This is a genomic window from Streptomyces sp. NPDC049887, assembly GCF_040656535.1.
Taxonomy (GTDB): Bacteria; Actinomycetota; Actinomycetes; order Streptomycetales; family Streptomycetaceae; genus Streptomyces.
The window spans coordinates 53,211-110,881 of the sequence record NZ_JBFAMM010000023.1 but is presented as its reverse complement, the minus strand read 5'-3'; the positions used below and the strand labels follow the sequence as shown (position 1 = coordinate 110,881).

42 protein-coding genes, 1 pseudogene and 1 riboswitch (2 of these 44 cut by a window edge) are annotated in these 57,671 nt (G+C 73.0%); of the genes and pseudogenes, 13 read left to right on the top strand and 30 right to left on the bottom strand.

The window, feature by feature from the left end:
* Positions 1 to 1,614, top strand: partial view of a helix-turn-helix domain-containing protein gene (locus AB0J10_RS25440; RefSeq protein ID WP_363064768.1) — the 3' portion only. It extends 54 nt beyond the left edge of the window; only the last 1,614 of its 1,668 coding nucleotides appear in the window; its start codon lies beyond the left edge, outside the window; the stop codon is at positions 1,612 to 1,614.
* 115 nt (positions 1,615 to 1,729) lie between these two features.
* Here the strand turns inward: AB0J10_RS25440 and sucD are convergent, their stop codons facing one another.
* The 8 genes from sucD to AB0J10_RS25400 all read right to left on the bottom strand — a co-directional run bounded on the left by sucD (position 1,730) and on the right by AB0J10_RS25400 (position 11,625).
* Positions 1,730 to 2,614, bottom strand: coding sequence for a succinate--CoA ligase subunit alpha (gene sucD / locus AB0J10_RS25435; RefSeq protein WP_363064767.1), 885 nt, complete (start codon positions 2,612 to 2,614; stop codon positions 1,730 to 1,732).
* A gap of 20 nt (positions 2,615 to 2,634) precedes the next feature.
* Positions 2,635 to 3,810, bottom strand: coding sequence for an ADP-forming succinate--CoA ligase subunit beta (sucC, locus tag AB0J10_RS25430; RefSeq protein ID WP_363064766.1), 1,176 nt, complete (start codon positions 3,808 to 3,810; stop codon positions 2,635 to 2,637).
* A gap of 467 nt (positions 3,811 to 4,277) precedes the next feature.
* Entirely contained in the window at positions 4,278 to 5,240 is a 963-nt protein-coding gene (locus AB0J10_RS25425) for a hypothetical protein (protein ID WP_363064765.1), read from the bottom strand.
* 88 nt (positions 5,241 to 5,328) lie between these two features.
* Positions 5,329 to 6,195 (bottom strand): hypothetical protein, encoded by an 867-nt coding sequence (locus AB0J10_RS25420; protein WP_363064764.1) that lies wholly within the window; start codon positions 6,193 to 6,195, stop codon positions 5,329 to 5,331.
* 213 nt (positions 6,196 to 6,408) lie between these two features.
* On the bottom strand, positions 6,409 to 7,599 hold the full coding sequence (locus tag AB0J10_RS25415; protein ID WP_363064763.1) for a VWA domain-containing protein: 1,191 nt from the start codon (positions 7,597 to 7,599) through the stop codon (positions 6,409 to 6,411).
* Positions 7,596 to 9,902: a DUF5682 family protein gene (locus tag AB0J10_RS25410; protein ID WP_363064787.1), complete on the bottom strand. Its 2,307-nt coding sequence runs from the start codon at positions 9,900 to 9,902 to the stop codon at positions 7,596 to 7,598. Before AB0J10_RS25410 ends, AB0J10_RS25415 begins: the two co-directional genes overlap by 4 nt.
* Positions 9,903 to 9,979: 77 nt before the next feature.
* On the bottom strand, positions 9,980 to 11,092 hold the full coding sequence (locus AB0J10_RS25405) for an AAA family ATPase (RefSeq protein WP_363064762.1): 1,113 nt from the start codon (positions 11,090 to 11,092) through the stop codon (positions 9,980 to 9,982).
* 110 nt (positions 11,093 to 11,202) lie between these two features.
* Positions 11,203 to 11,625, bottom strand: coding sequence for an MmpS family transport accessory protein (locus AB0J10_RS25400; RefSeq protein WP_363064761.1), 423 nt, complete (start codon positions 11,623 to 11,625; stop codon positions 11,203 to 11,205).
* Between the two features lie 130 nt (positions 11,626 to 11,755).
* Here AB0J10_RS25400 and AB0J10_RS25395 point away from each other — a divergent pair, with 130 nt between their 5' ends.
* The gene (locus AB0J10_RS25395; RefSeq protein WP_363064760.1) at positions 11,756 to 13,102 is read left to right on the top strand and encodes an SWIM zinc finger family protein; all 1,347 of its coding nucleotides are present in this window, start codon (positions 11,756 to 11,758) and stop codon (positions 13,100 to 13,102) included.
* 19 nt (positions 13,103 to 13,121) lie between these two features.
* Positions 13,122 to 14,726 (top strand): DUF5691 domain-containing protein, encoded by a 1,605-nt coding sequence (locus AB0J10_RS25390; RefSeq protein ID WP_363064759.1) that lies wholly within the window; start codon positions 13,122 to 13,124, stop codon positions 14,724 to 14,726.
* A 320-nt stretch (positions 14,727 to 15,046) separates the two neighbouring features.
* Here AB0J10_RS25390 and AB0J10_RS25385 read toward each other — a convergent pair whose 3' ends face one another.
* Positions 15,047 to 15,454 (bottom strand): cobalamin B12-binding domain-containing protein, encoded by a 408-nt coding sequence (locus AB0J10_RS25385; protein WP_363064786.1) that lies wholly within the window; start codon positions 15,452 to 15,454, stop codon positions 15,047 to 15,049.
* A 410-nt stretch (positions 15,455 to 15,864) separates the two neighbouring features.
* Between AB0J10_RS25385 and AB0J10_RS25380 the strand changes: the two genes are divergently transcribed.
* Both AB0J10_RS25380 and AB0J10_RS25375 read left to right on the top strand, forming a co-directional pair.
* Positions 15,865 to 16,788 (top strand): alpha/beta fold hydrolase, encoded by a 924-nt coding sequence (locus tag AB0J10_RS25380; RefSeq protein ID WP_363064758.1) that lies wholly within the window; start codon positions 15,865 to 15,867, stop codon positions 16,786 to 16,788.
* A 212-nt stretch (positions 16,789 to 17,000) separates the two neighbouring features.
* Complete coding sequence (locus tag AB0J10_RS25375) at positions 17,001 to 18,608, top strand: M23 family metallopeptidase (protein WP_363064757.1); 1,608 nt, start codon at positions 17,001 to 17,003, stop codon at positions 18,606 to 18,608.
* Positions 18,609 to 18,975: 367 nt separating this feature from the next.
* Here the strand turns inward: AB0J10_RS25375 and pcrA are convergent, their stop codons facing one another.
* Positions 18,976 to 21,453, bottom strand: coding sequence for a DNA helicase PcrA (gene pcrA / locus AB0J10_RS25370; RefSeq protein ID WP_363064756.1), 2,478 nt, complete (start codon positions 21,451 to 21,453; stop codon positions 18,976 to 18,978).
* Between the two features lie 210 nt (positions 21,454 to 21,663).
* Positions 21,664 to 21,833: riboswitch (cyclic di-AMP (ydaO/yuaA leader) on the top strand.
* Between pcrA and AB0J10_RS25365 the strand changes: the two genes are divergently transcribed.
* Positions 21,832 to 22,998 carry an NlpC/P60 family protein gene (locus AB0J10_RS25365; RefSeq protein WP_363064755.1) on the top strand — a complete coding sequence of 389 codons (1,167 nt, stop codon included), beginning with the start codon at positions 21,832 to 21,834 and terminating at the stop codon, positions 22,996 to 22,998. Its footprint overlaps the riboswitch before it by 2 nt.
* 113 nt (positions 22,999 to 23,111) lie before the next feature.
* On the opposite strand, the gene AB0J10_RS25360 is transcribed toward AB0J10_RS25365, so the two are convergent.
* Positions 23,112 to 23,465, bottom strand: a complete 354-nt coding sequence (locus tag AB0J10_RS25360; protein ID WP_363064754.1) for a hypothetical protein — start codon at positions 23,463 to 23,465, stop codon at positions 23,112 to 23,114.
* A gap of 250 nt (positions 23,466 to 23,715) precedes the next feature.
* Between AB0J10_RS25360 and AB0J10_RS25355 the strand changes: the two genes are divergently transcribed.
* On the top strand, positions 23,716 to 24,765 hold the full coding sequence (locus tag AB0J10_RS25355; protein WP_363064753.1) for an NlpC/P60 family protein: 1,050 nt from the start codon (positions 23,716 to 23,718) through the stop codon (positions 24,763 to 24,765).
* Between the two features lie 65 nt (positions 24,766 to 24,830).
* Here AB0J10_RS25355 and AB0J10_RS25350 read toward each other — a convergent pair.
* From AB0J10_RS25350 to AB0J10_RS25340, 3 genes and pseudogenes are all read right to left on the bottom strand, one after another.
* Positions 24,831 to 25,055, bottom strand: a pseudogene (locus AB0J10_RS25350) (esterase); the annotation flags it as partial.
* A 105-nt stretch (positions 25,056 to 25,160) separates the two neighbouring features.
* Positions 25,161 to 25,856 (bottom strand): response regulator transcription factor, encoded by a 696-nt coding sequence (locus tag AB0J10_RS25345; protein ID WP_138053602.1) that lies wholly within the window; start codon positions 25,854 to 25,856, stop codon positions 25,161 to 25,163.
* On the bottom strand, positions 25,853 to 27,127 hold the full coding sequence (locus tag AB0J10_RS25340) for a PspC domain-containing protein (RefSeq protein WP_363064752.1): 1,275 nt from the start codon (positions 27,125 to 27,127) through the stop codon (positions 25,853 to 25,855). The genes AB0J10_RS25345 and AB0J10_RS25340 overlap by 4 nt, the downstream gene beginning before the upstream one ends.
* Before the next feature lie 161 nt (positions 27,128 to 27,288).
* On the opposite strand from AB0J10_RS25340, the gene AB0J10_RS25335 reads away from it, so the two are divergent.
* Positions 27,289 to 28,584, top strand: a complete 1,296-nt coding sequence (locus AB0J10_RS25335; RefSeq protein ID WP_363064751.1) for a PspC domain-containing protein — start codon at positions 27,289 to 27,291, stop codon at positions 28,582 to 28,584.
* A 156-nt stretch (positions 28,585 to 28,740) separates the two neighbouring features.
* On the opposite strand, the gene AB0J10_RS25330 is transcribed toward AB0J10_RS25335, so the two are convergent.
* The 3 genes from AB0J10_RS25330 to AB0J10_RS25320 all read right to left on the bottom strand — a co-directional run bounded on the left by AB0J10_RS25330 (position 28,741) and on the right by AB0J10_RS25320 (position 31,520).
* Positions 28,741 to 29,259, bottom strand: a complete 519-nt coding sequence (locus AB0J10_RS25330) for a DoxX family membrane protein (RefSeq protein WP_363064750.1) — start codon at positions 29,257 to 29,259, stop codon at positions 28,741 to 28,743.
* Between the two features lie 90 nt (positions 29,260 to 29,349).
* On the bottom strand, positions 29,350 to 30,564 hold the full coding sequence (locus AB0J10_RS25325; RefSeq protein ID WP_363064785.1) for a hypothetical protein: 1,215 nt from the start codon (positions 30,562 to 30,564) through the stop codon (positions 29,350 to 29,352).
* 161 nt (positions 30,565 to 30,725) lie between these two features.
* Positions 30,726 to 31,520, bottom strand: a complete 795-nt coding sequence (locus AB0J10_RS25320; RefSeq protein ID WP_363064749.1) for a class II aldolase/adducin family protein — start codon at positions 31,518 to 31,520, stop codon at positions 30,726 to 30,728.
* 76 nt (positions 31,521 to 31,596) lie between these two features.
* On the opposite strand from AB0J10_RS25320, the gene AB0J10_RS25315 reads away from it, so the two are divergent.
* Complete coding sequence (locus AB0J10_RS25315; protein WP_363064748.1) at positions 31,597 to 32,040, top strand: cupin domain-containing protein; 444 nt, start codon at positions 31,597 to 31,599, stop codon at positions 32,038 to 32,040.
* 32 nt (positions 32,041 to 32,072) lie between these two features.
* Here AB0J10_RS25315 and AB0J10_RS25310 read toward each other — a convergent pair whose 3' ends face one another.
* Both AB0J10_RS25310 and guaA read right to left on the bottom strand, forming a co-directional pair.
* Positions 32,073 to 32,654: a Uma2 family endonuclease gene (locus tag AB0J10_RS25310; RefSeq protein WP_363064747.1), complete on the bottom strand. Its 582-nt coding sequence runs from the start codon at positions 32,652 to 32,654 to the stop codon at positions 32,073 to 32,075.
* A 114-nt stretch (positions 32,655 to 32,768) separates the two neighbouring features.
* Positions 32,769 to 34,376 carry a glutamine-hydrolyzing GMP synthase gene (gene guaA / locus AB0J10_RS25305; RefSeq protein WP_363064746.1) on the bottom strand — a complete coding sequence of 536 codons (1,608 nt, stop codon included), beginning with the start codon at positions 34,374 to 34,376 and terminating at the stop codon, positions 32,769 to 32,771.
* A 307-nt stretch (positions 34,377 to 34,683) separates the two neighbouring features.
* Here guaA and AB0J10_RS25300 point away from each other — a divergent pair, with 307 nt between their 5' ends.
* Positions 34,684 to 34,980: a chorismate mutase gene (locus AB0J10_RS25300; RefSeq protein ID WP_363064745.1), complete on the top strand. Its 297-nt coding sequence runs from the start codon at positions 34,684 to 34,686 to the stop codon at positions 34,978 to 34,980.
* A 1,010-nt stretch (positions 34,981 to 35,990) separates the two neighbouring features.
* Positions 35,991 to 37,067, top strand: a complete 1,077-nt coding sequence (locus AB0J10_RS25295) for an LPXTG cell wall anchor domain-containing protein (protein ID WP_363064744.1) — start codon at positions 35,991 to 35,993, stop codon at positions 37,065 to 37,067.
* A gap of 98 nt (positions 37,068 to 37,165) precedes the next feature.
* Here AB0J10_RS25295 and AB0J10_RS25290 read toward each other — a convergent pair whose 3' ends face one another.
* The 6 genes from AB0J10_RS25290 to AB0J10_RS25265 form a co-directional block, all read right to left on the bottom strand.
* The gene (locus tag AB0J10_RS25290) at positions 37,166 to 39,004 is read right to left on the bottom strand and encodes a GMC family oxidoreductase (protein WP_363064743.1); all 1,839 of its coding nucleotides are present in this window, start codon (positions 39,002 to 39,004) and stop codon (positions 37,166 to 37,168) included.
* A 40-nt stretch (positions 39,005 to 39,044) separates the two neighbouring features.
* Positions 39,045 to 40,673 carry a succinic semialdehyde dehydrogenase gene (locus tag AB0J10_RS25285; protein ID WP_363064742.1) on the bottom strand — a complete coding sequence of 543 codons (1,629 nt, stop codon included), beginning with the start codon at positions 40,671 to 40,673 and terminating at the stop codon, positions 39,045 to 39,047.
* 232 nt (positions 40,674 to 40,905) lie between these two features.
* Positions 40,906 to 42,489 carry a serine/threonine-protein kinase gene (locus AB0J10_RS25280; RefSeq protein WP_363064741.1) on the bottom strand — a complete coding sequence of 528 codons (1,584 nt, stop codon included), beginning with the start codon at positions 42,487 to 42,489 and terminating at the stop codon, positions 40,906 to 40,908.
* A 146-nt stretch (positions 42,490 to 42,635) separates the two neighbouring features.
* The gene (locus tag AB0J10_RS25275; protein WP_363064740.1) at positions 42,636 to 45,818 is read right to left on the bottom strand and encodes a protein kinase; all 3,183 of its coding nucleotides are present in this window, start codon (positions 45,816 to 45,818) and stop codon (positions 42,636 to 42,638) included.
* A 254-nt stretch (positions 45,819 to 46,072) separates the two neighbouring features.
* Complete coding sequence (locus tag AB0J10_RS25270; protein WP_363064739.1) at positions 46,073 to 48,622, bottom strand: protein kinase; 2,550 nt, start codon at positions 48,620 to 48,622, stop codon at positions 46,073 to 46,075.
* Between the two features lie 163 nt (positions 48,623 to 48,785).
* Positions 48,786 to 50,492, bottom strand: a complete 1,707-nt coding sequence (locus AB0J10_RS25265) for a glycerol-3-phosphate dehydrogenase/oxidase (protein WP_363064738.1) — start codon at positions 50,490 to 50,492, stop codon at positions 48,786 to 48,788.
* 220 nt (positions 50,493 to 50,712) lie between these two features.
* Here AB0J10_RS25265 and AB0J10_RS25260 point away from each other — a divergent pair, with 220 nt between their 5' ends.
* Positions 50,713 to 51,954, top strand: a complete 1,242-nt coding sequence (locus AB0J10_RS25260; protein ID WP_363064737.1) for a nucleotide sugar dehydrogenase — start codon at positions 50,713 to 50,715, stop codon at positions 51,952 to 51,954.
* A 156-nt stretch (positions 51,955 to 52,110) separates the two neighbouring features.
* On the opposite strand, the gene AB0J10_RS25255 is transcribed toward AB0J10_RS25260, so the two are convergent.
* The 4 genes from AB0J10_RS25255 to AB0J10_RS25240 all read right to left on the bottom strand — a co-directional run bounded on the left by AB0J10_RS25255 (position 52,111) and on the right by AB0J10_RS25240 (position 56,550).
* The gene (locus AB0J10_RS25255) at positions 52,111 to 53,235 is read right to left on the bottom strand and encodes a GuaB3 family IMP dehydrogenase-related protein (protein WP_363064736.1); all 1,125 of its coding nucleotides are present in this window, start codon (positions 53,233 to 53,235) and stop codon (positions 52,111 to 52,113) included.
* A gap of 127 nt (positions 53,236 to 53,362) precedes the next feature.
* Positions 53,363 to 54,865 (bottom strand): IMP dehydrogenase, encoded by a 1,503-nt coding sequence (gene guaB / locus AB0J10_RS25250; protein WP_093656287.1) that lies wholly within the window; start codon positions 54,863 to 54,865, stop codon positions 53,363 to 53,365.
* 150 nt (positions 54,866 to 55,015) lie between these two features.
* Complete coding sequence (locus tag AB0J10_RS25245; protein WP_363064735.1) at positions 55,016 to 55,603, bottom strand: sigma-70 family RNA polymerase sigma factor; 588 nt, start codon at positions 55,601 to 55,603, stop codon at positions 55,016 to 55,018.
* A gap of 335 nt (positions 55,604 to 55,938) precedes the next feature.
* The gene (locus tag AB0J10_RS25240; protein ID WP_003948568.1) at positions 55,939 to 56,550 is read right to left on the bottom strand and encodes a response regulator transcription factor; all 612 of its coding nucleotides are present in this window, start codon (positions 56,548 to 56,550) and stop codon (positions 55,939 to 55,941) included.
* A gap of 380 nt (positions 56,551 to 56,930) precedes the next feature.
* Here AB0J10_RS25240 and AB0J10_RS25235 point away from each other — a divergent pair, with 380 nt between their 5' ends.
* Entirely contained in the window at positions 56,931 to 57,254 is a 324-nt protein-coding gene (locus tag AB0J10_RS25235) for a WhiB family transcriptional regulator (protein WP_363064734.1), read from the top strand.
* A gap of 99 nt (positions 57,255 to 57,353) precedes the next feature.
* Here the strand turns inward: AB0J10_RS25235 and AB0J10_RS25230 are convergent, their stop codons facing one another.
* Positions 57,354 to 57,671 carry the 3' end of a LysR family transcriptional regulator gene (locus tag AB0J10_RS25230; RefSeq protein ID WP_363064733.1) on the bottom strand. The gene runs 573 nt beyond the window's last position, so 318 of the gene's 891 nt are visible here — the last part of the coding sequence; the start codon falls outside the window, past its right edge; it ends in the stop codon at positions 57,354 to 57,356.

Here is a 57,671-nt window from a genome sequence, read left to right as displayed (position 1 = left end):
CCCAAGGAACGCCGCAGGCTGCGCGAGGGCAAAGCGCTGACCGAGGAACAGCTCGCGGAGGCCCTGGGTGTCACCAGAGCGACGATCAGGTCCTGGGAGACGGGCCGCAGCGACCCTCGCGGGCGCAAGCGCGAGGCGTACGCGAAGCTGCTCGGCACCTACGAGGGCGAACTCTCGGCCCGGGACTCCGCGCCCGGGGACGAGGAAGGCGCCCGAACTGCCGACGAGGCGGCTCGGACGGACGAGCAGCGGACCGGCGGCCCGTCGTCCGCACCGGATCGCCTATCCGCTGAAGGCCGGCCCACCGGACGGACGGAACCGTCCGGGAGCGCCCCTGCCGGACCGGGCACCCGCGGCACCGCATCCGGGAACGCCACCGCCGCAGGCCCGGCACCCGACACCTCCGGCGATCCCACCCCCACGCGCCCCACCACCCGCACCTCCGGCGATCCCACCGCCGCAGGTCCGGCACCCCACACCTCCAACGGCGCCACCGCAGGCCCGGCACCCCGCACCTCCGGCGATCCCACCCCCACGAGGCAGGCCGGGGGCCCCGCCGCCGGGTCCCGGAAGGCGCCCGCCGTCCGGCCCGGGGATGCCGCACCACCCCCTCCCCTCGAGCCCCCGCGCCCCTACCCCGCGACGACCCCGGCCCGGGCCCCGGGCGAGCCCGTTGAGGCCCAGGCGGCGGACCGGCACGCGGCCTCCGCGGGACCGGCAGGCGTGAGGGAGGCCGCCGCCGGCGAACCTCCCGCAGAGCCCTCCGAGCGACCGCCCGCCCAGGGCGGGGCCGCGCTCACCGCGGAGCAGGCGTTCGACGAGTTGTACGCCCGCGCCGCCCCCGGTCTCGTCCGCCAGGCGCTGCTGCTCACCGGCCGGCAGTCCCTCTCGCAGGAGGCCGTCGAGCGTGCCTTCCACCTGGCGTGGCAGCGCTGGCCCGAGGTCGCCGTGGACCGGGACCCCGCGGGCTGGGTGCGGGCGGCGGCGTACGAGTACGCCATGTCGCCCTGGCACCGCCTGCGCCGCGCCCACCGCCGCCACGACCCGGTCGCGTCGGCCCGCCCCGCCTCGGCCGCGTACCCCGGCGGGCGCACGCTCCGCGAGGCACTGCTCGGGCTGCCGCCGTCGTACCGCCGCACTCTGCTCCTGTACGACGGTCTGGGCCTCGACCTCCCCGAGACGGCCGCCGAGACCGAGGCGAGCACACCCGCCGCCGCGAACCGGCTGCTGCACGCCCGCGCGGCCGTCGCCGAGCAGATCCCCGAGCTGGCCGAACCCGACGCGCTCCAGCACGAGCTGGGCGATCTGGTGGCGAACCTCGCCACGCCCCGGATCGCCTCGGCCCGCGACGTGCGCGCCGGCAGCGAACGCCGTGCCGAACTCTGGACGCGCGCAGCGATCGGACTGACCGTCCTGATCCTCGGCGCCGCCGCCGTGACCATGGCCGTCACCGAGGACCACTACGAACCGCCGCAGGCACCCGCGGAGCGGGTCGGCGGGGTGCCTCCGCGGAGCGGTCCGGAGCCGTGGTCGAAAGAGGACCACCGCCTCCGCGTCCGGCTCCACTCCCATCACGGCGCCGGGCCGGCACGCCTCGTCCCCCTGGCCCGCTGATCCGCGCGGCGCGCACGTGCCCCGGAACGGCGACTGGGCCCGCACCCCGGAGTTCCGGGGTGCGGGCCCAGTCGCATGCCCACCCGCAGCGACGGCCGTCATGGCCGCGTCGGGGTCAGCCGAGAAGGATCTCCCGCGCCAGCTCGGCGGTCTCGGTCGGCGTCTTGCCGACCTTCACGCCCGCGGCCTCCAGGGCCTCCTTCTTGGCCTGTGCGGTGCCGGAGGAGCCGGAGACGATCGCGCCGGCGTGGCCCATGGTCTTGCCCTCGGGCGCGGTGAAGCCGGCGACGTAACCGACCACCGGCTTGGTGACGTTGGCCTTGATGAAGTCGGCCGCACGCTCCTCGGCGTCGCCGCCGATCTCGCCGATCATCACGATCAGGTCGGTGTCCGGGTCCGCCTCGAAGGCGGCCAGGGCGTCGATGTGGGTGGTGCCGATGATCGGGTCACCGCCGATGCCGACGCAGGAGCTGAAGCCGATGTCACGCAGCTCGTACATCATCTGGTAGGTCAGCGTGCCGGACTTGGACACGAGACCGATGCGACCGGGCTTGGTGATGTCGGCCGGGATGATGCCGGCGTTCGACTGGCCGGGGGTGATCAGACCCGGGCAGTTCGGGCCGATGATCCGGGTCTTGTTGCCCTTGGCACCGGCGTACGCCCAGAACTGCGCGGTGTCGTGGACCGCGACGCCCTCGGTGATCACGACGGCCAGGCCGATCTCGGCGTCGATCGCCTCGATGACCGCGTCCTTGGTGAACTTCTCCGGGACGAAGATGACGGTGACGTCCGCGCCGGTCTTCTCGATGGCCTCCTTGACCGATCCGAAGACCGGGATCTCGGAGCCGTCGAAGTCGACGGTCGTGCCCGCCTTGCGCGGGTTCACGCCACCGACGACGTTGGTGCCGGAGGCCAGCATGCGCCTGGTGTGCTTCTGGCCCTCGGAGCCGGTCATGCCCTGGACGATGACCTTGGATTCCTTGGTGAGGAAGATAGCCATGGTGTGGTGTCCCTCGTCCCTTACTTCGCAGCCAGCTCGGCGGCCTTGTCGGCCGCACCGTCCATGGTGTCCACCCGCTCGACGAGCGGGTGGTTGCGGTCCGCGAGGATCTGGCGACCCAGCTCCGCGTTGTTGCCGTCGAGGCGCACGACCAGCGGCTTCGTCACGGCCTCGCCCTTGGCCTCGAGGAGCTCCAGGGCCTGCACGATGCCGTTGGCGACCGCGTCGCACGCGGTGATACCGCCGAAGACGTTGACGAAGACGGACTTGACGTCCGGGTCGCCGAGGATGATCTCCAGGCCGTTCGCCATGACCTCGGCGGAGGCGCCGCCGCCGATGTCGAGGAAGTTGGCGGGCTTGACGCCATTGTGCTTCTCGCCGGCGTACGCCACGACGTCGAGGGTCGACATGACCAGACCCGCGCCGTTGCCGATGATGCCGACCTCGCCGTCGAGCTTGACGTAGTTGAGGCCCTTGGCCTTGGCGGCGGCCTCGAGCGGGTTGGCCGACGCCTTGTCCTCGAGCGCCTCGTGCTCCGGCTGGCGGAACTCGGCGTTGGCGTCCAGCGACACCTTGCCGTCCAGGGCGATGACACGGCCGTCGGCGACCTTGGCGAGCGGGTTCACCTCGACGAGGAGGGCGTCCTCCGCGACGAAGGTCTTCCACAGGGTCACCAGGATCTCGGCGATCTGCTCGGCCACCTCGGCCGGGAACTGCGCGGCCTCGACGATCTCGCGGGCCTTCTCGGCGGTGACGCCGTCGTTGGCGTCGACCGGGATCTTGGCGAGCTTCTCGGGGGTCGTCGCGGCGACCTCCTCGATGTCCATGCCGCCCGCGACCGAGGCCATGGCCAGGAAGGTGCGGTTGGTGCGGTCGAGGAGGTAGGAGACGTAGTACTCCTCGGCGATCTCGGGAGCCGTCTCGGCGATCATCACCTTGTGGACCGTGTGGCCCTTGATGTCCATGCCGAGGATGTCCGTCGCACGGGCGACGGCCTCGTCCGGCGTGGCGGCCAGCTTGACGCCGCCGGCCTTGCCGCGGCCGCCGACCTTCACCTGCGCCTTGACGACCGAACGGCCGCCCAGTCGCTCGGTGGCCTCGCGCGCCGCCTCAGGCGTGTCGATGACTTCACCGGCCAGCACCGGTACACCGTGCTTGGCGAAGAGGTCCCTCGCCTGGTACTCGAACAGGTCCACGCGCGTCCGTCCCTTTGCTTCTAATCGTCGCAGTAGTGATCCGCGGTTCGTTGTCTGCGTGGGCGTGCCGCGAAGGGCAACGTGACTGCGCAGTCACTAGGGAGGCGTACACGGTGTCCGGGCACGCGGCATGTCCGCCTCGCAGGTTATCCCCGTGGGCCGTGGGTCCCTAAATCGCAGATCACAACCGGGCGGTGATACCGGTCACAGATCGCGCGCGCTGCGGAACCCCCGGTTACGGGACGGCCACGCGTCGGGCACGGTACGGCACCGAGCGCTCACGCTCCCCCGGGAGCGCACGGACACGGCGCTCACGGATGCCCACCGGCACGGCGGGCGGGACCCGTCCCGCGCGCCCCGCCGGCCACCCCGCGCCCGCCCCGGACACGGGGGCGGGCGGCCCCCACCCCAATGGGGACCGCCCGCCGAAACACGTGACCCGCCGGTCACCGATGTGCGTTCGCCGCTCAGAAGCCCTGGGTCGCGTAGCGACCGAGGGAGTCGGCGTAGCCCGGCGTGATCGTGTCCGCCGCGGCCTGCGCGCCTGCGACGGCGTTGCCGGCGACCGGGGAGGAGGCGACCGTGCCGTACACGTCGTCCGTGAACGGCCGGACATCGGACACCACGCCGCCGGCGAACGGGGCCACGTCGCCCACCACACCGTGGGCGAGGTTGCCGGTGCTGCCGCCGACCCCGTGGGCGACCGGCTGCACGTGGTCCACGACGGTCTCGACGAGCGGCTGAACGGATCCGACGACGCCCCCGGCGAAGGGCTGGACCTCGCCGGCCAGGTCGCCCGCAACGGGCTGGACCCCGGAGACCACACCGGCGGCGAAGGGTGCGACGTCGCCGACGACGCCCGTGGCCAGGCCGCCGGCGTCTTCGCCCGCCTGACCGGCCACCGGGAGCACACCGTCCACCGCGCGGCCGGCGATGGGGGGCAGGACGTCCTGCGCCGCCTGCTCGGCGACGGGAGTGGCGTGGGCGACCGCGCCCCGGGCGTGGCCCTGGACGGTTTCCGGGGCGCGGTCCACCAGTTCCGGCGCGAAGGAGGACAGCGGGCCGAAGAGGTAGTCGATCTCGGCGCCGGCGTCGGCCACCTCACCCTCGGCGTACTGACGTGCCTGGTCCGCGGTGGTGAGGACCGGGGTCTGGGCGGCCTCCCGCACGGCGCCCTCCGCCTGTCCGGCGGTGGCGGCGGCGGTGCCGGCGGTGCTGGCCGCTGCCTCCCTCACCTCGCCTGTGGCGGCGGCGACGGCCGGTGCCTGGGTGACCTCGGCGGTCGTGTCCTCGACGGAGTCGGCGGCCTTGTCGGTGGTGGAGAGGGAGAACGAGGGGAGTTCGTCGGCCGCCGCGGCGGCGGTGCCGACGGCCCACATGCCCGCGGCGCCGGCGGCGACGGCTATGGAGCGGCGGATGTTCTTGTTCATGATCGGGAGAGTCCTTCGAATTCCGAGGGATAGGGCAGACCTGCTCCGCCCCCGCGCGGCAGGTCTCGGGCAGGGGGAAGGGCCTGCCCTATCCGGGGAATTCGGGAATCTCGCGCCGTCGGTCGGGCACGCCGGAAGCGGCCTCGGGCTGCCCGGAACCGGGCAGGAGCGCGGACGCCGGTGCCTCCTGGAACCAGGCCGCGGGCTGGTCACCGGGGCGGGGCGTATGGCTGTCGCCGGCGGTCTGCAGCACGGCGGCGCCGTGCGGCGTGGCCGGGGAACGGCCCGGGTACCGCGGGAAGGGGACGTCGCCGGGGCCGTCGGCCAGGACCGGCGAGCGGTCGTCGAGAATGGCTTGGGCGAGTGCACGGACGTCGTGGAACGGCCCGAACTGCTGGACGCCCACGGGGCCCGAGCGGCGCGCGGCGGCGGTCGACCGTTCGCTTCCGGGCGCGTCCGCGAGGGCGACGCCGTGCCGGGGCCCGGTCCGGGGGCCGTACTGGGCACCGCCACCGGGCAGATCGAGTCCGGGGACGGGCCGGGAGCCATCGCCGGGCCACTCGGGCGCCGGGGCGGGCAGCGGCCGTGCGGCGGCGCCCACCACGGCCTCGCCGACCACGTCGGCGACGGGCTCCGTCGCCTCGGTGACCACATCGTCGACGGTCTCCGCGACGGGACGGAGGACGGGCCGGACGGCCTGCTCCACCACGGGCTCGACGGCCGGCCGCACCACGTCGCGCGCGGTGCGCTCGGTGCCCTCGGCGACCGGACGCAGCGCCCCGTTCACCGCTTCCCCGGCGACGGACCGGGTGTCGTCGTGCAGTTGGCTTACCGGGCCGGCCGGCGACGCCCCCGCGGGCACTCCGGGCCGTTCCGCCGCGTGGGCCCGGCCGCCGAGGACCAATCCCAGCACCACGAGCCCGCCGAGGAGGAGCAACACCTTGGCGGCGCGCACCGCGTACCGCCCGGCCGCGCGGCGCGCAGGGCGCCCGGCGGCAGGGGTCTCGGCAGCGGTGACAGTCGAAATGGGGCGAGCCCTCCCAGTCGCGGAACATGCCCCTCCGGGGGCAACGACGACGATGCTCGCACGAGTCTCCCAGGGTTACGCAAGTCCCTTGTTACCGATGAGTCGCCTTGTCCGGTATGCACGGTGACCTGGGGTCCGCTCTCATATGTCGGCCGGCACCGGGAGCGGCCGCTTCTCGATCGCGGCAGCCATGACCTCGGGGAAGAGGTCGGGCGTGCACGCGAACGCCGGGGCGCCCAGGGCCGCCAGAGCCGCCGCGTGGTCATGGTCGTACGCGGGCGCTCCCTCGTCGGAGAGCGCGAGCAGGGCGACGAACTGCACCCCCGACGCCTTCATCGACGCCACCCGCTTCAGCATCCCGTCGCGGACACCGCCCTCGTAGAGATCGCTGATCAGCACGACGACTGTGTCGGTCGGCCGGGTGATCCGCGACTGGCAGTACGCGAGCGCGCGGTTGATGTCCGTACCGCCGCCGAGCCGGGTGCCGAACAGGACGTCCACCGGGTCGTCCAGTTGGTCCGTCAGGTCGACCACCGAGGTGTCGAAGACGACGAGCCGGGTCGCGATCGACCGCATGGAGGCCAGCACCGCGCCGAACACCGCGGCGTGGACGACGGACGCCGCCATCGACCCGGACTGGTCGACGCACAGGACGACGTCCTTCCCGACCGACCTCGACGCACGGCCGTGGCCGATGAGGCGCTCGGGCACCACCGTGCCGTGCTCGGGAAGATAGTTCGCGAGGTTCGCCCGGATCGTGCGGTCCCAGTCGATGTCCCGGTGCCGCGGCCGGCTGATGCGCGCGCTGCGGTCGAGCGCGCCCGTGAGGGTCGCGCGGGTGCGCGTCGCCAGCCGCTTCTCCAGGTCCTCGACCACCTTCCGGACGACCGCGCGGGCGGTCTCCTTCGTCGTCTCCGGAATCGCCTTGTCGAGCGACAGGAGCGTGCCGACGAGATGGACGTCCGCCTCGACGGCCTCCAGCATCTCCGGCTCCAGCAGCAGCGTGGACAGTCCGAGCCGGTCGATGGCGTCCCGCTGCATGACCTGGACCACGGAGTTCGGGAAGTACGTACGGATGTCTCCGAGCCAGCGTGCGACGGAGGGGGCGGAGCCCTCCAGCCCGGCCGAACGCCTGCCGGCGCGCCTCTCCTTGCCCTCGCCGGGTCCGTAGAGCGAGGACAGCGCGCCGTCCACGGCTGCGTCCGTGCCCGTCAGGGCGCGGCCCGTGCCGTCCGCCGGTCCCCCGCCGAGCACCAGCCGCCAGCGCCGCAGCCTCTCGTCGGACGCCCTCCCCGCCGGCATGGACCCCGCCGTCGCGTCCGTCGCACTCATGCCCGCTCCCCCTCCAGAATCAGTCGCAGAACGGGCAGCACCGCGTCGGCGCGCCGTTCGTCGGCACCGGCCCCGAACCCCGTCACCCCGGTGTCCGCGCGCACCGGCCCGCCGGCGGTCCGCCCCTGCCGCGCCAACTCGCCGAGGGTGCGGCGCACACCCGGTTCGAACGCCGAGAACGTGCGGCGCAGCAGCGGGAGAACGGCCGTGAAGGCGTCGGCCGGGACCGACGTCAGCCAGGCGTCGACCAGCCCGAGGAGACGCTCGTCGTGGACGAGGAGCACCCCGCCCCCCGACGCACCGCCGACGAAGCCCTCGATCCAGGCCGCGGCCTCGGCGGGCGCGGTACCGCGCGACAGGGCGAGCCCCATCAGCCGTGCCGCCTCCCCTTGGGCGAGGCGGCCGTCGTCCAGCAGCAGCCGGGCCGCACGCCCCCGTATCAGCCCGGGCACGGCGTCCCGCAGGACGAGCCCGCCCAGCACATCCGCCCAGCGGCCGCCCAGCTCCCCGGACCGCGGAAGCAGTCCGATCGCGGAGTGCACGCCGTCGAGGCGGGCGCGCATCCCGGCCGCGGCGTCGGCGTCGAGTCCGGCGCACGCGGGCGGGAGCACGGCGCAGATGCGTTCGGCGAGCCCGGCCGCCACCTCGCCGAGGGAGGCGGTGTCCGTCGCGCGCACGTCCCCGTAGCGCAGCGAGCGGGCGAGCGCCGGCAGGGCGTCCGCGAGACGGCCCGCGTCCGCGTCGAGCGCGGCCCGGTCCGCGAGCGCCCTCATCACCACGGGCAGCGCGTCGGGGAGTTCGGCGAGCAGACAGCGCTCGGCGAGGGAGGTGACCTCGGTCAGTGCCGTCACCGAGACAGCCTCGGACTCCGCCTTGGCGGTGGCCGCGGAGAGCACCGTGGTGCCCCAGACGCCCGCCTCCGCGACCCTGACGTACAGCTCGGGTTCCCAACGCAGCAGCCAGGTCTCACGGAAGGTGCCGGTCGAACCGCGGCCCGCCGCCGGGCGGCCCCAGCCCACGCCGAGGAGCCGCAGCCGGTGCAGCAGCCGGCTGCGCGCCGCGTCGTTGTCCTTTCGGAGATCGAGCTCCAGCTCCCGCTCGGCCGGTTCCGGTCCGAGCCGCAGAGCGCGCTGGAGGCGCGCCAGATCGCGCTGCAACGGCACCGCGGGCGCGGTGTCCGGGACCTCGCCGAGGACGTCGCCGACGACCAGCCTGTCCCGGACCAGGGCGAGGGGCACGTCCGAGCCGTCGCACATCACGGCCCGGACCGCGTCGGTCGTCTCCCCCAGTCCCGCCAGCGGACGGTCGCGCACGGCCGCGAGCGTCCCGGCGAGCCGGACCGCCTCGATGACGTGGGCGGAGGACACCGTCCGGCCCTCCTCCCTGAGCAGCCCTGCCACCTTGGTCATCCAGCGCTCGACGGGCCGGTCCGGGGCGCCGAAGAGATGGGCGTACCAGCCGGGCGATTCGACGCCCGCGCCGTACCCTCCCCCGGAACCTCGCCCCGCGGGTCCTCCCAGGCGGGTGAGCCTGCGGTGGCTCCAGGGCACCCAGGTCGTCTCGGTCCTGACCTTCGGCAGGCCCTTCAGGAGGGCGCGGTCCGCGGTGGCGGTGGACCGGGCCGTCAGCGCCGGCACGTGCCAGGCACCGCAGACGACGGCCACCTCGTCCCCGAACTCCCTGCGCGCCGCCCGCAACCGGATCCGCATATGGGCCTCCCGGACGAGGTCGCGGGGGTGACCGCCGTGCCCGTACCGCTCGCGGAGGGCGGCCATGGCCTCGCCGATGGCGGCGAACGGCGCGAGAAAGCCGTCCGCCGGACCCGCGCGGCCCCTCGGGTCCGGCCCACCGCGGTGCTCGACGACGTCCTCCCACCAGCGCTCCGGGTCGTCGTACCCGGCGGCCTCGGCGAGCGCGCCGATCGGGTCGACGCGGAGCGTGGGCTCCTCGCCGCCCACGACGTCCTCCTCGTCGCCCCACGAAGGGTCGGCGGCCGCCGCGAGGGAGTGCGCCGCGGGCAGGTCGATGAACCGCACGGTCGCGTCGTGCGCCAGTGCCCAGCGGATCGCCACCCACTCCGGGGAGAACTCGGCGAACGGCCAGAACGCTGCGCGTCCCGGATCGTCCACGGCGTGGGCGAGGAGGGCCACGGGCGGCACCATGGCCTCGTCGGCCGCGAGCGGCAGCAACGCGTCTCCCTCCGGGGGGCCTTCGATCAGCACGGCTCGCGGCTCCGCCGCGTCCAGCGCGGCCAGCACCGCCCCGGCGGACCCCGGGCCGTGGTGCCGCACGCCGAGCACCATCGGCCCCGCGCAGGGCCACACCCGGTCCGGGGGTCGGGAGTCCGCGGCCGCCCGGGGCGGGTGCGCCGTGGGCGCCGTCATGCGCTCACCTCGCGGCAGGCGCGGTAGAAGTCCTTCCAGCCGTCCCGCTCGCGGACGACCGTCTCCAGGTACTCCTGCCAGACCATCCCGTCCGCGGCCGGGTCCCGGACGACGGCCCCCAGTATCCCGGCGGCCACGTCGCCGGGCCGCAGCACTCCGTCGCCGAAGTGTGCGGCGAGTGCCAGCCCGCCGGTGACGACGGAGATCGCCTCCGCGGTGGAGAGCGTCCCCGAGGGGGACTTGAGCCTGGTGCGCCCGTCCGACGTGACGCCGTCCCGCAGTTCGCGGAAGACCGTGACGACCCGGCGGATCTCGTCGATGCCCTCGGGCGCCGCCGGCAGGTCCAGCGAACGTCCCATCTGGTCCACGCGCCGGGACACGATGTCGACCTCCGCCTCGGCGGTCGCGGGCAGCGGCAGGACCACGGTGTTGAACCGGCGGCGCAGCGCACTGGACAGGTCGTTGACGCCGCGGTCGCGGTCGTTGGCGGTGGCGATGAGGTTGAACCCGCGGACCGCCTGCACCTCCTCCCCCAGTTCCGGGATCGGGAGCGTCTTCTCCGACAGGATCGTGATGAGCGTGTCCTGCACGTCCGCCGGGATGCGGGTGAGCTCCTCGACCCGCGCGGTCATGCCGTCGGCCATGGCCCGCATCACCGGGCTGGGCACGAGGGCGTCGCGGCTCGGCCCGTGGGCGAGCAGCCGGGCGTAGTTCCACCCGTACCGGACCGCCTCCTCCGGGGTGCCGGCCGTGCCCTGCACCAGCAGCGTGGAGTCCCCGCTGACCGCCGCGGCCAGGTGCTCGGACACCCAGGTCTTGGCCGTGCCGGGCACACCGAGGAGGAGCAGCGCCCGGTCGGTGGCGAGCGTCGTGACGGCGACCTCGACGATCCGGCGCGGGCCCACGTACTTCGGGGTGATCACCGTGCCGTCGGACAGCGTGCCGCCGAGCAGATAGGTGGCCACGGCCCACGGCGAGAGCCGCCAGCGGGCCGGGCGCGGCCGGTCGTCCGCCCCGGCCAGTGCCGCGAGCTCGCCGGCGAACGCGGCCTCGGCGTGCGGGCGCAGGGCCGAGGCACCGGACTCCGCGGTGGGTTCGGGCACGGTCATGGGTCCCCCTCCAGATCGTTCGACCGGGTGTGGGACCCACCGTGCACCATCCCACTGACAACGGCCCGCCGCCACCGGCGGAGGCCGAAGTCAGCGGGCCGCGAGCGGGGTCACCGGGCGATCGGCGAGACCGCGACGCAGCCGCCGGCGGTCGCGATCCCCTCGCCCTTCGACTCCTTGATGACCTCGCCCTTGTACGTGATGGAGCAGGTGACCTCGGCGCCCGCGGCGTCCACCGCGACCGGCATGACGGCGGGCGGCGTGATGCCCCTCAGCGTCACGGTCTTCTTCCACGGGAGTTCGGGCTTCTGCACGGTCTCGATCTCGGGCTCCATCGCCGTGCCGCCGTCGGCGTGGTAGTCGATCGAGTCGACGCCCTCACCCGTGACCTCGTAGGTGACCTGGTACGTCTCGCCCACCGCCTGGTCGACCCGGTCGACGGCCTCGTCCGCGGCCTCGGAACAGGCGGTGAGGCCGACGGCGAGGCCGGCTGCGGCGAGTGCGCACACGGCTGTACGGACGCTTCTGTTCATGCGGATCCCCCTGGATCGTCGGTTGGCGACCCGCAGCGAATCGCAAAGAGGAAGCAGGGTCAAGTCGTGACCGCCGCTGTGAACCACCAGGTCAGGGTGATTGTCAGTGCCGCCCCCTAGCGTCGTCCCCATGAATCAGCAGGGGGTGCGCTGGACGGTGGAACAGGTGCTGGCCCTGGCTCCTGACGCCACCTCACGCAGGGCGGGCGGCGAACTCGGCGCGACCGCGCCGTGGTCCGGTACGGGCAGCAGCGGCACCGGTGCCGTCTGGGGTCTGTGCAAGGGCAGTGGCAGCAGGCCGTACCGGACGGTGGTGGACACGACCGGCCCGGCGTACAAGTGCAGTTGCCCGAGCCGGAAGTTCCCGTGCAAGCACGCGCTGGGGCTGTTGCTGCTCTGGGCGGGCGACGCGGAGGCCGTCCGCGACGTCGACGTGCCCGGCTGGGCCGGTGAGTGGCTCGCGGACCGCAGCAGGCGGGCGGCGGAGCAGGGGCGCGGAGCCGCGGAGGACCGGCCCGCGAGGGCAGCCGACCCGGAGGCCGCCAGACGCAGGGCTGAGCGCAGGGCCGCCCGCATCACCGCCGGCGCGACGGAGCTGGAGCAACGGCTCGCGGACCTGCTGCGCGGCGGACTGGCCTCCGCGGAGCGGCCCGGCTACGGACTCTGGGAGGAGACCGCCGCACGCATGGTCGACGCCCAGGCCCCCGGACTGGCCGCACGGGTCAGGGAGTTGGGTGCCGTACCCGGTTCCGGTCAGGGGTGGCCGGTGCGGTTGCTGGAGGAGGCCGCGCTGGTGCACCTCCTCGACCGCGCGTGGCTCGGGATCGACCGGCTTCCGGAACCACTCGCCGCCACCGTGCGCGCCCGGGTCGGCCTGACCGCGCCCGCCGAGGGCCCGGTGGTCCGGGACGACTGGATGGTCCTCGCGCAGTACGACTCCGCGGACGCCAGACTGACCACCCGCCGGATCTGGCTGCACGGGCGGGAGACGGGCCGCACGGCCCTGCTTCTCTCCTTCGGCGCGGCCGGACGGGCACCGCAGCTCGCCCTGCCCCCGGGGTTCGTGGTCGACGCCGAGATCGTGCCGCACCAGGGCGCGGGACAGCTGCGGGCCGAACTGCGCGAGCGGTTCGGCGGCACGGTGCCCATCGAGGCACCACCACCGGGCGGCTCGGTGGCGGACGCGACCGCCGCGTACGGGCAGGCGCTGCGCGACGATCCCTGGCTGGACTCGTGGCCGGTCACTCTGCGGGGGGTCGTACCCGTGCCCTCGGAGGACGGCTGGCAACTGGCCGACGCCGGAGGGCCGCAGGCGCTGCCGGTCATACCGGCAGCACGGTCCCGGCCCGGGCTGTGGAGGCTCGTCGCGCTCTCCGGCGGCGGGCCGGTCACGGTCTTCGGCGAGTGCGGCCACCGCGGCTTCGCGCCGCTGGCTGCCTGGTCCGGCGACAGCCCCGAGACGGTCACGCTCACCTGAAACGCCCCGGGAGGCAACGATGTCCAGCATCCGCACGAACGCCTGGGACGAGCTCGTCACCTCCGCGCTGCTCGGCACCGACCGGCGCACCCCGCCGGCAGACGTCCTGGCGCCCGGCCGCGAGGCGCCCGTCGCACTGCTCGACGCCGCCGCGGTGCACACGGTGCGACGGCGAGCCGGGCTGCGGCCCGCGGCGGCCCGGCCCCGGCCGGAGCCCGCGCCGCCGGACGACCGGCGGGAGTTGCCCGAGCCGGCCCACCGGCGGCTGGCCGCACTGCTCGCGGACCGAGCCGCCCCCGCGGGCTCCGGAGGCCGGCGGGGAGCCGCGCCGGATCTGACGGAACTCCTGCCGCAGTGGCTGGCCGCCGCCAACGACCGCGGCTACCGCGCCCCGGCGTCCCTACTGCCCGCGCTGCTGGACGCCGCCCGCGCCCGCACCGATCTGCGCACCTCCGCGCTGCGCTTCGCAGGGCCGCGCGGCATCTGGCTCGCCGGCCTCAACCCCGAGTGGAGGTTCGCCCTCCGCGGCACGGCGGCCGGCCCGGCCCTGCCCGCGCCCGGGGACGGCCAGGCCGTCCGCCGGCTGTGGGAGGAGGGCCTGTTCGCGGAACGGGTCTCGCTGCTCGGGTCGCTGCGCGCCCACGACCCGGCGGCCGCGGTGGCGCTGCTGGCGGAGACCTGGGCGACCGAGCGCGCGGAGGACCGGCTGCTGTTCCTGGATTCGCTGCGCACCGAACTGTCCGACGCGGACGAGCCCTTCCTGGACCAGGCCCTGTCCGACCGCAGCCGCAACGTCCGGGCGACGGCGGCCGAGCTGCTGTCCGCGCTGCCGGGTTCCGCGCTCGCGGGGCGGATGGCGGCGCGAGCGGCCTGCTGCGTCTCCCTGGACCGCACGGCGGCCGTCGCGACGATCGCCGTCGAGGCCCCGCACGAGTGCGACGCCGGGATGGAGCATGACGGAGTCGTCCCGACCGCTCCCTCCGGACGTGGCGAACGGTCCTGGTGGCTCGGGCAGCTGGTGGAGGCGACCCCGCTCGCCACCTGGCCGGAGCGGCTGGGCGGGCGGACGCCGAAGGAGATCGTCGCGCTGCCGGTCGCCGACGGCTGGGGCGACGAACTGCACGCCGCCTGGTGCCGGGCCGCTGTGCGGCAGCACGACGCGCTGTGGGCCCGGGCACTGCTGGGGGCGCCCTCCCAGCCGCCCGCGACCGGCCCCGGGACGTCCTCGCTCGGCGAGCGTGCCAAGCTTCTCGCGACGCTCCGGGCGGAGGAGCGAGCCGGGTGGGTCGCCGGGTTCATCTCCGCGCACGGACTGTCCGAGGCCTTCCAGTTGCTCGGCGTCTGCGCGGTGCCGTGGGCGGAGCCGCTCGGCCGCGCCGTCGTCGACGCGCTGGACATCGCACGGGACGCGGGGAACTACCCGTGGAGCTTCAGCGGAGTCATGGGCCTCGCCGAGCGCTGCCTCGATCCCGTCGAGGCGCGCCGGCTGGAACTCCTCACGGCCGTCCCGGACGAGCCCGAAGGGGCGTCACCGGGGGCGGGCAGCTACTGGTCCGAAGCCTTCCGGCGACTGGTCGCGACGCTCAGGCTCCGCGCGGAGATGCACACCGAGCTCTCGGCGTAGCCCCGCGGATCGCCGCGGGCACGGTGGCGCATCGCTTGCGGCGGCCGGGCGTCGTACCTCCCGGACCGCTGCTTCGCGCGCCGCGTTCCACGAGCGGTGCCCGGGCGCTTCGTTGCGCGCGGCGGCCGGGCGCCTCGCTTCCCTCCGGGCCCCTCCGTCGGTCGAGGACCCGGCCCCGCGCCGAAGCGCTCCGGCGCGGCCGCCGGCACCGAAGGGCAACGGCACGGCCATGTCGCCGCCCCAGGTGCGACGCAACGGCCGCCGCGCCCAAGGGCGGAGGAGGAGCGGCTCCCGCGGTGCCGCCGTCCCGCCGTGCGGGCCTACACCGCCTGGCGGACGTTCGCGTTGACCCAGTCGACGATCGACGCCGTCGTCGCTCCCGGGGTGAAGATCTCCGCGACGCCCTTCTCCTTCAGCGGAGGAATGTCCGCCTCGGGAATGATCCCGCCGCCGAAGACCTTGATGTCCTCCGCGTCCCGCTCCTTGAGCAGTTCGAGCACCTTCACGAAGAGCGTGTTGTGCGCGCCGGAGAGGATGGAGAGGCCGATCGCGTCGGCGTCCTCCTGGATCGCGGTGTCGACGATCTGCTCGGGGGTCTGGTGCAGCCCGGTGTAGATGACCTCCATACCGGCGTCCCGCAGGGCTCGTGCGATCACCTTCGCGCCGCGATCGTGGCCGTCGAGACCCGGCTTGGCCACCACCACGCGGATCGGACCGGTCACACCCATCACTGCCTCCACATACCGACTGTGCCGCCATGGGCACTGTGCCCTCATTGGCACCCAGCCGCGCCGATCGACGCGCTGTGTGCCGTCGTGGCACGGATCCCGTGCCGCGCCCCGTGCCGAAGCGGGCCCGGGAGGTGAACGAACGTTATCCACAGATCTACAGCATCCCGCAAGCCGCCGTTTCGCGGTGGACGGCGAGGGGGAAATCACACTTGGGACATATTCGCTACGCGCCGTACCCGCCGGAGGGCCTCGGGCCGCAGCCGGGACGCCGCGAGGGAGCCGCTGTTCGGTCGCCGTGTTCACCGTGCCGCCAGCCGTGCGGCCCGGCGGTCGGCGCCGTGGGCAGCCCCATGAGGGCACACGGGGGACGGAGCCGCGCCCCCGTGCGCCAGTCGGGAGGTCGGGCCATGGGGTTCCTGCCGCTCTTGCGGATGACGATGCCGGTCGCCCTGCTGCGTGCCACTGCCCTGGAGCTGGCCATCCTCACCGCGCACATGATCGTTTACCCCTCCGGCCTGTTTCCGGAACGCCGCTCCCCCGGCCCCGCCACCGGTTCGCCGCACGTCGGCGGATCACCGCACCTCGGAACAGCCCCGCAGCTCGACGGACCACCGCCCCCCGGTTCCCCGGACGCCGAGACACCCGGCGGCGGCCCGGACTCCCCCACGCTCCCGGCGTTCCCGGCACAGTCACCCCCGTACCCGCCGGCCGTGCTGCTCCACGGCTTCGTGGACAACCGGTCCGTGTTCGTCCTGCTGCGGCGGTCCCTGGCACGCCGGGGCGGGCGCCATGTGGAGTCGCTCAACTACTCACCGCTGACGTGCGACATCCGGACCGCCGCCGAGCTGCTGGGCCGCCATGTCGAGGAGATCTGCGCACGCACCGGGCGGCAGCGGGTCGACATCGTCGGCCACAGCCTCGGCGGTCTCATCGCGCGGTACTACGTCCAGCGACTCGGGGGCGACCGCCGGGTCCGGACGCTCGTCACGCTCGGCACGCCCCACGCGGGCACGCGTGTCGCCCCGCTCGCCAGTGCGCACCCCATCGTGCGCCAGATGCGCCCGGACTCGGCCGTGATCGAGGAGCTGCGGCTGCCCGCGCCCGGCTGCCTGACCAGGTTCGTCAGCTTCTGGAGCGATCTGGACCAGATCATGGTCCCGCTGGAGACCGCACAGCTGGAACATCCGGATCTGATCGTGCGGAACGTCCGCGTGAGCGGTATCGGACATCTCGCGCTGCCGGTCCACCCGGCAGTCGCGGCGGGCATCCACGAGGCGCTCGAGGCATCCGACGCGGAAGCCGAGTCGCCCGGTGCCGTTTCCGTGGCCTGAAGTCGAACAACGATCGAACGTAAGGCCAAAGCTCTGCCCGCAGTCCGCCGAAACACGGCCGAATGCCCGTTTCCCGCTTCCGCAAAACCTGCCGAAGATTGTCGGCGTCGCATACCGCCGGGTACAGTCGCGCCACTGCGTTGCCTCTGGGACCCCCCGTGCGGGGCGGCCCCCCAGACCCTGGTCCTGCTGCCGAGGCGAGAGAGAAGTTGGTGAACGACCAGCACCCCCACGCCGGGTACGACGCGTACGCCACCGGCAGCTTCGACACCGACCCGCTCTTCGGCGCCATGCCGGGCAGTTACGAGGACGCCCACCTCGCCCACAGCGGCCAGTACGACGCGACGCAGTGGTCCTCCGCTTCCCCGACGGGCCAGGACGCCTACGGCAACCCCCAGCATGCGTACGGGCAGCAGTACGACGCAACGCATTTCGACGCAGCGCAGTACGACGCCGCGCAGTACGACACCACCGGCCAGTGGGACGCCAACGCCTGGAACGAGGCGGGGCAGTTCACGGCGGCGCAGTTCGAGAACGCGGCGCAGCCCTACGACGCGAGCGGCCAGTGGACCACGGCCGGCTACGGCGCGGCGACGTCGTACGAGACCGGCGCCTACGACGCCACCGCGTGGAACTCGGCCGGCGCCGACGCCACCGCCGTCCACCCGCAGTACGGCGACCACACCGGGCAGCTGCCCGGATCCGGGCACTCCGAGTACCCGGCGTACGGGGAGCAGCACGATCCCCCCGCGGCCTTCGTTCCAGAACAGTTCCCCACCGCGGCCGAGTTCGGCACCTCGCACGAGACACAGCCCGGCACCGCGTCCGGCTACGGGACCGAAGCCGGGCACGACACCGAGCCGGGCTTCGGGGGCGAGGCCGCGCCCGATTCCGCAACGGAGCACTCCGACCACCCGGAACACTCCGAGTACGGGCCGGAGCACGCGTACGACGGGGAACCGGATTACGGACACGACCACGAAGCCGAGATGATCGCCGGCGCCGCCACCGTCGCGGCACCCGCAGTCACCCTCTCCGCCGCCTCGGCCCGCCCCGTGCGCAGGGCCGGCGGCGCCCGCGGCCGCCGCCGCACTCCCGCCAAGCGCTCCGCGCTCCTCACCGTGGCCGTGCCTTCCGTCTGTGTGATGGGGGTCGCCGGTGTCGCGGCGGCCTCGGTCGGCGGACTCACCGACGGCGAGCAGCAGAAGGACGACAACACCGCGGTCACGGCAGCCGATCCGTCGTCCGTCGAGCCGGTCGCCGCGAACAACGCGCTCGACACCCAGCTCGCCGCGCTCAGCGCCGACGCCCGCGACTTCGGCGACCGCGCGAGCCGGACCCAGGAACGCATCGACCTCAAGGCCCGGCAGGAGGCGGAGCGCAAGAAGCGCGAGGAGGAGGCCGCCCTCCGGGAGCGGCTGCGTCCCAAGTTCGCCCTCCCCGTCGCCCAGCACGGCCTCAGTGCCTACTACGGCCAGGCCGGCGTCAACTGGATGTCCATGCACACCGGAATCGACTTCCCCGTCTCGTACGGGACGCCGGTGATGGCCGCGACCGACGGCACCGTGCGGACGCAGTGGAACAGCGCCTACGGCAACATGGCCATCGTCACCGCCGCCGACGGCACGGAGACCTGGTACTGCCATCTGAGCAGCACCAAGATCCGTTCCGGCAAGGTCAAGGCAGGCGAAGTCATCGCCTATTCGGGCAACTCGGGCAACTCGACCGGCCCGCATCTGCACTTCGAGGTTCGGCCCGGCGGAGGGTCCGCGATCGACCCGCTGTCGTGGCTGCGCAGCCACGGTCTCAGCCCGACCTGATCCGATCCAGCCGGCTCCGCCGGTGCGCAGGACCCGGCCGGCCCGAACCAACCGGCCGGACGTGCGCCTTTCTGCGACCGCCCCTGAGCCTCCGGCCCGGACCGTCACTCCGCCGGCCCGGCCTCGCGCGAACCCGTCGCCCACCGCCGCGCCCTTCGGACCCGGTCGAGCCTGCCGGTACCCGCCGCACCCACGGGCCCGCCCGCACCCGCCGGACCGGGCCGGGCGCGCCGTCCACCGCACCCTGCGCGCGCCGCGGCGGCCCGGCCCCGCGGGCACGCCGGCGACCGCCGCAGGGCCCCGCGGCGCCCCCGTGCTCGCCGCAGATCGCAGCGGATCGCAGCGGATGCCGACCTCTCTCAGACCGTCAGAGCTTCTCCACCGGCGCGTACCTCAGCAGCAGCCGCTTCGGCTTGGCGTCGCCGAAGTCGATCGTGGCCTGGGCGTCCGCACCCGAGCCCGTCACCGCCATCACCGTCCCCAGCCCGAACTGGTCGTGGGTGACGCGGTCGCCCACGGCCAGGGCGATCACGGGCTTGTCCGTCGTCCGCCGGGTGGCGAACCCCGAAGGACCGGAGCGGGAGCGGGACGACGAGAGCGCCGAGGCGATGCCGGACGTGGGCCCCGCGGGCGCCGCCACCGGGCCCGTCCGCTTCCACTGCAGGTGAGCGTCCGGGATCTCCTCGAGGAAGCGCGAGGGCGGGTTGTAGGCGGGCTGACCCCAGGCGCTGCGCATCGATGAACGCGTCAGGTAGAGGCGCTCGCGGGCACGGGTGATCCCCACGTACGCCAGACGGCGCTCCTCCTCCAGCTCCTTGGTCTGACCGAGCGCCCGCATGTGCGGGAAGACGCCGTCCTCCATGCCGGTGAGGAACACGACGGGGAACTCCAGGCCCTTCGCCGTGTGCAGGGTCATCAGCGTGATGACGCCGCTGCCCTCCTCGTCCTCGTCGGGGATCTGGTCGGAGTCGGCGACCAGCGCGACCTGCTCCAGGAACTCGGCGAGCGTGCCCGTCCCCTCCTCGGCGCCCCGATCCTGCTCGAACTCCAGGGCCACCGCAGCGAGTTCCTGGAGGTTCTCGATACGGGTCTCGTCCTGGGGGTCGGTGGATGCCTGCAGTTCGGCGAGGTAGCCGGTCCGCTCCAGCACGGCCTCCAGCACGACCGCGGGACCCGCGCCCGAGTCGACGATCGTGCGCAGCTCCTCCATGAGCGTGTTGAAGCGCTTCACGGCGTTGGCGGAGCGCGCGGCCATGCCGTACGCCTCGTCGACGCGGCGCAGCGCCTGCGGGAACGTGATCCTCTCCCGCAGGGCGAGCGCGTCGACCATCGCCTCGGCGCGCTCGCCGATGCCGCGCTTCGGGACGTTCAGGATCCGCCGCAGCGGCACGTTGTCCTCGGGGTTGGCGAGGACCCGGAGGTACGCGAGGACGTCGCGGACCTCCTTGCGTTCGTAGAAGCGCACCCCGCCGACGACCTTGTACGGCAGGCCGACGCGGATGAAGATCTCCTCGAAGACACGGGACTGGGCGTTGGTCCGGTAGAAGACCGCAACGTCCCCGGCCCTGGCCTCGCCCGCGTCCGTCAGCCGGTCGATCTCGTCGGCGACGAACTGGGCCTCGTCGTGCTCGGTGTCCGCGACGTAGCCGGTGATGTGCGCTCCGGCGCCCGCGTTCGTCCACAGGTTCTTGGGACGACGGCTCTCGTTGCGCTCGATCACGGCGTTGGCGGCGGAGAGGATCGTCTGGGACGAGCGGTAGTTCTGCTCGAGCAGGATCGTGGTCGCGTCCGGGTAGTCCTCCTCGAACTGGAGGATGTTGCGGATCGTGGCGCCGCGGAACGCGTAGATCGACTGGTCGGCGTCGCCCACCACGCACAGCTCGGCGGGGCCGAGGTCGTCGTAGCCCGTCCCGACCAGCTCGCGCACGAGCGTGTACTGGGCGTGGTTGGTGTCCTGGTACTCGTCGACCAGGACATGGCGGAACCGGCGCCTGTAGTGCTCGGCGACGTCCGGGAACGCCTGGAGCAGATGGACCGTGGTCATGATGATGTCGTCGAAGTCCAGCGCGTTGGCCTCGCGGAGGCGTGCCTGGTACATCCGGTACGCCTCGGCCAGCGTCTTCTCGAAACCTCCCCCGGAGCCTTCGGCCTGGGCGGTCCCCCCACCAACCCGGTCGGCGAAGGTCTCCTCGTCGATCAGCTCGTTCTTCAGGTTCGAGATCTTGGCACTGAACGACTTCGGCGGGTACCGCTTCGGGTCGAGGTCCAGATCGCGGCAGACCAGTGCCATCAGCCGCTTGGAGTCGGCGGCGTCGTAGATCGAGAAGGACGACGTGAAGCCGAGCCTCTTGCTCTCCCGGCGCAGTATGCGGACGCACGCGCTGTGGAAGGTGGAGACCCACATGGCGCGGGCGCGTGGGCCGACGAGCTGCTCGACGCGCTCCTTCATCTCGCCCGCGGCCTTGTTGGTGAAGGTGATGGCCAGTATCTGGCCGGGGTGGACGTCGCGGGTCGCCAGCAGATGGGCGATCCGGTGGGTCAGCACCCGGGTCTTGCCGGAGCCGGCGCCGGCGACGATGAGCAGCGGCGATCCCGTGTGGACGACGGCGGCGCGCTGCTGCTCGTTCAGCCCGTCGAGCAGGGCCGCCGGGTCGATGACGGGGCGCGGGGCCCCGTTGCGGTAGTGGGCGTCCCCGGACGGGGGCACGTCGAACCTGCCCTCGAAGAGGTCGTGCGGGACCTCGTCCGCGGGCAGGTGCTCGTCGTCCTCCGGTGGCGGGGGGTCCTCCGGGGCCGGGGTGCGCTGGAGGTCCGCCAGGAAACTGTCGTCAAAGAGGCTGCTCATCGCTCTCCGAGTCTAGGCGGCCCCACGGACAGCCCGCCGCCGCCTTCGCGGGAATCACCATCGGACACCTCCAGTCATGACACGGACACATAGCGCCAAGGTCACGAAAATGTATCGGGCATATCGACCACTCTCCTTCACAGCAGCACCACACTTTGGCTAGCGTGCTCGCCCAGGCGGCCCGTACCCCCTTCGACGAACCACGTCGGCCGGGCAGCCGCGCCGAATCCGTGCTCCTCACAGAGGACTTCGGAACCGGGGACCCACTCAGAAAGCACAACCGGGGTGAATCGGGCCTGGTTTCACCTGGTCCGTAGGGCAAACCTTCCGTTCCGTCCGAACCCGACAGCTAACCCGGTAGGCGTTCCACGGAAGGAGATGCCGGCCTTGGCGTCGCACCGCAAGCCGCGCAGCCGCACACGTACGAACACACCTGCCGTCGGGTTCACGACGGCCGCGATAGCGGGGGTCTCGCTCCTCTCGGCCCAGAATGCGACAGCCGACCCGAAGCCCAGCATCGAAGAAGTCCAGAAGAAGGTCGACGACCTCTACCGCCAGGCGGGTTCGTCGACCCAGGAGTACAACAAGGCGAAGGAGTCCGCCGAACAGCAGCGCCGCAAGGTGGACCGGGCCCTCGACGAGGCCGCCGAGCGCACGGAGGCGCTCAACGAGTCCCGGCGCGCCCTCGGCAGCTACGCGGCCGCCCAGTACCGCACCGGCGCCGTCACCCCGACCGCCGCACTGCTCTTCGCCGACAACCCGCAGTCCTACGCCGACCAGACACAACTGATGGACCGGCTGACCGAGCAGCAGCGCGGCGCCATCGCCGACTACGAGACCCAGCGGGCCGAGGCGGCGAAGCAGCGCGCCCAGGCCACCCGGAGCCTGGAGACCCTCACGGACTCACAGGAGTCGCTGCGCGCCAGGAAGCAGGCCGTCCAGAAGAAGCTCGCCGAGGCGCGGGAGCTGCTGTCGCAGCTGACCGCAGAGGAGCGGGCCCGGCTCGCCGAACTCGAGCGCAAGAAGGAGGAGGAGGCCCGCCGGAAGGCCGAGGCGAGGGCCAAGGCGGAAGCCGAGGCCGAGGCCGAACGGCAGCTCCAGGAGCGTGAGCGGCAGGAGCGCGAACAGACGGGCACCGGCGCGGAATCCGGCTCGGGTACGGGGACGACCTCCGGAACGACCGGCGGCACGTACGCGGCCAAGGCCGAGAAGGTGCTGTCCTTCGCGCGCGCCCAGATCGGCAAGCCGTACGTCTGGGGCGCGACGGGCCCGAGCTCGTTCGACTGCTCCGGGCTCACCCAGGCCGCCTGGCGCGCGGCGGGCGTCGACCTCCCCCGGACGACCTGGGACCAGGTGAAGGCCGGACAGAGCGTGGCGACGGCCGATCTGCTCCCGGGCGACCTGGTCTTCTTCTACGACGACATCAGCCACGTCGGGATCTACATCGGCGACGGCAAGATGATCCACGCCCCCAAGCCGGGCGCGAACGTCCGCGAGGAGTCGATCTACTACATGCCGATCCACGGCAGCGTCCGGCCCGCGTAGCGTTCTCGCGGGCCGGTGACCCACGACAACCGCCCCACGGAGTCACGCACTCGCGCCGCGACGCCCTTCGGGACAGGGGGTTGCGGCGCGAGCCGTGCACGGGCCCGGACCACTCAGGTCCACAGGGTCGCGATGAGGACGTTCGCCAGGGTCAGGCCGCCGACCGCCGCGAACACCCCCTTGTCCACGGTCTCCTCGTCCCGCTTGACGTAGACGAGCGCCAGGATCACCACGAGCACGGCGAGCTTGATACCGATCTTGAGGTTGTTCACGGGCTGGCCGTCCGCCTGGTTCAGTCCCACCAGCGCCACACCCGTCACCAGCATGGTCAGCGCGCCGTGCAGCATCCCGGGCGTGAAGCGCGCCGCCCCCGCCCCCATCGCCTTCATCTGCGTGAGGAAACCGCCGAGCAGCGCGGCGATGCCGATGATGTGAAGGGCGACGAAGACATTGATGAGTACGTCCATGGCACCGGAGCCTAGCCGGACGGTCCCAAAGCGAACCCACGCGGTCCTTCTCATGCCAATTCCGTTCATGGCGCCACTTCGCGGTGACCGAGAGCTCTAGCGTCCTCACCCAGGTGGTCGGCTCCACCACCGTCCGCACCCGGACGGCCGCCGGCCGCCCCCGCCGGAAGAGCCGGTGGCGGGCCGCTCCCCCTGTGCGGTCCGCCGCCGGTCCCCGTACCGGCGGGCCCCTACGGAAGGACAGGCCCTCGTGGCAGCGCACCGCAAGCCCAGGCAGCGCACGCTTCCCGGCACCGCCGCACGCCTCTCCGCCACTCTCGCGCTCGCCGGTGCGGCCACCACCACCGCCTTCGAGGGCGCCGCGCAGGCCGAGCCGGTGCCCACCGCGGACGAGGTCCGGGCCGGAGCCGACCGGCTGTACCAGGAAGCGGAGGCCGAGACCGAGAAGTACAACGGGGCGAAGGAGAAGGCCGATACGGCGCTGAGGGAGGCCGGGGAACTCCGCGACGAGGCCGCCCGGCGCACGGAGCGCCTGAACGCCTCCCGCGACGCGCTGGGTTCCTTCGCGAGGGCGCAGTACCGGGCGGGCGGCCTCGATCCCGCCCTGCGGCTCGTCCTCGACTCCGACCCCGCGCGGTACCTCGCGGGCGCCGAGCTGACCGAGCGGGTCGGTGACCGCCGGACCGCGGCCCTCGCCGCGCTGCGGCGGCAGACGAGAGAGCTCGAGCAGGTGCGCGCCGAGGCCGGTGAGCGGCTGGCCGAGTTCGAGGAGCAGCGGGCCCGCGTGGCCCACCACCGCGCGGTGGTGCGGAAGAAGCTGGCCGCGGCCCAGGCCCTGCTGGCGCGACTCACCGCCGAAGAGCGCGCGGCCCACGCCGGGCGGGACGGCACCGCCGCGGGCCGCGCGGACCGCGGCACGGTCCGCACCGGACCCGCCGTCGCCGCGCCCAACCCCCGTGCCGCACAGGCCGTCGCCTACGCGTACGGGGCCCTCGGCAAGCCCTACGTCTGGGGCGCGACGGGGCCGTCCGCCTTCGACTGCTCGGGGCTGACCCAGGCCGCCTGGCGCTCCGCCGGGGTGGCGCTGCCGCGCACCACGTACAGCCAGATCGACGCGGGGCAGCGGGTTCCGAGGTCCCGGCTGGCGCCGGGAGACCTGGTGTTCTTCTACTCCGGCGTCTCGCACGTGGGTCTGTACATCGGTGGTGGCCAAATGATCCACGCCCCTCGTCCGGGAGCGCCGGTACGGATCGCGCCGATCGACCAGATGCCCTACGCGGGAGCGACGCGGATCGCCTGATCGTGCCGGCCCGTGGGGTGCGGGCGCGACTCGCCGGCGGCCCGGGGCGGGGTCGCCCGGCGGGGCAGGGTCGTGCGCGGGGCGACGAGGGTGAACGGGGCGATCTCGCCGCTCTCCGTCAACGGCCCCAGTTGCTCCTGCACGTCGAGCGTGGCGAACCACGCCTTCGCCGACCCCGGGTACCCCGGCAGCAGCTCGACGACCGGGAACTTCGTGTTGCGGTAGGCGGGTTCGTCGTACTGCGGGGGCGGCCGGACGTAGACCTCGCCGCGGACGCCGGAAACCTGCCCCGTGGTGCCGTCCTTGACGATCGGGTCGCGCCACCAGGACGTCAAGAAGGAGGTACCGCCCCGGGTCCTCACCGGACTCGTGGTGTTCCACCGGGGCTCGCGGGCTCAGACCAGCCGGCGTGCCGTCGCCCAGCGCGTCAGCTCGTGCCGGTTCGACAGCTGCAGTTTCCTCAGCACCGCCGACACATGCGACTCCACCGTCTTCACCGAGATGAAGAGCTGCTTGGCGATCTCCTTGTACGCGTAGCCCCGGGCGATCAGCCGCAGCACCTCGCGCTCGCGCTGGGTGAGCCGGTCCAGGTCCTCGTCCACGGGGGGCGCGTCCGTGGAGGCGAAGGCGTCGAGGACGAATCCGGCCAGCCGCGGCGAGAACACCGCGTCGCCCTCCTGCACCCGGAAGATCGAGTCGACCAGATCGGCACCGGTGATCGTCTTGGTGACATAGCCGCGCGCACCGCCCCGGATCACCCCGATGACGTCCTCGGCGGCATCCGAGACGGACAGCGCCAGGAAGCGGACGGGCCGCTCGGCGGCCGCCGCCAGTCCCGCACAGCGGCGCAGCACCTCCACGCCGCCGCCACCGGGCAGGTGCACGTCGAGGAGCACCACCTCGGGACGGGTGGCAGTGATCACGGTGACGGCCTGGTCGACGTCGGCGGCCTCGCCGACGACCTCGACGCCCGTCTCCTCGGTCCTGCCGATCTCGGCCTGCACACCCGCGCGGAACATCCGGTGGTCGTCGACGAGCACGACGCGTACCCGGCGCTCCGTCCCTTCGGCTGCGTCGGTCTGCTCGGTCATCCGTCCGCCCTCTCCATCTCCAGCTCCACTTCGGTGCCTCCGCCGGGCACCGACCGCAGGCGCGCCGTCCCTCCGTTGCGCTGCATACGGCCGACGATCGATTCTCGTACGCCCATGCGGTCCTCCGGTACCGCGTCGGGGTCGAACCCCGGCCCCCGGTCGCGCACCGAGACGAACACCGTACGGCCCTCCACCTCCGCGTACACCTGTACGGGTCCTCCCTCGCCACCGTACTTCGCGGCGTTGACCATCGCCTCGCGCGCGGCCTGCATCTGCGCCGTCAGCTTCTCGTCGAGCGCGCAGTCACCGACGACGACGACCTCCAGCGGCACGCCGTGCTTGTCCTCGACCTCCGCCGCGGCGCGCTTCACCGCGTCCGCGAGCATGGTGGGCTCCTCGTCCTCCTCCTTACCGGTGCCCTCCGGCCGGTACAGCCAGTTGCGCAACTCGCGCTCCTGGGCGCGGGCCAGCCGGCGCACCTCCCCCGCGTCGTCCGCGTTCCGCTGGATCAGGGTGAGGGTGTGCAGCACGGAGTCGTGGACGTGGGCGGCGACCTCGGCGCGCTCCTGGGCGCGGATGCGCATCAGACGCTCCTCGGAGAGGTCCTGGGTCATCCGCACCAGCCACGGGCCGACCAGCAGGGCCACACCGACGATCACGGCCAGGGCGGCGGTCAGGACGTTGCCGAGCTGCGCGGCGGAGCCCCTGACGACCACGAAGACGGTGAGTCCCATGCCGACCAGCGCGACGCCGGCCAGGCCGCGGGCGAGCTGCAGCAGTCTGCGGCGCCGGTCGTCGCCGGTCCACTGCGCCCGGCGGGCGTTGTCCGCCTGCCGCCACACCAGCACGACGCCGGCGCCCGTCAGCAGCACCGGCCAGACATAGCGGTTCGCGGGGCCGCCGAGGTTGATGTTGGCGACGAACACCACCGCACCGATCAACAGGGCGACCAGCGCGAACAGCTGTCCCTTGTCGGGCTTGCGCAGCCGTCGTCTGCCGTCGGGCGCCGTCTCGAAGACGGGCTTGGGCTCGGCGGATCTGCCCCCGACGCCGAGCGGCACGGCGATCCAGAACACCGCGTAGAGCAGCGCGCCGAGGCCGTCCGCCATGAACAGCCCGAGGAAGACGAGCCGGACCCAGATCACCGGCAGGCCGAGGTGCCCCGCCAGCCCGCGCGCCACACCGCCCAGCCAACGGCCCTCCGCGCTGCGGTACAGCCTGCGGGCGGCGGGCTCTTCGGTCTCGGGCGGACGGACGGTGGCGGCGGGCATGCCCCGATGGTCACACGGCCCCGGCGGTGGGGACATCAGGGCCGTCCCTGAGAGCGACCCTGAGCCTCGGTGCTCCCGGCCCGGCCTCGGGGTGCAATATCAGGGAACGGCCAGGGTCGGGACGGCTGCCGCCCGTCGTCGCGGCCCGTCACCATGGAGACATGACTCGGCCGACCGCCCCGCCCGCCGCTCCTCCGGAGCCGCGGTTCCCGCCCGTGCTGCTGCGGCGGACCGCACGGCACAAGGTCGCCGGCGGGGTCTGCGGGGGGCTCGGCCGGTACTGCGACGTCGACCCGGTGGTCTTCCGTATCGCCGTGGGTGTACTGGCGGTGACCGGCGGCATCGGCCTGATCTTCTACGGCTTCGCCTGGCTGCTGATCCCGTTGGAGGGCGAGGAGGAGAACGAGGCGCGGCGCGCCCTGTCCGGCCGGGTCGACGGTGCCGCCCTGGTCGCCGTGCTGCTGGCGCTGCTCGGCTGCGGGCTGTTCCTGTCGATGCTGGGCAACGACGGGACGCTCGCGTTCTCCGCGCTGCTGTCGCTCGCCGTCGCCGGCGCCGCCGTGTGGTCCCGGCGCCGCACCACCACCGCCCCGCACGGCGGGCCGCTGGACGCGGCGACCGCACACGCCGTGGCGGAGGCCCCGCCGGAGGCCAAGGCACCGCCCACGCCCGACGGCCCGTCCTGGTGGCGCGACCCGATCGTCAAGGACGGCAGCACGGGGCCGGTGGCGACCGGCTATCTGTGGGGGCCGGCCGACGCCGCTCCGGGCGCCGCCCCGTTCCCCAGCGAGCGGCGCCGCGCCACTCCGGCGCCGCGCCCGCGCGGGCCCCGCGGCATCGCCGGAATAGTCTTCCTGCTCGCTCTGGTGGCGGGTGGTCTCGGCACGGGTCTGTCCTGGGAGTCGCAGCCGCTGGGCACCAGCCTGCAGACCGGGTTCGCCTGCGCGCTCGCCGTCCTCGGGTTCGGCCTGGTGATCGGCAGCCTCCTCGGCCGGATCGGCGGTGGCACGGTCCTGCTGACCGTGGTCACGACCGGGCTCCTGGCGGGTGCGTCCGTCCTGCCCGAGCAGATCACCACCCGGTGGACGCGGACGGAGTGGCGGCCCGCGACCGCCGCCGCCGTCGCTCCGCGGTACCAGCTGGGCTCGGGCACGGCCACGCTCGACCTGAGCCGGGTGGCGGTGCCGCCGGAGGGGACGGTGAGCACCGTCGCGGAGGTCGGCGCGGGCCGGCTGACGGTCGTGCTGCCCCCGGACGCCACCGTGCGGATCCGGGCCCGCGCCGGCGTCGGTGACGTCCGGCTGCCCGGGGACCCCGTGAACGACGTGGACGTCGCACCGGACCTGGACCGCACGGGTACGCTCGCTCCGCCCGCCGGTGCGGGGCCCGCGGGCACGCTCGACCTCGATCTGGCGGTCGCGCTCGGACAGGTGGAGGTCACCCGTGCTGCGTCATGAGTTCCGTCCGGGGAGGCTGATCGCGGGCACGGCGGCCCTGGCGACCGCCGCGGCCTATCTCGGTGACGCGGCCGGGGCCTGGCGCACCCCGTGGTTCACTGCTCTTCCGGTGATGACCGGCGGCCTCTTCCTCGCCGCCGTCACCGCCTTGGTCCACTACCGGCTGCGCCGGCGCCGTTCAGCGATCGCCGCGTCCAGCGAGAACACGGAGGCGCCGGCGAGCACCAGCGGCAGCCAGGCCACCAGGTAGGCCAGATCGTTCCCGTAGTAGTACGGCTCGGTCTGCCAGCTGACGGTCAGCCACAGGCTCAGCGAGATCAGCGCTCCGCCCAGCGCGGCCAGCCGCGCGAGCAGTCCCAGCAGGGTGCCGACGCCGACTGCCAGTTCACAGAAGGCCATCGCGTAGCCGAAGCCCTCGGGGCTCTTCAGGGCGACGTCCACGAGGGCGGGCACCGCGGAGCTGTTCCGCACGGTGCTCATCAGCTCTCCGATGGAACCGGTCCCGGTCGCGGAGAGGAACGCGCTGTCGAAGAGTTTGTCCAGTCCCGCGTAGATGAAGGTCACTCCGAGGAACAGCCGCAGCGGCAGCAGCGAGTAGCGCGCCGCGCGTTCCTTCCAGTTGGTGCTCACGTCGTCGGTCGCGTACGTCGCCGTCGTCCGGTACACATGCGTCATCGTCGCCTCCGTGTCTCACCCGGCTGGGACGATTGTCCCCACGTCCCGCCCCCGTGAATACGGGGGCGACGGCCGTACGGCTCAGCCCGGTCAGTCCACGACGTCGACGGCCAGCCGGTTCGACTCTGCACCCGCCGCCGTCACGACCTGCACCTCGACCCTTCCGGGCTCGACCTCGGCCGGCACCGGGACCGTGATGCTCGTATCACTGGGGCTGGTGAATCCGCCGGGAACCGGGACCAGCGGCACATGGACGTGGACCGCGCCGATCCGGACGGTCATCAGGGCGAGCCGGTCGGGGCTCCCGGCGCCCGGCGGCACGAAGCCGGCTCCGCGGATCTCGATGTCGTCGCCGATGCGGACGGGTCCGTCGAGGCCGCCGGGCTCCCTGGCACGGACGACGGACAGGACGACCGGGCGGCCGCCCTCCGCGTACTTCCCGGCGAGGTAGACCCCCGCCGAGACCAGGACCAGCACGGTCAGGCCCCACGGCAGCTCCGGCAGCCGGTCGGGCCGGCGGGCCAGCAGCACCGTCGCGCAGACGAGGGCGACCCCGCCGACGAGGACGTACTGCGCGTCGGGGAAGCTGCCGCGGCCCGCGTCGTCGCACACCAGGTCCGCGGGCCGGGGCCGGTCCGCCGTCACCTTCTGGAGCCGCTGGGTGATGATGCGGACGGCGACGACACGGCGCACGACGACGGCGATCAGGGAAACGGCGGCAGTGATCGTGAGCAGTCCGGCGCCCTGGGCGAGGCCGAGTCCGGCGGGGGCCGACGCGGCGAGCCGGAACGCCAGGAACAGCACGGCGTAGGCGGCGAACAGCACCCACACGGCGGCCACCGCCCGCGAGGTCGACAGCCGGTTGTCCTCGCCGACGAGCGGTGCGAGCAGTCCGCCGTGCGCCCGGTGGAGCCGGGCCGCCGCGGTGAGCAGCGCGGCCAGGCAGACGGCGGCGGCGAGGCCGGCGGTGCGGGCCACGGTCCAGCCGGAGCCGATCGCGGTCACGGCCTGGACAAGGAGGAGCAGCAGGACCCAGCCCCACAGCACCAGCAGGGTGCGCCGCCAGACGCGGGTGAGCCACGACTCCCCGGCGGCTCGGCTGCGCTCGGCGAGCGACCGGGCCGACTCGGTCAGCTCGTCGGAGATCCACTGACGGGTGCCGCCCGGGGAGGAGGCGACCTGAGTGGGCAGCCCGCGCCCCCCGGCGAGTTCGTCGCGCCTGGCCAGGAACCGGGCGACGGCCCTCCGGTGGCCCTCACGCCTGCCGTGCGGGCAGTCGCCGCAGGTGCAGCCACCGCCGTGCACGCTCTGTCCCGCTTCCTGCACCGCCACGGCGACGCACCCTTCCCCGGTAGGCAGCTTCGGCAACTACCCCGTGATCCCAAGGAATTGTGCCGTACGGGCGAGGCTGCGCGCGCGTCGGGAGGCCGGCGCGAGGGTGATTTGCGCACGATCGAATTGACGTACTACGACATGAGTTCGGGTTCTGCGGCGACGATCCGACGCCACATGGGCTGGTAGCTGATCCATGCGACGAGATCGCCGCCGAGCTGCTCACGGGTGGCGACCGCGTCGCGGTGGTCGATGAGCACCGGCTTCCCGGCGGCCCGGGCGCTCAGCTGCACCTGCGCGCAGCGCTCCATGGAGACGAACCACCAGGCGGCCGCGTCGACCGAGTTCCCGACCGTCAGGAGCCCGTGATTGCGCAGGATGACGGCCTTGTGGGGGCCGAGGGCGGCAGCGATGCGGCTGCCCTCCTCCGCGTCGACGGCCACGCCCGTGTAGGCGTCGAACAGTGCGTGGTCCTGGTAGAAGGCGCACGCCTCCTGGGTGATCGGGTCCAGCAGTTCGCCTAGCGAGGCCAGCGCGCGGCCGTGGACGGAGTGGGCGTGCACCACGGCGACGGTCTCGGGCCGCGCCCGGTGCACCGCGGCGTGCACGGCGAACGCCGCCTGGTTGACGTGCCGGGAGCCGAGGACGACCTGTCCGTCGCCGTTGACCAGAATCAGCCGGCCGGCCGTCATCGTGGCGAACGGCTCCCCGAACGGGTTGACCCAGAAGCGGTCCGGCGCCTCCGGGTCGCGCACGCTGATGTGCCCGGCGACGCCCTCCTCGTACCCGAACCGGGCGAACAGCCGCAACGCTCCGGCCAGCCGCTGTTTCCGGTGCACGCGTTCATCCGCCGCGGACTCGTGCACCGGCGGCATGGCGAAGTGCAGCCGCTCGACGGGTACCGGCTCCGGCACCTGCATGTCGGTCATGGCGCGGAAGGTACCTCCGGATGCGCCAACTGGCCATATACGGCAAGCCTTGACCGGGACCGGTGACAATGGGCACATGACCGCACCGGCTTCCCCACTCGTCGAGCTCCTCGGGCTGGAACCGCACGTCGAAGGCGGATGGTTCCGTGAGACCTGGCGCACGACGGGCTCCACCACTCCGCCCGGATATCCCGGCGAGCGCGCCTACGCCACCGGGATCTACTTCCTGCTCCACCCCGGCGAACGCTCCCGCCCGCACCGGGTCCGCTCCGACGAGGTGTGGCTCTGGCACCGCGGCGGCCCGCTGCGGCTGCACCTGGCCGGCACCGGCGACAAGCCGGACGCCACCGGCACGACCCTGGTCCTGGGGCCCTCCGTCGAGTCGGGCGAGCGGCCCCAGCTCCTCGTCCCGGCCGGCACCTGGCAGTCCGCCGAGCCGGCGGGCGACGAGCCGGTCCTGGTGACCTGCGTGGTGGCGCCCGGCTTCCACTACGAGGACTTCACGCTGGAGGCGGGGTGAGGGGCGGGCGCGCCCCGGGGTGAAGTCCGGGCTCAGAGCCGGTCGATGCCGGCCAGGTCGATGTCGATGTCGAAGGGGACGGAGACCTTGAGCCGGTCGCGGAACGTGCCGCCCGGCACATAGACGCGCGACTCCGTGTCGAGGTCGAAGACATGGACGACCGGCTGCTCGTCGGCGGCCATCTCGACGCGCCAGAAGTACGGGATGCCCGCGCCCGCGTACTTGTGCGGCTTGGTGTCGGTGTCGCGCGCCTCGGAGTCCGGCGAGACCACCTCGACCGCCAGCAGGACGTCCCTGACCTGGAAGTAGGTCTGCTCCCGGCTCCGCGCGGCGGCGGCACGGACGACGGAGACGTCCGGCTCGGGGCCGTTGCGCTTGTCGATCACAACGGTCATCTCTCGACGGACCTTCAGTTCCGGCGGCACCGTACTCCGCAGCCCGTGCACCAACAGGTCGATGACAATGCTGTGGAAATCCCGCTGCGGACTCACGAAGACCAGGCTCCCGTCGATCAGCTCGGTATGCGGCGGGAGGTCGGGCAGGGTGAGCAGGTCGTCCACGGTGTAGCCCTCTCGCGGCGGCACCGGCCAGTGGTGCGAGATCTCTGCGCTCATGAGTGCTCCCATGGACATGAGTCTGGTGCGTACGATCAGACTACCCACCGTGAACAACGACGCCGCCACCCAAACGTATGAGCGACGGCGTCGGTGTTGACCAGGGAGCGGGGGTCACTCCCACTCGATGGTGCCCGGCGGCTTCGACGTCACGTCGAGGACGACGCGGTTCACGTCGGCGACCTCGTTGGTGATGCGGGTCGAGATCTTCGCCAGGACGTCGTACGGCATGCGCGTCCAGTCCGCCGTCATCGCGTCCTCGGACGAGACCGGGCGGAGCACGATCGGGTGACCGTAGGTGCGGCCGTCGCCCTGGACGCCGACGGAGCGGACGTCGGCGAGCAGGACCACCGGGCACTGCCAGATGTCGCGGTCGAGACCGGCGGCGGTCAGCTCCTCGCGGGCGATGGCGTCGGCCTCGCGCAGCAGGTCCAGGCGCTCCCTGGTGACCTCGCCGACGATACGGATACCGAGACCGGGGCCCGGGAAGGGCTGGCGCTGGACGATCTCCTCCGGCAGGCCCAGCTCCTGGCCGACCATCCGGACCTCGTCCTTGAACAGCTTCCGCAGCGGCTCGATCAGCTCGAACTCGAGGTCCTCGGGGAGGCCGCCGACGTTGTGGTGCGACTTGATGTTCGCCGTGCCCGTGCCGCCGCCGGACTCCACCACGTCCGGGTAGAGCGTGCCCTGGACCAGGAACTGCACCGGCTGCTCACCGTGCTCGCCCGCGGCCTCGGCGACGATCTCGGCCTGCGCCTGCTCGAAGACCCGGATGAACTCCCTACCGATGATCTTCCGCTTCTCCTCGGGGTCGGAGACCCCGGCGAGCGCGTCGAGGAAGCGCTGCTCGGCGTCGACGACCTTCAGGGAGACGCCGGTCGCGGCGACGAAGTCCTTCTCGACCTGCTCGGTCTCGCCCTTGCGCATCAGGCCGTGGTCGACGTACACGCAGGTCAGCTGGGAGCCGATGGCCTTCTGCACGAGCGCGGCCGCGACGGCGGAGTCGACGCCGCCGGACAGTCCGCAGATGGCGCGCTTGTCGCCGACCTGCTCACGGATCGCGGCGACCTGCTCCTCGATCACGTTGCCGGTCGTCCACGTCGGCTCGATGCCCGCGCCGCGGTAGAGGAAGTGCTCCAGGACCTGCTGGCCGTACGTCGAGTGCATCACCTCGGGGTGGTGCTGGACGCCGTAGAGCTTCTTCTCGTCGTTCTCGAACGCGGCCACCGGCACGACGGCCGTCGAGGCGGTGACGGTGAAGCCCTCGGGGGCCGCGGAGCAGGCGTCGCCGTGCGACATCCAGACCTGCTGCTCGGCCGGGGTGCCCTCGAAGAGGGTCGAACCGGCCTTGCTGACGTGCAGGTCGGTGCGGCCGTACTCACGGGCGCCGGAGTTGTCGACGGTGCCGCCGAGCGTCTGTGCCATCAGCTGGAACCCGTAGCACATGCCGAAGACGGGGACCCCGGCCTCGAACAGCGCTCGGTCGAGGCGCGGGGCACCCTCCGCGTACACGGAGGACGGGCCGCCGGAGAGGATGATCGCCGCGGGCTTCCTGGCCAGCATCTCCGACACCGGCATGGTGGACGGGACGATCTCGCTGTAGACCCGCGCCTCGCGGACGCGGCGGGCGATGAGCTGGGCGTACTGCGCGCCGAAGTCGACAACGAGGACCACGTCCGGGTTGGTGACGTCGGGCGCGGCAGCGGGGGACGCAGATGACACTACGGCGGCCTTCCGGCGGTGGGTGGAGGGGGCTCTGTCAGTCGATTCTACCGGCGCCGCGACACCGCTCTTCGTCTCACCATCCGAACCCGTATTGGCCCCGGCGGGGGCCGTGGGGTCATACTGACCACCATGCGCAAGCACTCGACCTTCGTCTTTACCTATGGCACCCGGCCCGCCGGCTGCCATGGTCGTGCTGCTTGAGCAACTGACAAGCGACTTCCCAGGCGCCCCGGGCCGACAAGGCCCGGGGCGTCCTGTCGTTTCCGGGCCCGGTCGGTACAGGGCCTGCACCAAAGGAGCCCCCGTGCCCGCCACCGACACCGCAGCCCGTCCCGACACCGGCGCCCGCACCGACGAGGCCGCGGGCCTGATCAGCGGCGCCCGCGACCGCATCGACTCCCTCGACGACCGGATCATCGGGCTGATCCAGGAACGGATGGCCGTCTCGGCCGTCATCCAGGAGGCCCGGATCGCCTCCGGGGGCCGCCGGGTGAACCTCTCGCGCGAGATGGAGGTGCTCGGTCACTACCGGGAGGCGCTCGGCAAGCCGGGGACAGCGCTGGCGATGACGCTGCTGGAGCTGTGCCGGGGCCGCGTCTGAGGGGTCCCTCGCGCGCCCGTGGTTCGAGGGGTGTGCGCGGTTCCCATGGCCCGGGGGGTGCGCGGCGGCACGGCGGGGCGCCGGACGTACCGTGCGCACCCGCCGTGCCGCCGCGCTCTTCTGCCGCACGCCGTACGCACATCCGTACGGGCACGCTCTCACCCGTACGGCCCGTGACCGGTCCCGGAGCGCTTCGTTGGTACCGATGTCCGTGCCAGCCAGGGGCGGCCCCGAAGGAAAGATCCACGCGTGGCCCCGCTGGGGCGTGTGACGTACCGCGAGGTACGTCGTGGGACCTCGCCCCGGCGCGCGTGACCGGTCGGCAGGGGACAGCAGCCCGGTCACCCCAAGGCGGCCGGTTCCGGGGACGCCCGGAACCGGCCGCATCCGGCCGAGCCGGTTGTCCGCTCGCGCGACCGCCCGCCACGAACCGGCCCCTCCCGGACCGCACCACGCACCGGCCACCCCGCCGCGGCACCACCCGCCACGGGACCTCGGCCAGCGCCGTCGGGCCACTGCCGGACCGGGCGATACGGCTCCGGCCGTGCGGTCCGGCTGCCCCGCCCCGGACTCCGCCTCTCGGTACCGACGCGGCCCCGACGCCTGCGCCGAGAGCAGAGGGCCCCGCGGAAACGCTTCCGCGGGGCCCTTCCTGATGGGTTTCGTGCAGCGTGCGGCGGCCTGGGTCAGCCGTTCGCCGAGCGCCGGCGGCGCATGGTGAGCGAAGAGCACTCCGCCGGCGGCCAGGGCCACACGGCGGGGTGGAGGCCGGTTCCGGGAACGCCGCGCGGAGCGGGACACCTCGCGACCGCCATACGCCCGCGGCAATGTGTCGGGCGTCACATAAATTCTGTGTGAGTTCCCATGCAACCAATTGCACTGATCACAGGTCATGCATGCGGAACCAATGGCCACACCCGTACCCCCATAGCCGGGAGGGCCCCCAGACTCGTGCCGCGTGACGCGGCACGCCGGACTTCACTGAGGTCTTGATGAAGCTTCGCCGCGCTATGGCTGTCGCAGCCGCGACCGCTGTCATAGCCCCTGCCGCCTTCCTGGCGGCGCCGGCCGCGTACGCAACGACGGGTGGCACCAGCAGCACCACGTCCGGCTCGACCGGTGAGTCGGAGACCCCGAACGCCGACGAGACCCCGGTCACGCCGGACACCCCCGCGGAGGAGACCCCCGCGGATGAGACTCCGGCGGAGGAGACCAAGCCGGGCGAGGAGACCTCTGCGGAGGAGACCAAGCCGGGCGAGGAGACCAAGCCGGCCGAGGAGACCAAGCCGGGCGACGGCACCAAGCCGGCCGAGGACACCAAGCCGGCCGAGGAGACCAAGCCGGGCGACGACGAGGACCCCGAGGAGGGCGTCTTCGAGGAGTGCCCGGTCGACGAGGAGGGCAACGACCTCGACGGGCATCTGGAGCTGGCCGTCAAGGGCCTGCCCGGCAAGATCGTCGCGGGCAGCGGCTGGCACGAGTTCTCGCTGCGCGCCACCAACAACTCCGACAAGGCTCTCGGCACCGTCCAGTGGGCGCTCTTCGTCGACAACGACTTCTCCTTCGAGAGCGAGGACGAGAAGGACTGGCTGAGCACCTACACCCAGCTCCAGTACAAGGACGAGAACGGCAAGTGGGACCAGCTGCCGGAGGAGTTCGGCAACGGCGCCTACTTCGGTGAGACCGAGCTCGACGCCAAGGCCTTCGTGGACCTGAAGCTGCGCCTGAACATCTCGTCGAAGGCGCCGGCCGGCGATGCCTACTCGATCGGCTTCGGCGGCTACGTGGACTCCGAGAAGAACTGCATGCACGGCACCTTCTCGGACTGGTTCTTCACCGTCCTGTCCCCGGGCAGCGACAACGAGGAGCCGGGCGAGGCCAAGCCGGGCGACGGCAAGGACCAGGACCCCAAGCCGAACCCGAAGCCCCAGGGCGGGCTCAAGGAGATCCCCGTCACCGGCAGCCTGGCCGAGACCGGTTCCTCCTCCGTGCTCCCGGCCATCGGCATCGCCGGCGGTGTCGCCCTCGTCGCCGGCGCCGGTGTCGTCTTCGCGATGAAGCGCCGCAAGGGCGACGCCGTCGCGTAACGCACCGCACCGAGCAAGAGAGGCGCTGCACTCGGAGGGGGGTGCAGCGCCTCTCTCATGTCCGGTCGCACGGCCTGGGCCGGAGGGCCCCGGCGGGTTCAGGACGACTTCGGCGGGACTGCCGGCATGCCCAGGAACGGCAGGTTCAGGGCTCCGAAGGCGTCCGCCGGGACGGCGGGGGCCTTAGGAGCGACGGGAGCCAGGCGTTCGTAGGCGACGCCCTGTTCGGGGCGCGGGTCCGTCTCCCCCTTGTTGGGCCAGAGGGACATCGCCCGCTCGGCCTGGGCCGTGATCGTCAGGGACGGGTTCACGCCCAGGTTCGCGGACACCGAGGCGCCGTCGACGACCGAGATGCCGGGGTGACCGTACAGGCGGTGGTACGGATCGATGACGCCGGTCTCCGCCGAGGCGCCGATGGGACAGCCGCCGAGGAAGTGGGCGGTGAGCGGGGTGCCGATCAGCTCGCCGATGTTGGATCCGGCGAAGCCGTTGATCTCCTCGGCGAGGAGCGTCGCGGCGCGGGTCGCCTCGGGTATCTGCCCGGGGTTCGGGGCACCGTGCCCCTGGCGGGCGGTGAGCAGGCCCTTGCCGAGGCCCTTGGGCTTGCGGTAGGTCGTCAGCGAGTTGTCCAGGGACTGCATCACGAGTCCGATGATGGTCCGCTCCGACCAGCGGCGGTTGGAGAGCGCCCGGACGGTGCGCCACGGGTGCCGGGCACAGTTGGCGAGCCAGGCCAGGACGCGCCGCGAGCTGTACGGGACCTGGAGGACGGTCATCCCGCCCATGGCGTTGGAGCCCTTGCCGTACCGGACCGGCTCGATGTGGGTGGCGGCGTCCGGGTGGATCGAGGACGTGATCGCGACGCCCCGGGTGAAGTCCACCCTGTCCTTGCCGTGACGTTTGCGGTATCGCCGGTTGTCGGTCTGGGCCCCGACGATGGCCTCGGAGTTGGTGCGGGTCAGCTCGCCCAGCCGGGCGGAGAGGCGCGGCAGCAGCCCGTCGTCCTTCATCCGGTGCAGAAGGGTCTGGGTGCCGTACGTGCCGGCCGCGACGACGACCCGCCGGGCGGTGAACGTACGGCCGCCGCCCCGGCGCCGGTTGTCGCTGGGGACGGTCCCGACCTCGAAGCCGCCCCGGGAGTCCTCGCGCACGGAGACCACCGACGTCATGGGGTGGATGACGGCCCCCGCCTTCTCGGCGAGGTGGAGGTAGTTCTCGTTCAGGGTGTTCTTGGCGCCGTGACGGCAGCCCGTCATGCACTCTCCGCACTCCGTGCAGGCGCGGCGCGAGGGCCCGGCCCCGCCGAAGTACGGGTCCGGGACCTCGGCCCCGGGCTCGGCCTTCGCCGTGCCGGTGCCGCCCTCGCCGACCGCGTCCCTGCCGTCGCCGAAGAAGACGCCGACCGGGGCCATGTGGAAGGTGTCCCCGACGCCCATCGCCTGCGCGGTGGCCTTCAGGTGGACGTCCGACGGGGTCATGGTCGGGTTGAGCCGTACTCCGAGCATGCGCTTGGCCTGGTCGTAGTAGGGCCTCAGCTCGTCCTGCCAGTCCGTGATGTCCTTCCACTGCGGATCGTTGAAAAACGGCGCGGGGGGCACATAGAGGGTGTTGGCGTAGTTCAGCGAGCCACCGCCGACTCCGGCACCGGCCAGCACCATCACATTGCCCAGCAGATGGATGCGCTGGATGCCGAAGAGGCCGAGCGCCGGGGCCCAGAGGTAGTTGCGCAGGTCCCACGAGTTCTTCGGGAGGGACTCGCGGGTGAAGCGGCGGCCCGCCTCCAGGACGCCGACGCGGTATCCCTTCTCGGTGAGACGCAGCGCGGAGACCGAGCCGCCGAAGCCCGAGCCGACGACGACGACGTCGTAGTCGTACGCGGATTCCGCGTCGCTCTCGCCCTGGTCACCCGGTTTCTGGGCAGGGAAGTCCTCGGACATGGCTCTCCTCGTGGAAAAACGTGCGGGTGCTGGGGTGCTGCTAGCGCAGCCGCAGGGCCTTCATCACCTTCAGGGACGTGCTCATGAACGCCGCGTACCTCTCGTCGTCCATGCCGAAGGACGGGGCGAGCGGGATCAGCCGCTGCTGTGCCACGGTCTGGGCCTCGGTGTACTTGAGGATGCCCTCGGAGCCGTGCCGCCGGCTCAGGCCGGAGTCCTTCATGCCACCCATCGGCGACTGCACGCTGCCGTAGGCGGGGGCGTATCCCTCGTTGATGTTGACGGTGCCGGTGCGCAGCCGGGCGGCGACCGCGTGGCCGCGCCTGCCGTCCTTGGTCCAGACGCTGGAGTTGAGGCCGTACGGGGTGGCGTTGGCCTGCTCGACCACGTCGTCCTCGTCCGTGAACCGGTAGACGGAGACGACCGGGCCGAAGGTCTCCTCGGTGCAGACGGACATCGGCGCCTCGACCCCGTCGAGGATCGTCGGCTCGTAGAACAGCGGGCCGATGTCGGTGCGGTGGACGCCGCCCGCGACGAGCGTGGCGCCCTTGGCGACGGCCTCCTCGACATGCCGCTTCACCGTCTCCAGCTGGCGCTCGCCCACCAGGGAGCCCATGTCGGCTCCGTACGCGAGGGCACTTCCCAGCCGCATGGCCCTGGTACGGGCCGCGAAGCGCTCCACGAACGCGTCGGCGACCGACTCGTGCACGTACAGGCGCTCGATGGAGATGCAGAGCTGCCCGGCGGAGGAGAAGCAGGCGCGGACGGCGCCGGCCGCGGCCTTGTCGATGTCGGCGTCGTGCAGCACCAGCATGGCGTTCTTGCCGCCGAGTTCGAGGGAGACGCCGACGAGACGGGCGGCGGCGCCCTGGGCGACCTCGCGGCCGGTGCGGGTGGAACCGGTGAACGAGACGTAGTCGGCGTGCCGCACGACCTCGGGGCCGACGACCGGGCCGTCGCCCAGGACGACCTGGAAGACACCTGCCGGGAGCCCCGCCTCGATGAGCAGGTCACGGGCCCAGAGTGCGGTGAGCGCGGTCTCGGTGTCGGGCTTCATCACGACGGCGTTGCCGGAGACGAACGCGGGGAGCGCATCGCCGACCGACAGCTCCAGCGGGTAGTTCCAGGGGGCGATCTGGCCGACCACCCCGCGCGGCTGGCGCAGTTCGGTGGTCTTGGTGAGGACCGGGACGACACCGGTGTGCCGCTTGGGCCTCAGATAGGAAGGCGCCTTCCGGCCGTAGTGGCGGGCGGCCACGGCGACGGCCAGGACCTCCTCGTGGGCGTGCAGACGGGCCTTGCCGGTCTCCAGCTGGATGAGGTCCAGCACCTCGGCCTGGCGCTCCAGGACCAGGTCGTGGAAGCGCAGCAGCACGGCGGCACGGGCGCGCGGGGAGGTCGCCGCCCAGGCGGGCTGGGCGGCCCGGGCACGGGCGAAGGCGTCGGCCACGTCCTCGGGGGTGGACTCGGGCAGGTCTGCCAGCTTCTCCCCGGTGAACGGGGTGTGGTTGGCGGTACGGCCGGAGCCGACGACGCCTCGGGTGAGCTGGGCGACCACCTCGGGGGTGACCACGTCGGCGGCGGTGCGCGCGCCGGCCGGGGAGGCGGCGGCGGGGTTGGTGCCGAGGGCGCCGGTGTGCTGGGCGGCGGGGGCCTGCGAGTCCGTCATGGGGGCGAGAGTATGACGCAATCATGACTTTGGGTACCCGTCGGTAACAGCTTTTCGCCAGGTCCACACATCGCGCCAGTGATCACTGGCAGATAAGCCCTGATCAGGGGGTTGTCACGCCGCGCGCCTCCACATCTGGCCGATCCGGGGCGGCGGCGGGGCTTCGCGTTGCACCCGTCCCCGTCGTGGCCCGCTTCCTGGCGGAGTCGAGCGATGCAGAGCCGCGGCAGAGTCAGCTCGCCGAGGGCTGGAAGCTCTGCACCATCCTGTGGAAGCGCTGCCGGGTCGTGGCCCACTCCTCCGCCGGGCTGGACATGTAGAGCGCGTACTCGGTGCCGTCGTCGCCGTAGTAGACCTGGTCGATGGCGCGCCGCTCCCCCGCGTTGTTCCTGGTCTCGGTCCAGGTGAACTCCCACAGCGCGGAATTCTCCTGGTCCCGGAAGGTGTTCTGGTCCAGCCGCACCCGCTTGTACTCCGGCAGCCGCGTCCTGACGGTCTTCTCGACGTCGAGCATGTGCATGTACGGGTTCTCGAAGTCGGGCGTCGGGTCGATGCTGATGCGGATGAGCCGGCGCCCGTCGTCGGGCGTGTAGTCGATCTGGTCGCCGTCCCTCTGGCGCGTCCAGCCCTCGGGTACGAGCAGGCTGAAGCCCTCGGGGTCCCGTACCCGCTGCCACTTCTCCCCGTCCTCGGGCTTCGGAGCGGAACCCGGGGCCGAGGCGGGGGATCCGGCGTCGTCGGTGGCGGGGCTCCCGCCACCGGTTCCGTACTGCAGGGCGAGGAATCCGGCGGCGCCCCCCGCCACGGCGGCGAGGAGGGCCACGACCAGCGCCCGACGCCAGACGCCGGAACGTTTCGCCACGGAGGCGGCGGGAGCCGGGGCGGGCGTCGGCCCGGCGAGCAGCGCGGTCGCCGCCCGGCGGGCCTCCGGATCGACTGTCCGGGTCGGCACATACGCCTGCGCCGCTCGGGGCCGACGCCCCTCCATCGCCTCCAGCAGCATCCGCTCGGCCTCGTCGGCCGGCGGCCGCTGGTCGGGCTCCTTGCGCAGCAGTGCGGAGATGACGGGCTCCAGCGCTCCGGCGTGCGGGGCGGGCGGGTGTTCCTCGGTCACCACGGCCTGCATCGTGGACAGCGGTGACGTGCGCCTGAACGGCGAGTTCCCCTCCACCGCCGAGTAGAGGGTGGCGCCCAGGGACCACAGGTCGGAGGCCGACCCGGGGTCGCCGCCCCGGACCCGCTCGGGGGCCAGGTAGTCGATGGATCCGACGAGTTCACCGGTCCTGGTGATGGTCGAGTCGCCCTCGATCGCCGCGATCCCGAAGTCAGTGAGGAGGACCCGCCCGTCGGAGGCGAGCAGCACGTTGCCGGGCTTGACGTCGCGGTGCAGCACCCCGGCGGCGTGCGCGGCGCGCAGGGCCCCGAGGACGTGCAGCCCGATCCGGGCTGCCTCGGCCGGCTCGATACGGCCGGACTCCTTGGCCGCGTCGGCGAGTGACGGCCCGTCGACGTACTGCATCACGATCCACGGCCGGCCGTCGTACTCCAGTACGTCGTGGACGGTGACAACGTTGGGGTGGCTGATCCGGGCGGCGGCGCGGGCCTCCTTCTGGGTGCGCGCGTGCAGGACCGTGCGGTCCGCCTCGGACACGTACAGACCGGCGGTCAGTTCCTTGACGGCGACCGTCCGGTGGAGGACTTCGTCCTGCGCGCGCCAGACCTTGCCCATGCCTCCGCGGCCGATGCTCTCGGTCAGTCGGTACCGGCCTGCCAGCAGGAGTCCCGCTGCCGTACCCGCGCTCTGTGCGTGTTCCACGTGTTCCGCCCCGTTCCTTGGATTCCCAGGTTACGGAGGGGAGGTACGTACACGGAACCTGGGGCGGCTCAGTAACTCGCACCGTGATGTGGCGGTTGCGGCGCGCGGTCGGAAGCGGCGGGACGGTGGGGACCCGGCCTCCGGGGTCAACTCCGGGCGCGGTACGCGGTCGTGGCCTGCTGGTAGATCTCGGTGACCTTGTCCCGCTGGTCCTCGGGGCCGATCACCTGCAGCACGTGGTAACTGTCACCGACGATCATGGCGAGATTGCGGACGTACACCTCGCGACCGGTGCTGTCCTGCCAGGTGAACTGGCCTTCCGCCATGGCCTGCTTGCCCACGTCGATCCGGCGCAGCCCGGATGCCGTCGACCAGGACGAGTCACGGAAGGGCTGGAGCTCACGCTCCTTGTCGCGCTGGTACGCCATCGGGTCGGAGCCGTTCGCCCCGACGGTGTCCCGGCCCGGGACCACGATGAGGGTGAAGTCCCCTCCGGTGTAACGGACCTGGCCGCTGTCGTTGACCGGACTGCGCCGCCAGGTCTTGTCGACGCCGATCCGGAAACCCTCGGGATCCACGCGCACGGCATAGCCGTCGGCGAGGTCCACTGCGGGCGCGGAGGTCTGCGGCCCCTTCCCGTCCGGCGACGGGTCACCGCCGGCCTCACCGGCCTGGTCCGCCGGCCGGTCCGGTCCCCGCGACGAGGACGACGCGGGCTGGGAGGACGGCGCGGACCCGGAGCCGGTCCTGGGCATGAACAGCACGGCGTAGGCGATGGCCGCGGCGAGCGCGAGCAGGATCAGGAGGAGCAGAGTCCGGCCCAGTGACCGCGGGCTGCGCGCCGGCCGCTCGCGGGGTCCCCGGGGCACCCTGGGCTCCCTGGCCTTCTTGTGGCGGTGCCGGCCCCGGGGTTCGACGGAGCCGCCGCGCCGCCTGCGGACCAGCTCGCCCCTGCGCCGCACGACGGGGAGGCGGGTGCCGTCGACGGAGGGAAGCGGTACCACCTGGGTGCCGGCGTCGGGTTCCGGGGCGGAGCGGACGAGCGAACGCAGCCAGCCGCGCAGTTCCTCGAAGTCCGGCCGCTCGGTGGGGTCCTGGCGCAGCAGCGACTCCACGACCGGACGCAGCGGTCCGCACTCCTCGGCGAACGCCGGCGGTTCCGCGCAGACGAGCTGGACGAGCTCGGCCGAACTCTCCTCCGGGTACGGGGCATGGCCCTGCACCGCGCGGTAGAGCAGAGCGCCGAGTGCCCACAGGTCGGTGGCCGGGCCGATGGGCGGGGCCAGTTGCCAGTTCTCGTGGACCGGGCCCGCCTGCTCCGGTGCCCAGCGCTCGGTGACCGCTCCGACGACCGCGATCCGGGTCTGGCGGGCGCGCTCGGCCGCGAGGGGCGTCGTGGGACCTCGGTGGGGCGCCGGGGCCGCTCCGGCGGCGACGACCTCGTCCCAACGGCCCGCGGGGACGGGCCGCGCACCGGTGTCCGCGTCGGTCCCGCGCCGGGCGTCGGCGCGCAGGGCGTCGCGGGCGCTGCCACCGTACGCGGCTGCGCTGCCACCGGCGGGGACCGGGGCGGCGCCGTCCGAGGCGGGGCCGTCGCGCCAGACGCCGGCGAGCCGGACCCGGCGGGGACCGCCGGGCGGGTCGTCGTCCGGGCCGCCGTAGGGGCCGCCGTCCGGGCCGTCGTGCTCGTCGGCGTCGTCGGCCTCCTCGGCGTCCGCCGGCCGCGACCACCACTGCGGGGCGGGCGCCCCGGCGCGGGGAGCGGGCAGGGCCGGACCGGGCCGGAGCGGGGGCACCGCGGCACCGGAGGGCGCACCGAAACCCTCGGGTGCCTCCCACTCGCCCCTCACACCGGGGTGGTGCAGCCGGCCGATGCCGTCGGCCGCACGGCCCCCGGGCGGCAGCGCACCCCCTCCGGCACCGCCCGAGGCACGGCCCCCGGGCGGCAGCGCGCTCCGGTCACCGCTCTCGTCGCGGCGGCCGTGCACGCCGGTCAGGTCGCCGCCGCCGGGCGGGCGGGCGGTGCCGTCGGGCTCGCCGGGGACGGGGCCGGCCACGGCGTGGCCGTGGGAGCGGACGACCTCGCCCGTGCCGTGGACGCCCTCGCCGGCCGCGGCCTGCCACCCGCGGCCCCCGGGATCGGCCGCGGGACCCGCGTCATCGCTGCCGAGGAGACCGCCGTCCTCGGCGGCACGCCGTTCGCCGGCCCCGGAACCACCCCCGGGAAGAGCGCCGGTGGGGCCGGGGCCGGCGCCGCCGGGCAGGGCCGGCCTGCTGTCGCGGTGCGGACCGGCGCCCGTACGGCCGTCGCCGGCCCGGTCCTGGTCGCGCTCGTCGCGGGCCGGCCCCTGCCGGTTCTCCTCGCTGAGCCGGGCGGCGGCACGGGCCCCCGCCCGGTAGGCGGCGATCGCACCTGCCCGTGCGGCGCGTGCGTCGCCCGGGCCGCTGCCGAATCCGTAGCCGTACGCGGGAGGGGTGTACCGGTCCACCGCGCCGCCGGGTCCGGGCAGGAGCGGTCCGGGCGCCCGGTCCGGCGGGGACGGGGGTGCGGGCAGCCGCCCGGGGGAAGGCCGCCCCCGGTGGGACTCCGTCTCGTCCGCTCCCGGGCCCGCGGATTCCTGACCGCCGGACGCCGGCGGAGCCGTCCCCACGGCATACGGCGGCGCGTGGGGCGGGTACGGCTGCCCGTACGGCGGATCCGCCGGCTCGGCCTCCTCGACCCCGGCGACGGGGTCCGGGACCGGCGCGTACCCGCACAGGGCCTCCTCCGCCGCGCCCGCCGCGAGTCCGGTCAGCACGACACGGCCGTCGTCGCACACGAGCACCGTACGCACGGTGATGTTCCGGTGGGTCCAGCCGTGCGCGTGGAGGGCGCGCAGGGCCGTCAGCACGTCCGAGCCGATCTCCGCCGCCCGGTACGGGTTCAGCGGCCTCTCGGCCAGCAGCGCGGCCAGCGGCCGCGCGGCGACCAGCTCACTGACGATCCACAGCGACCCGTCCTCGGCGAACACGTCGAAGACCTGGTCGAGGCGCGGGTGGTCGGGGATCTGCGCGGCGGCCTGCGCCGCCTCCACGGCCCGCCGCACCGCCGGGTCGGTCGGCCGGCGGGTGGTGCGCCCCGCGGCCCGGCGCGGTGGGGGAACGCCGGCACCACCCCGTTCGTCGAGCACCTCCGCCTCGACGACCTCGGGCAACGGGACCTGCCGGACGAGGACTTCCTGGCCGCTGTAGGTGTCGAAGGCACGCGTCTCGACGAGCTCGTACTCGTCGGAAGGCGGCAGGGGAAGCCGGTAGCGGTCGGCCAGCACCCTTCCCGCGTAGTCGTCCACGACGCCTCCCCACCAGCGTGCAGCGTTCCCGGCCCGGTTGTCCCCCTGCCCGTCGGTGGGGTCTCCCACCGGGCGTGCTCGAGCCGGTGCCACGGTCGGTCGTGTGCGCGGCCCTGCCCGTCAGAGCCCCGCCCCCGGTCCCGGGGGACCGTACGAAACCATCAATTCCGGTCACTCACCGGCCTCTTGCGGCTGCGTACGGTCCACGACCTCTCACGATACGTGGCCTGCCCAGCCCTTGGGGGCGAACCACCTCAGTCCTTCGGGGCGAACGTGGCGAACGCCGTATTGCGCAGCGTGCTGCACTCCGCGCCGTCCCATTCGCTCGCCTTGCAGCTGATCATGATCGAGTAGCCGTGGCGGGCGTCGACCTTGAAGCCGCGGTTGAGCACGCGCACCCGCTGGCCGCCCTGGTTGCGCTCGAAGCTCCAGTCGGCGACCGTCGGATAGCCCTTGTACGCGACGGGCTTGATCCCGAGGTGCTTGTAACCGCTGCTGCTGCCGCTCACCGCGAACCGTGCGGCGTTCCAGGCGGCTGCGGCATCACTCTTGGGGCTGTCGGTGAAGTCGACCTGGAGGCGCGGGAAACCACCGTCCGCACTGAAGATCGCACCCGAGTTCTGGCCGGCGGTTCCGGTGCGGCGGAACGACTTCGGCATCGCCATGGTGAAGTGGAACTGATCGTTCGACACCATCGCGTACCCGGCGGGGAGTGCGTTCCCCGCAGGCGCCCCGGGGTCCGTGCCGCCGGACGGCTGCGCCCCGCCCGTGTCCGTGCCCCCGCCGTCCTTGCCGGCGTCGCCCGTGGGCCGGCCGTCGCCCTCGCCCTGGTCGCTGCCGCCGGTGGCACCGCCGTCGCCCTCGGCGTCGCCGCCCGCGGCGCTCCCGGCGGAGGCCGTGTCGCTCTTCGGCTTGTTCTGCCCGCCCTCGTCCCCGCCGCCGCGCAGTGCGACGACGAGCACCGTGGACAGGATCGCGAGCGCGGCGACGACCGCGACGACCACCAGTGTGCGGCGGGGCACCACGTCGGTGAGCGCCGCCCGCGCGGGGGGCGTCCGGGCGGCCGCGGGCGCCGCGGGGGGCTTGGCGGCGCCGTCCCCGTCCTCGGTCCGACCGGCCTCGTTCTTAGCCGCGTTCCGGACGGAGCGCAGTGCTCCGCGGACCCGCTCGGCCGCCGCGTCCGCGGCCTCCCTGGCCCGGTCCCGGGTGGGGACGGCCGGCTCGGCCGGGACGGCCGGCAGGGCCACGACGCGGGTCGCCTCCGGCGAGGGCTGCGGTTCCGCAGGGTGCTCGGGGGCGTCGACCACGTTCCGCAGCAGCGCCCGGGCGCCGGCGTCGTCGAGCCGCTGCGCCGGGTCCTTGGCCAGCAGGCCGTAGATGACCTCCTCCAGCGGACCGGCGTTCTTCGGCGGATCGAGCGGCTCGGTCATCACGGCGGTCAGCGTCGCGATGGCCGAGCCCTTGTCGTACGGAGGGCAGCCCTCCACGCTCGCGTACAGCAGACCGCCCAGCGACCAGAGATCGGCGGCCGGGCCGGGCTTGTGGCCCCGGGCGCGCTCCGGGGAGATGTACGAGGGCGCGCCGACGAGCATGCCGGTGGAGGTGATCGAGGGATCGCCCTCGACCTGGGCGATGCCGAAGTCGGTGAGCACGACCCGGCCGTCCGACGAGATGAGGACGTTGGACGGCTTCACATCGCGGTGCAGGATGCCCTCGCGGTGCGCGGAACGCAGGACGTCGAGGACGGCCAGACCGACCTCGGCGGCCCGCCGGGGCGTCAGGAGGCCGTCCTCACGGATGGCCTCGGCGAGGGACTTGCCCTCGACGAGCTCCATCACGATCCACGGGCGGTCGTCCTCGTCGACGACGTCGTAGACGGTGACGGCGCCGGTGTTGCGGATCCGGGCGATCGCCTTCGCCTCGCGCAGGGTCCGGGTGATGAGGCGGCGCTTCTCGTCCTCGTCGATGCTGTTCGGGAAGCGCAGTTCCTTCACGGCGACCGTGCGGCCGAGCGTCTCGTCGTCGGCTCGCCATACGGTGCCCATGCCCCCGCGCCCGAGGACGCCTCCCAGCCGGTACCGGCCGGCCAACAACCGCCCCTCGGCGGTCGGTCCACGTCGCGAAGAGGTCCCCGCGGCCTTCGCTTCGCCCGCCCGGCCGGCCGGGCCTGAGCCCGTCTCCGCGGCCTTCGCGTCACCGCGCCCGGAAGCCCTCCGGTCCGCCGGTTCCCTGGCCGGGCCGCGCGCGCCCCCGTCCGCGGCGTCCTCGGGAGCACCCGCCCCGGGGTCGCGGTCCGTATCCCGCGATCCACCGTCACCGGCCGCGTCCCGCACCGCACCACGCTCCGCCGGGTCCGCCGGGGCCGTCCGCCGGTCCGTGCTCTGTGACCCACCGTCCTTCATCGGGTTCGCCTGCCCCGCAGCCGGTTCCGTACGCGTACCGGCGCCCGCCGCAGGCGCGTTCGCGCCATCGGGGCCGGACCCGTCACCGGGCTCGGGCGCGGCCGCGTCCCGCCCGGGCTCCGACCCCGCGTCCCCGGCCGCGCCCTCGGGACCGGTGCCACCGCCCCGCCCGCCTCGGCCGACGGCGTCGTCCGCCGCGCCGCGCGCGGAGTCCCGCGCCGTGCCCTTGTCCGCGGTCCCACCCGAACCGCCGTCACGGGAACGGGAGCCCGTGTCCGGACGCTCGGACCGCTCCGCGGCCGAACTCGCCGCGGGGTCCGCGCCGGTGGCGTGTCCGCCCTCCGGCCGCGCGTCCCGAAGGGGTTCCGGTGTCGTGTCCCGCGACTGCTCCGCCTCCGACATGCGTCCCCTCTGCGATCCCTGATCCTCGCCCGCGCCCGCCGCTCCCGCGCGATGCGGTAACCCGCCCTGGAAGAGCCCCCATTCTCTCGCACTCCGGGACTGGTACAGCTCCCGGGTCCACCGAGCGTCAGGAAGGCTCCGGAGAAGGGGATTCCGCAGGATCCTAGATCGGGACGATGTCCGGTGCGCCCAGCCGCGCCGCGTCGGCCGTCAGGTCGTCCGGCTGCAGCTGCGACTCCCGCTCGGCCTCCACCCGCTTCTCGTAGTGCTCGACTTCTTTCTCGATCTGCTCCTTGTCCCAGCCGAGCACCGGGGCCATCAGCTCGGCGCACTCCCGCGCGCAGCGCGTGCCCCGGTCGAAGGTCTCGATGGAGATGCGGGTCCGCCGGGTGAGCACGTCGTCGAGGTGCCGTGCCCCCTCGTGGGAGGCGGCGTGCACGACTTCGGCCCGCAGGTAGTCGTCCGCCCCGGAAAGCGGCCGGCCGAGCCCCGGATCGGCCGAAACGAGCTCCAGCAGTTCCTCGGTCATGGACCCGTACCGGTTCAGCAGGTGCTCGACACGGGCGACATGGAGGCCCGTCCTCTCCGCGGTCCTCGCCCGCGCGTTCCACAGGGCGCGGTAGCCCTCGGCCCCCAGCAGCGGCACGTCCTCGGTGACGCACTCCGCCACCCGGCGGTCCAGCCCGTGGACCGCCTCGTCCACCGCGTCCTTCGCCATCACCCGGTACGTCGTGTACTTGCCGCCGGCGACGACGACCAGACCGGGCACCGGGTGCGCCACCGTGTGCTCGCGGCTGAGCTTGCTCGTGGCGTCCGACTCCCCGGCGAGGAGCGGACGCAGACCCGCGAACACGCCCTCGACGTCGTCGCGGGTGAGCGGCACGGCGAGCACCGAATTCACGTGCGCCAGAAGGTAGTCGATGTCGGCGCTGGAGGCCGCCGGGTGTGCCTTGTCCAGGTCCCACTCGGTGTCCGTGGTGCCCAAGATCCAGTGCCGCCCCCAGGGGATGACGAAGAGGACGGACTTCTCGGTGCGCAGGATGAGGCCGGTGGTCGAGTGGATCCGGTCCCTGGGCACGACGAGGTGGATGCCCTTGGAGGCCCGGACGTGGAACTGGCCGCGCTCACCGATCATGGCCTGGGTGTCGTCGGTCCAGACGCCCGTGGCGTTCACGATCTGCTTCGTCCTGATCTCGTACTCCCCGCCCGTCTCGACGTCCTTCACCCGGGCGCCGACGACGCGCTCCCCCTCGCGGAGGAAGCCTATGACGGGTGCCCTGCTGGCGGCGTGCGCGCCGTACGAGGCGGCCGTGCGCACCAGGGTCGCCACGTAGCGGGCGTCGTCCATCTGGGCGTCGTAGTACTGCAGGGCACCCACCAGGGCGTCCTTCCGCAGACAGGGGGCCACCTGGAGGGCGCGCCTGCGGCTCAGGTGGCGGTGGACGGGCAGACCGCGGCCGTGGCCGGAGGACACCGACATCGTGTCGTACAGCGCGACGCCCGCTCCGGCGTAGACCCGCTCCCAGCCCTTGTGCTGCAGCGGATAGAGGAAGGGCACGGGCTTCACGAGGTGCGGGGCGATCCGCTCCAGCAGCAGTCCGCGCTCCTTGAGGGCTTCCCGCACCAGCGCGAAGTCCAGCATCTCCAGATAGCGCAGCCCGCCGTGGATCAGCTTGCTCGATCTGCTCGACGTGCCCGACGCCCAGTCACGCGCCTCGACGATTCCGGTGGACAGCCCGCGTGTCACCGCGTCCAGCGCGGTCCCCGCGCCGACCACTCCGCCGCCGACCACCAGTACGTCCAGCTCGCGCTCCGCCATCGCGGCCAGGGCCTCGGCGCGCTGCGCCGGTCCCAGTGTCGCTGTCCTCACGGTGCCTCCCGTCGCCCCCATTGGTCGGGCCCACACACTCGATTCTGTCCGCACTCCCGGACTTCAGCCACCGCCTGTGGACAACACTCGGGCGACCTGACGCGCGCAATACCGCATAACGGTCATATTTACTCCTAGTCTGACATTGCCCCTGCTCGTTCTGTCCACAGGACTTGCGCGTCACGTGCCCTTCGGCTATTGGGAAGGACGGCTCACCGCCATGCCCGCAGATCTCGCCGTCATCGGACTCGGCCACCTCGGACTTCCCCTCGCCCAGGCCGCCGCGGCCGCGGGCATCGGGACCATCGGCTACGACCCCGATCCCCGCCCCGCCGCCGAACTCGCCGCGGGACGTCCCCCCGTGGACGGCTCCCTCAGCGCGTCGGAGATCCGCCGGATGCTCTCGGGGGGCTTCCGGCCCACCACCGACGCCGCCGAGCTGGGCAGGGTGCGCACCGCCGTCATCTGCGCGCCTACCCCCCTCGGCCCTGACCGCAGGCTCGATCTCACGGCGGTCGGCGCGGCCGCCCGGGCGCTGGCCGCACGGCTGCGGCCGCACACCACCGTGCTCCTCGGGTCCCCGGTCGAACCCGGCACCACGGAGGGCTATCTGCGGCCGATCCTCGAGGAGGGCTCGGGGCTGCGCGCGGGCGCCGACTTCCATCTGGCGTACTCCCCCAGCCGGCTCGACCCCGGCAACCGCGCCCACGGCCCGGCCAACACCCCCCAGGTGATCGGCGGCCTCACACCCGCCTGCACCGAGTCGGCGGCGACCTTCTACAGCCGCGTCAGCGACAAGGTGGTCCGCGCCCGCGGACTGCGCGAGGCCGAGGCCGTCAAACTCCTGGAAACCAACTTCCGGCACGTCAACATCGCCCTGGTCAACGAGATGGCGGTGCTCTGCCAGGACCTCGGCGTCGACCTGTGGGACGTCATCCGCTGCGCCGAGACCAAGCCGTTCGGGTTCCAGGCGTTCCGCCCCGGCCCCGGAGTGGGCGGGCACGGCCTCCCCGTCGCCACCGTCGGCCCCCACCGCTCGCTGCGGCTCGTGGAGCTCGCGGGGCAGATCAACGAACGCATGCCGAGCTACGTCGTCCAGCGCTGCGCGACCCTGCTGAACGAGCACGGCAAGTCGGCACGCGCGGCGCGGATCCTCCTCCTCGGGATCACCTACAAGCCGGACCTCGCCGACCGGCAGGGCTCCCCCGCCCCGGAGATCGCGCATCGGCTGATGGAACTGGGCGCCTCCGTCGGCTACCACGACCCCTATGTGACGGACTGGCGGGTGAACGACCGTCCCGTGCCCCGCGCCGACTCCCTGTACGAGGCCGCGGCCACCGCCGACCTCACCGTGCTGCTGCAGCACCACCGCACGTACGACCTGCAAGGGCTGGCCGTCAAGGCACAGATCTTCCTGGACACCAGGGGGGCCTCCCCCGTGGGCGCGGCACACCGTCTGTGACCCTCGGGGCGCCGGTGGACTCGGTGTGTGCGGTCTCGGAACCGGGCGCCGGCCTTCAGCGCCACCTGTCGCACATCCCCGGCACGCGGCAACGGGAGGGGTCCGGCACCGCGCCGGTGCCGGACCCCTCCCGTGCGCACCGCCCGGGCCGGACCGTCAGCGCTTGTGCTGGGAGTCCGCGACCGTCACCTCGACGCGCTGGAACTCCTTGAGCTCGCTGTAGCCCGTCGTGGCCATGGCGCGTCGCAGGGCGCCGAAGAGGTTCATCGAGCCGTCGGGGTTGTGCGACGGACCGGTGAGGATCTCCTCCGTCGTACCCACGATGCCCAGGTCGACGAGCTTGCCGCGCGGCACGTCCTCGTGGACGGCCTCCATGCCCCAGTGGTGGCCCCGGCCGGGCGCGTCCGTCGCGCGGGCCAGCGGGGAGCCCATCATCACGGCGTCCGCGCCGCAGGCGATGGCCTTCGGGAGGTCGCCCGACCAGCCGACACCGCCGTCGGCGATGACGTGGACGTACCGGCCGCCGGACTCGTCCATGTAGTCGCGGCGGGCCGCGGCGACGTCCGCGACGGCCGTCGCCATGGGCACCTGGATCCCCAGCACATTGCGGGTGGTGTGCGCGGCGCCGCCGCCGAAGCCGACGAGGACGCCCGCCGCGCCGGTGCGCATCAGGTGCAAGGCCGCCGTGTACGTGGCGCAGCCGCCGACGATGACCGGGACGTCGAGTTCGTAGATGAACTGCTTCAGGTTCAGCGGCTCGGCCGCACCCGAGACGTGCTCGGCCGAGACGGTCGTGCCGCGGATGACGAAGATGTCCACGCCCGCGTCGACGACGGTCTTGGAGAACTGCGCGGTGCGCTGGGGCGACAGGGCGGCGGCCGTGACGACGCCGGAGTCACGCACCTCCTTCAGGCGCTGCCCGATCAGCTCCTCCTTGATCGGGGCGGCGTAGATCTCCTGCAGACGGCGGGTCGCGCTCTCGGCGGGCAGCTCGGCGATCTCGTCGAGCAGCGGCTGCGGGTCCTCGTACCGGGTCCACAGGCCCTCGAGGTTCAGCACGCCCAGTCCGCCCAGCTCACCGATGCGGATCGCGGTCTGCGGGGAGACGACGGAGTCCATGGGGGCGGCCAGGAACGGGAGCTCGAAGCGGTAGGCGTCGATCTGCCACGCGATCGAGACCTCCTTCGGGTCCCGGGTGCGCCGGCTCGGTACGACGGCGATGTCGTCGAACGCGTACGCCCTGCGGCCGCGCTTGCCGCGCCCGATCTCGATCTCAGTCACGATGTGTGGCCTTTCCCTCTACGTCTGCGCCTACCAGTATCCCCGACACACATGTCAGGGGCGGTCCCGGGAATCCCCGGAACCGCCCCTGCGGAAACGCGGCCGCCGCCACCTGCGGCGGTTCGCGCTACTTCCTGCTGTAGTTGGGCGCCTCGACCGTCATCTGGATGTCGTGCGGGTGGCTCTCCTTGAGACCCGCCGAGGTGATCCTGACGAACCGGCCCCGGTCCTGCAGCTCCGGCACCGTGCGGCCGCCGACGTAGAACATCGACTGGCGCAGGCCGCCCACGAGCTGGTGGACGACCGCCGAGAGCGGGCCGCGGTAGGGCACCTGGCCCTCGATGCCCTCGGGAACGAGCTTCTCGTCGGAGGCGACGCCCTCCTGGAAGTAGCGGTCCTTGGAGAAGGAGCGCTGGTCACCGCGGGACTGCATGGCGCCGAGCGAGCCCATGCCGCGGTACGACTTGAACTGCTTGCCGTTGATGAAGAGCAACTCGCCCGGCGACTCCTCGCAGCCGGCGAGCAGTGAGCCGAGCATCACCGTGTCGGCACCGGCGACCAGGGCCTTGGCGATGTCGCCGCTGTACTGCAGGCCGCCGTCGCCGATGACCGGGACGCCCGCCGCCTTGGCGGCGAGGGACGCCTCGTAGATCGCGGTGACCTGCGGGACGCCGATGCCGGCGACGACCCGGGTGGTGCAGATGGAGCCGGGGCCGACGCCGACCTTGATTCCGTCCACGCCGGCGTCGATCAGCGCCTGGGCGCCGTCGCGGGTCGCGACGTTGCCGCCGATGACGTCGACGGGGGCGTTCGACTTGATCTTGGCGACCATGTCGCCGACCAGCTTGGAGTGGCCGTGCGCGGTGTCGACCACGATGAAGTCGACGCCGGCCTCGATGAGGGCCTGGGCGCGCTCGAACGCGTCACCGGCGACACCGACGGCGGCGCCGACGATGAGCCGGCCGTCCTTGTCCTTCGCGGCGTTCGGGTACTTCTCGGCCTTGACGAAGTCCTTGACGGTGATGAGGCCCTTGAGGATGCCCGCGTCGTCGACCAGCGGAAGCTTCTCGATCTTGTGGCGCCGCAGCAGCTCCATGGCGTCGACACCGGAGATGCCGACCTTGCCCGTCACCAGCGGCATCGGGGTCATGACGTCACGCACCTGCTGGGAGCGGTCCGTCTCGAAGGCCATGTCGCGGTTGGTGACGATGCCCAGCAGCTTGCCGGCCGCGTCGGTGACGGGAACGCCGCTGATGCGGAACTTGGCGCAGATCGCGTCCGCCTCGGCGAGCGTCGCGTCCGGGTGCACCGTGATCGGGTCGGTGACCATGCCGGACTCGGAGCGCTTCACCAGGTCGACCTGGTTGGCCTGGTCGGCGATGGAGAGGTTGCGGTGCAGCACGCCGACGCCGCCCTGGCGGGCCATGGCGATGGCCATCCGGGACTCGGTGACCTTGTCCATGGCCGCGGACAGCAGCGGGATGTTCACCCGGACGTTCTTCGAGACGAGCGAGGAGGCGTCGATCTGGTCGGGCGCCATGTCGGACGCGCCGGGCAGGAGCAGCACGTCGTCGTAGGTCAGCCCGAGTGTCGCGAATTTCTCGGGCACTCCGTCGACGTATGCAGTCATGACACCTTCCCCAAATGGCCTTGATCGGTGCGGATGTCCATGCTAACGGGATCCGAAGGTGTCTCATTCCACGATCAAGATCACCGAGCAGCTTTGTACGTTCGTACGTACGGACGTGGCGCTCGTGCGGTTCAGCCGCCGCCCTCCACGCTACTGCTCCGCGAGCGCCCGCAGTCTGCTGAGGGCCCGGTGCTGCGCGACGCGGACCGCACCCGGCGACATGCCGAGCATCTGTCCGGTCTCCTCCGCGGTGAGGCCGACCGCGACCCGCAGCACCAGCAGCTCGCGCTGGGTCTCCGGGAGACTGGCGAGCAGCCGCTTGGCCCACTCCGCGTCATCGCTGAGCAGTGCACGCTCCTCGGGACCCAGCGAGTCGTCGGGTCGCTCCGGCATCTCGTCGGACGGCACCGCGGTGGACCCGGGGTGCCGCATGGCGGCCCGCTGGAGATCGGCGACCTTGTGCGCGGCGATCGCGAAGACAAAGGCCTCGAAGGGGCGGCCGGTGTCCTTGTAGCGTGGCAGTGCCATGAGGACCGCGACGCAGACTTCCTGCGCGAGGTCCTCGACGAAGTGACGGGCGTCACCGGGCAGCCGGCTCAGCCGGGTGCGGCAGTACCGCAGCGCGAGCGGGTGGACCCGGGCCAGCAGATCGTGAGTGGCCTGGTCGTCGCCGTCGACGGCACGCTGAACGAGGGCACCGATGGCCCCCTGGGCAGCCGCCGCCTCGTCGTCGCGCATCGGTCCATGGTGCCTTGGCTGCCGCTGGTCCGTGGCACCGCGTCCGTAGTTGTGCACCGAAGCGTTATGAGCAGGTGCGCCGGAACTCATCTCCTGCGCCCTCCCCTTGCGCTCGACCGACTCGTCCCCGAGGAACTCCACAACTCAAGGATGCGGCATCGCGCGGGAAACGTGCGCCCGCCGTCGTCCACCGCCCCGCCCACCGTATGACGGGCGGGACTCATGATGCCCGTGCGGCCCGTGCGACAGGGCCCCGGGCGCGCGTCGCGTGCACGACGGCCGCGCGCCCCTCCGGTTCGCCCGCCGGGACCGGTCCCGGCTTCGCCCGGCACCGTTCAGCGGACCAGGCCCCAGCGGAATCCGAGCGCGACGGCGTGCGCCCGGTCCGAGGCGCCCAGCTTCTTGAACAGCCGCCTGGCGTGCGTTTTCACCGTGTCCTCGGAGAGGAACAGCTCACGCCCGATCTCGGCGTTGGACCTGCCGTGACTCATGCCCTCGAGCACCTGGATCTCCCGGGCGGTGAGGGTCGGCGCGGCGCCCATCTCGGCCGAGCGCAGCCGGCGCGGGGCGAGCCGCCAGGTAGGGTCGGCGAGGGCCTGGGTGACCGTGGCCCGCAGTTCGGCGCGCGAAGCGTCCTTGTGCAGGTATCCACGGGCGCCGGCGGCGACGGCGAGCGCGACGCCGTCCAGGTCCTCGGCGACGGTGAGCATGATGATCCGGGCTCCGGGGTCGGCGGAGAGAAGCCGGCGGACCGTCTCCACGCCGCCCAGTCCGGGCATGCGTACGTCCATCAGAATCAGATCCGAGCGGTCGGCCCCCCAGCGGCGGAGGACTTCCTCGCCGTTGGCCGCGGTCGTCACGCGCTCGACGCCGGGCACGGTTGCCACCGCGCGGCGGAGCGCCTCTCGGGCGAGCGGGGAGTCGTCGCAGACGAGGACGGATGTCATGGCCGCCCTCCGCAGCTGATGCGCGTCACCTTGAGCCTCCAGGCTGGTTACGTATCGTCACCTGTGCGGTTGACGCCCCCGGACTTCTGCCCGAGCGCTTGTTCTCTCAACCGCCTCCGCCCTCTCAACGACGGTCACTCGAAAGAGTTACGGGTGGGCCGGGCACCTTCGGCACTCTACGTGAGGGCCCGCGAACGGAGGAGAGCGACACAGTTCAACTGCATGTCAGATGGGCAGCCATGCCCCATTTAGCTGCATTTCTTCCCATTTACTGGTGTCTGCGGCTAGATTCGCAATGAGTCATATTTACATCTACTTACACCGTAGATGTACGGTCGGAGCTCAGAACCACTCAGCACGGCTACAAGGGGACATGCGCTATGGCAGATTTCTCCCGCCTTCCCGGACCGAACGCCGATCTGTGGGACTGGCAGCTGCTCGCAGCGTGCCGTGGGGTAGACAGCTCACTCTTCTTCCATCCCGAGGGGGAACGCGGCGCGGCAAGGAGTGCGCGCGAGAACTCGGCGAAGGAGGTCTGCATGAGGTGCCCGGTACGCGCGGAGTGCGCGGCGCACGCACTCGCGGTACGGGAGCCCTACGGGGTGTGGGGCGGACTGACGGAGGACGAACGCGAGGAGCTGATGGGGCGGGCTCGGCACCGGCTGATCCCGGCAGGGGGCGCGGGGAGCACGCCGCACGGCTGACCACGGCCGTCGACGACTTGAGAAGAAACGTTCCTGCACCATCCGGGCCACGTCCGGGACCGTCCCGCATCCGGGCGGCGTGGGTGGCGCATCGTCGCGTCAGCGGGCGGCGGCCAGGGCCAGCCGGTCCAGCGTGGCCGCGACCGTGGGGACCTGAGCCAGATCGGGCAGGGTCAGGGCGACGATCTCGCGGCGGACGGAGGGTTCCACCGCCACCGTGCGAGCCCCCTTGGGCAGCACTGACTCCAGTGCGAGCTCCGGCAGCACCGCGACACCGAGACCGGCACCGACGAGCCCGACCACGGCCGGGTAGTCGTCCGTGGCGAAGTCGATCCTGGGGGTGAACCCCGACTCCTCGCAGACCGCCACGAGCTGGCGGCGGCAGCGGGGGCACCCGGCGATCCACGACTCGTCCGC

What these genes read in the sequence shown, in the direction of transcription:
- sucD (WP_363064767.1), bottom strand. Translation starts at nt 2,614, where the DNA reads ATGGCTATCTTCCTCACCAAGGAATCCAAGGTCATCGTCCAGGGCATG.
- AB0J10_RS25425 (WP_363064765.1), bottom strand. Translation starts at nt 5,240, where the DNA reads ATGAACAAGAACATCCGCCGCTCCATAGCCGTCGCCGCCGGCGCCGCG.
- AB0J10_RS25415 (WP_363064763.1), bottom strand. Translation starts at nt 7,599, where the DNA reads ATGAGTGCGACGGACGCGACGGCGGGGTCCATGCCGGCGGGGAGGGCG.
- AB0J10_RS25410 (WP_363064787.1), bottom strand. Translation starts at nt 9,902, where the DNA reads ATGGTGCTCGGCGTGCGGCACCACGGCCCGGGGTCCGCCGGGGCGGTG.
- AB0J10_RS25405 (WP_363064762.1), bottom strand. Translation starts at nt 11,092, where the DNA reads ATGACCGTGCCCGAACCCACCGCGGAGTCCGGTGCCTCGGCCCTGCGC.
- AB0J10_RS25400 (WP_363064761.1), bottom strand. Translation starts at nt 11,625, where the DNA reads ATGAACAGAAGCGTCCGTACAGCCGTGTGCGCACTCGCCGCAGCCGGC.
- AB0J10_RS25395 (WP_363064760.1), top strand. Translation starts at nt 11,756, where the DNA reads ATGAATCAGCAGGGGGTGCGCTGGACGGTGGAACAGGTGCTGGCCCTG.
- AB0J10_RS25390 (WP_363064759.1), top strand. Translation starts at nt 13,122, where the DNA reads ATGTCCAGCATCCGCACGAACGCCTGGGACGAGCTCGTCACCTCCGCG.
- AB0J10_RS25385 (WP_363064786.1), bottom strand. Translation starts at nt 15,454, where the DNA reads ATGGGTGTGACCGGTCCGATCCGCGTGGTGGTGGCCAAGCCGGGTCTC.
- AB0J10_RS25380 (WP_363064758.1), top strand. Translation starts at nt 15,865, where the DNA reads ATGGGGTTCCTGCCGCTCTTGCGGATGACGATGCCGGTCGCCCTGCTG.
- pcrA (WP_363064756.1), bottom strand. Translation starts at nt 21,453, where the DNA reads ATGAGCAGCCTCTTTGACGACAGTTTCCTGGCGGACCTCCAGCGCACC.
- AB0J10_RS25365 (WP_363064755.1), top strand. Translation starts at nt 21,832, where the DNA reads ATGCCGGCCTTGGCGTCGCACCGCAAGCCGCGCAGCCGCACACGTACG.
- AB0J10_RS25360 (WP_363064754.1), bottom strand. Translation starts at nt 23,465, where the DNA reads ATGGACGTACTCATCAATGTCTTCGTCGCCCTTCACATCATCGGCATC.
- AB0J10_RS25345 (WP_138053602.1), bottom strand. Translation starts at nt 25,856, where the DNA reads ATGACCGAGCAGACCGACGCAGCCGAAGGGACGGAGCGCCGGGTACGC.
- AB0J10_RS25340 (WP_363064752.1), bottom strand. Translation starts at nt 27,127, where the DNA reads ATGCCCGCCGCCACCGTCCGTCCGCCCGAGACCGAAGAGCCCGCCGCC.
- AB0J10_RS25335 (WP_363064751.1), top strand. Translation starts at nt 27,289, where the DNA reads ATGACTCGGCCGACCGCCCCGCCCGCCGCTCCTCCGGAGCCGCGGTTC.
- AB0J10_RS25330 (WP_363064750.1), bottom strand. Translation starts at nt 29,259, where the DNA reads ATGACGCATGTGTACCGGACGACGGCGACGTACGCGACCGACGACGTG.
- AB0J10_RS25320 (WP_363064749.1), bottom strand. Translation starts at nt 31,520, where the DNA reads ATGACCGACATGCAGGTGCCGGAGCCGGTACCCGTCGAGCGGCTGCAC.
- AB0J10_RS25315 (WP_363064748.1), top strand. Translation starts at nt 31,597, where the DNA reads ATGACCGCACCGGCTTCCCCACTCGTCGAGCTCCTCGGGCTGGAACCG.
- AB0J10_RS25310 (WP_363064747.1), bottom strand. Translation starts at nt 32,654, where the DNA reads ATGAGCGCAGAGATCTCGCACCACTGGCCGGTGCCGCCGCGAGAGGGC.
- AB0J10_RS25295 (WP_363064744.1), top strand. Translation starts at nt 35,991, where the DNA reads ATGGCTGTCGCAGCCGCGACCGCTGTCATAGCCCCTGCCGCCTTCCTG.
- AB0J10_RS25290 (WP_363064743.1), bottom strand. Translation starts at nt 39,004, where the DNA reads ATGTCCGAGGACTTCCCTGCCCAGAAACCGGGTGACCAGGGCGAGAGC.
- AB0J10_RS25285 (WP_363064742.1), bottom strand. Translation starts at nt 40,673, where the DNA reads ATGACGGACTCGCAGGCCCCCGCCGCCCAGCACACCGGCGCCCTCGGC.
- AB0J10_RS25270 (WP_363064739.1), bottom strand. Translation starts at nt 48,622, where the DNA reads ATGTCGGAGGCGGAGCAGTCGCGGGACACGACACCGGAACCCCTTCGG.
- AB0J10_RS25260 (WP_363064737.1), top strand. Translation starts at nt 50,713, where the DNA reads ATGCCCGCAGATCTCGCCGTCATCGGACTCGGCCACCTCGGACTTCCC.
- guaB (WP_093656287.1), bottom strand. Translation starts at nt 54,865, where the DNA reads ATGACTGCATACGTCGACGGAGTGCCCGAGAAATTCGCGACACTCGGG.
- AB0J10_RS25245 (WP_363064735.1), bottom strand. Translation starts at nt 55,603, where the DNA reads ATGCGCGACGACGAGGCGGCGGCTGCCCAGGGGGCCATCGGTGCCCTC.
- AB0J10_RS25240 (WP_003948568.1), bottom strand. Translation starts at nt 56,550, where the DNA reads ATGACATCCGTCCTCGTCTGCGACGACTCCCCGCTCGCCCGAGAGGCG.
- AB0J10_RS25235 (WP_363064734.1), top strand. Translation starts at nt 56,931, where the DNA reads ATGGCAGATTTCTCCCGCCTTCCCGGACCGAACGCCGATCTGTGGGAC.